Raw genomic sequence first — 45,122 nt, 5'->3', positions numbered from 1 at the left:
CGCCGCGTCGCCGTGGCGCCGGCGGATCCACTCGGCCCAGGCGGCCGCCTCAAAGGCGTCGCCCATGGGCCGGTTGGTCCAGAGCGCGTCGGCGGGCGCGTACGACGGCTCGTTGATCAGGTCCCAGTGGATCCAGCCCACCCCGCGGTAGCGTGACGCCACGAGCGCGAGCAGCGCCTCCTGCCCGGCCAGGGCGCGGGGATCCAGGTACGGGTTGTCGCCGCCGTAGAGCGGCGGACGGAAGGCGAAAAAGGTGAAGCAGACCGCCAGGTCGTGCCGGGCGGCGGTGAGGACGAAGGCGTCCAGGGCGCGCAGGGCGTTCTCGTCCACGGCGCCCGGATCGGACATGAGGCGGCCCCAGCCCGTCCAGAGCCCTGTCCGGATGAAGTTCACGCCAGCGCGCCGCATGGCCGCCATGTCCCGGTCCCACACCGCGGGGTTCGGCTCGAACAGGAACTTGCGGTGGACGTCGCCCGCCATGTAGGTGGTCCCAATCACCGGAAAGACCCGGCCGTCGCGCCGGAGCCAGTCGCGCGTCGCCGTGAGCCGCGGCCCCGCGGCCAGCAGCTTGCCGTCCCGCACCCAAAACGCGGTCCCAGCCGCCGCCGGGCTGCCGGCGGCGCCGGCCAGCTCCACCGCCACCTGGTACAGCCCGGGAGCCAGCGGCCGGTCGGTTCGGACAGCGAGTTCGCCTGTCCGGAAGGTCGGAGTTCCGGCGAGTGGGAGCCGTCCCCGCCAAACCGCCTGCCCCGCCTCGTCGGACACCGTCACCGCAGCGTCCGGGACCGCCACCGTCGCCGCACCCGGACAGCGCAGCGTGACGCGCAGCCGAGGCACCTCGCCTGGCTCCACGCACGCCGGCACGGGGCGTGCCGTCAAGTCCGCGGCGCCGTCGAAGGCCCGCCGGACCATCGCCCGGATCAGCGGGGCCGGCAGCGCCGCATCGCATGGGGCCAGCACCCAGCGGCCGCCGGCGCCGGGGCCGTGGAGGCGGTCGATTTCCAGCAGCGGGCAGGCCGCCGGCAGGCCGTCGGCGCCCGTGACGTGCACCAGCGGCCGCAGCACCGCCTCGCGGATGCCGGCCGCGCCGTCCTCACCCGGCGTGTCGGGCCGCGTGGCGAACCGCACTGTCAGGGTGAATGTCCGCGTCGGGAGCGGGAACGCCGGCCCGTCCCAGCCGGAGCCTGCGACGGAGACTGCGGCGAGCGTGCCGGCGGGTGTGCCCCCGAGATCGATCGCTTCGGCGGGCCCGATGAGCAGCGCGTGCGCAAAGGTCGGCTGGCGGACTCCCGTCACCCAGACGCCGTCCGCCCCGCGGTACACCGGCTGGTGGAACGGCGCGCCCCCCAGCACCACCAGGCCGCCGCCGGCGCCGAGAAACGTGCGGATGGCGTCCCACGCCTCCAGCGGGAAGGCGCTGCCGTACGGCAGAACGAGCACCGCGTGATCCCGCGCGTCGAGTCGCACCGCCAACTCCGTTGGATCGCCGTAGCGATCGACTGCCAAACCGGCCAGCGCCTCGGTCAGCACCGCCGGCGGCACCACCGGAGCTTCCGTGGCGGGAAATCCATCGGCCTGGAACAGGGCGATCCGCCGGTCCGACGGCGCGACCTGGGCCGCCGCCGCGGACGCGAATCCGAACACGAGCGCGGCAGCCAGCACCGTCGCCACCCGGCTATTCACTCTCCCCGCCTCTCTGTTCACGAATCACCCCCCACGGGAAGTCGCACCCGGCGGAACCGGCCGACGGCCGTTTCCGTCCACCGGAGCTGTTGCATCACGGGTGCATGCCCGGTTATTCTATGCCATTCGGCTGCCGCTGGCTAGATCCGATCCCGGCCGGCCGCCGCCCGCGCGCATTTCGCCTGAACCCGCCGGCGGGACTGAACGTATGAGTAATTTCATCCCTTGGACAAGGAGTCTGCAATGTCCCAACGCCTGATGCTGCTCGCGGCCCTCTGCCTGGCCGCACTCTGGACAGCGGCGGCGGCCGACCCGCCGCAGTTGTTCCGCTCACCGACCGTCAACGCCACCCACATCGTCTTCAGCTACGCCGGCGACCTCTGGTCGGTACCCCGCGGCGGCGGTGAGGCCGTCCGCCTCACTACGGGCGACGGCATGGAACTTGATCCCCAGTTTTCGCCGGACGGCAAATCCATCGCCTTCTCCGGCCAGTATGACGGCAACTGGGACATCTACATCATCCCGGCCGAAGGCGGGGTGCCCAAACGGCTCACCTACCACCCGGACGCGGATCTGGCGGTGGGATGGACACCCGACGGCACCGCCATCCTGTTCAGATCCGGCCGGGCCGGTTTCGCCCGATCCGATCAGCTCTTCACCGTGCCGACGACAGGCGGTTTCCCCACCCGGCTCCCCATCTACGAGGCGGATTCGGGAAGCTACTCGTCTGACGGGCGGCGCATCGCCTACACACCGCTCGCACCGGCCTTCAGCGCCTGGAAGCGCTACCGGGGCGGCCGCACCAGCTACATCCGGGTGGTCAGCCTCGACACTCTCGCCGGCGAAAAAATCCCGCGCGACAAGTCCAACGACCACAATCCCATGTGGGTGGGCGACACGGTCTACTTTCTGTCCGACCGGAACGGCCCGTTCACGCTGTTCGCCTATGACACCGTTTCGCGCAAAGTCCGCCAGGTCATCGAGAACAAGGGCTTCGACTTCAAAAGCGCCTCCGCCGGCCCCGGCGCCATCGTCTACGAGCAGTTCGGCGGCCTGCACCTGTACGACCTGAACACGGAGCGCTCCCAGCGGGTGGCCATCACTCTGCGGGGCGACTTCCCGGAGGTGCGGCCCCGCTGGGTGAAGGCCGCGAGCGCGATCCGCAACGCCGGCCTCTCGCCCACGGGCGTGCGGGCCGTGTTCGAGGCCCGCGGCGAGATCGTCACCGTCCCCGCCGACAAGGGGGACATCCGCAACCTGACCCGCACCCCCGGCGTGCACGAGCGCTCGCCGGCCTGGTCCCCCGACGGCGCCCGCGTTGCCTATTTCTCCGACGAGTCGGGCGAGTACGCCCTGCACATCGCCGACCAGCGGGGCACCGCGCCTGTGCGGAAAGTAGCCCTGGGCGAGCCGCCGTCGTTTTTCTACGACCCCGTCTGGTCGCCCGACAACAGGAAGATCCTCTTCACCGACAAGCGGCTGAACGTCTGGTACGTGGACCTGGACCAGGCAGCCCCGACGCCGGTCAAGGTGGACACCGACAAGATTTACAACCGCCGCAACGAACAGACACCCGCCTGGTCCCCCGACAGCCGGTGGATCGCCTACTCCCGCCTCCTGGACAACCGGCTGGCCGCCATCTTCGTCCACCGCCTCGAAGACGGGAAGAACTACCAGATCACCGACGGCATGAGCTACGCCCAGTTCCCGGTGTTCGACAAGAGCGGCAAGTACCTTTTCTTCGTCGCCTCCACCAACATGGGCCCCACCCAGGGCGAGGGTCTCTCTGCGCTGGGCCGTTTCGCCACGAGCAGCGCCTACGCGGTGGTCCTGAAGAAGGATCTGCCGTCGCCGCTCGCGCCCGAGAGCGACGAGGAGAAAGTGGTCGAGGACAAACCGGCCGAAGCAAAGAATGACGGCGCCAAGCCGGACGGCCAGCCCGCCGTGGCGGAAAAATCGGCGGCCGGCGACGCCAAGGCCGGCGGTGCCGACAAGCCGGCGGAGCAGCCGGGCGAACCGGCCAAGCCGGGCGCCGCACCCGGCAAACCGGGCGCGGAACCGCCGAAGGTGGAGATTGACATCGAGGGGATCACCCTGCGGATCGTGGCCCTGCCCGTCCCGGCCCGCAACTACGTGGGTCTGGCGGCCGGCAAGGCCGGTGCCCTGTTTCTGATGGAGGCGCCGGCTTTCGATCCGTACCAGCCGGGCCCCGGCGCCGCCACCGTCCACCGTTTCGACCTGGAGAAGCGCAAGGAGGAGAAGGCCTTCGACGGCGTGTCGTTCTTCACCCTCTCCGCCACCGGCGAGAAGGCGCTGGTGCGGCAGGGGCCCCGCTGGTCCGTCCTGCCGGCGATGATGCCGGGCAAGCCCGGCGAGGGCGGGCTGAACCTGGAACGTCTGGAGGTCTGGGTGGATCCGCCGGTGGAGTGGCGGCAGATGTACCGTGAGACCTGGCGCGGCGAGCGCGACTTTTTCTACAGCCCGCAGCACCACGGCCTCGATCTGGCGCGGGCCGAGAAGCGGTACGCGCCGTTCCTCGACGCCGTGGTCAGCCGCTGGGACCTCAACTACCTCTTCAACGAGATGCTGGGCGAACTCACCGTGAGCCACCTCTTCGTGGGCGGCGGCGACACGCCCGATGTCAAGCGCGTGCCGGGCGGTCTGCTCGGCGCCGACTATTCGATCGAAAACGGACGTTACCGCTTTGCCCGCGTCTACACCGGCGAGAGCTGGAACCCCCAGCTGCGGGCGCCGCTGGCCCAACCGGGTGTGAGCGTCACGGCAGGCGAGTATCTGCTGGCCGTCAACGGGGTGGACCTCCGGCCGCCCCAGGACATGGACGCCCTGCTTGAGGCCACCGCCGGCAAATCGGTCACCCTCAAGGTGGGGCCCAACCCCGACGGCACCGGAGCGCGCGAGGTCACCGTGGTGCCCGTGGCCGACGAGTCGGCCTTGCGCCACTTCGCCTGGATCGAGGATAACCGCCGCAAGGTGGGCGAGATGTCCGGCGGCCGGATCGCCTACGTCTACCTGCCCGACACGTTCATGGGCGGCTTCACCTACTTCAACCGCTACTTCTTCGCCCAGCTCGACAAGCAGGCCGTGCTCATCGACGAGCGCTACAACGGCGGCGGCGCCCTGGCCGACTACGTGGTGGATTACCTGCGCCGGCCGCTCCTGAACTACATCGCGGGACGCGAGGGCGTCAACGACGTCATGCCGTACGGCGCCGTGTTCGGGCCCAAGGCGATGCTCGTCAACGAATATGCCGGCTCCGGCGGCGATGCCATGCCGTACTACTTCAAGAAGCTGGGGATCGGCCCCCTCATCGGCAAGCGCACCTGGGGCGGCCTGGTGCGGGCCGGCGGCATGCCGGTGCTCATGGACGGCGGCCGTGCCACCGCCCCCGACGCCGCGCTCTGGAGCGAGACCGGCGAGTGGATCGGCGAGAACACCGGCATCGCCCCCGACATCGAGGTGGACCAGGATCCGGCCGCCGTCCGCGCCGGCCGCGATCCCCAGCTCGAGCGTGGCGTGGAGTACCTGCTGAGGGAGCTGGAAAAGAACCCGCCCAAAAAGTACGAGCACCCGCCGTACCGGGACTACCAGCAGGACAAGCACTGGCCGAAGTAGGATGAGGCCTGAGATTCGGAGCTTGTCTCCGTTCACCGGATCTCTGGTTCACAGGTTCGAAAGTTTTAAGGTTTGCAAGTTCACAGGTTCGCAGGTTTGCAGAAGGTTCAGGGAGGCGGGATGCGGTCCCGGCTCCCTGTTTTCTTTCTTGGTCAGCTTGGACGGTGAATCGGTGAGCGGGTGAATCGGGAGACGGGAGACACGACCAAGGCCCGAGACCCAAGACCCGACATCCGATGTCCGTCGCGTGGGAACGAGTCTCAAGCCTCGAGCCTCGATGACGAGCACGATTACAACGATTACGACGACGAATTACGACGACGAATTACGAGCATGAACAGAAGCTGTTAACTCCTGTCTCCTCACTGGTCACTGTTCACTGGTAACCATTTCTCAAACCACCGCTGCACCTCGTCGTACCAGAACAGCGAGTTGTTGGGCTTGAGCACCCAGTGATTTTCGTCGGGGAAGTAGATGAGGCGCGACGGCACGCCCCGTGTCTGCAGCGTCTGGAACAGCTCCAGGCCGTTGCCCGGGTAGACGCGGTGGTCCCGTTCGCCATGGACCACCAGCGTCGGTGTCTGGAAGCTGCCGGCGGCCAGGTGGGGCGAGGTGTGGCGCAGCACCGATTCGTCCACCCAGAAATGCGGGTTGGCGTCGGCCCGTTCACCGGCCCCGTAATCGCTGGCGTACTGGGTGTAGAGGTTGTAAACCGCCGCGTGAGCGACGAGCGCCCGGTACGGGTTCGGCCGTCCCAGCACGACGGCCGCAAGATAGCCGCCGTAACTGGCGCCGGCCGCCACCAGCCGGTCGGGATCCGCCAGCCCCTGATCCACCAGCCACTGGGTGGCCCGCATCACGTCCTCGTACGGTTGGTCAGCCCAGTTGCCCAGGATGGACGCGGTGAAGTCGTTGCCGAATCCGCTGGAGCCGTGAAAGTTGGGCCAGGCGCAGACGTAGCCCCAGCCGGCGAACACCTGGGCGTTCCAGCGCCACTGGAACATGTCGGTGATCGCGTTGTGAGGCCCGCCGTGGATGAGCATCATCAGCGGCCGCCGCTGACCCGGTTGATAGTCCGGCGGCAGCACCACCCACATCTGGATCGGCGCGCCGCCGGCGCCGGCATACGTCACGGAGCGCACCTCGCCCCAGCGCACCTCCGCCAGGACCGCATCGTTGAATGTGCTGATCGTGTCGGACGTCTTCGCCGCGACATCCACGCGCACCAGCGTGGGCGGCTCGCTGAAGCCCTGGCGCAGCGCCACCAGGGACGCGCCGCCCGGCCCCACCGCCAGCGCGCCGTGGGAGCCTTCCGCCGTCAGCCGGGTCATGGCGCCGCCGGGCAGCTCCATGGCGTAAACGGGCATGTGGCCGCGCTCGTCGGCGACGAAGAAGAGCCGTTTGCCGTCGGGGGCGAATTGCCAGTCGTTGCACGAATAGTCGAAGCCCGGGGCCAGCTCCCGGTTGGTCCCCGTCGCCCGGTCGTGGAGCATCAGCCGGGTGCGGTCGCCATAGAAGCCCTTGATGAGCTGCCGGCCGAAGACGACGCTCGCGCCGTCGGGGCTGAAGGCCGGATTGAAGTCGCTCTGGGTGTTGTCGGCGGTGAGGTTGCGGGCGCTCCGCTCACCGAGCCGCAGCAGATACACGTCCAGGTTGGAATCCAGGTCCGGACGCGGCGAGCTGTCGGCGGTGAAGGCGATCTCGTCCCCCTTCGGCGAGATGGCGTAGTTCGCGGCGCCGTTTTCCCGGTAGGGCAGCTCCAAACCGGTGCCCGCGGTCAGCGCCACCGGTTCGCCGCCGGTGATCGCCACCTGGAACAAGTGGGCCTGGCGGTCGTCGATCCAGTGGTCCCAGTAGCGCATGCGGGCGGTGTCGTAGGTGAGGGCACTGACCTTGCGTTCCTTCCGCTCCATCAGGCGCCGGCCCTGTTCCGCCCAGGTGGCCGGCTCCGGCCAGACCCGGCTGACGAAGGCCAGCCGGGCGGAGTCGGGGAACCAGCGGATGCCGTACACGCCCGTGGGTACGCGGGTGAGCCGCTTCGCTTTGTCCCTGCCTCGCTCCACTAGGTAGATCTGCGGCGCCTCGTCCCCCTTGCGCTGGGCCACGAAGGCGAGGCGGCGGCCGTCGGGGCTCCAGGCCGGTTCCGACTCGGCGCCCGCTGCGGCGGCCACCTTCCGGCCGGGGCCGCCGGCGGTGGGCACGAGCCACAGGTCGGTGTCGGCCGCATCCCGCTGGAGATCGAAACGCGTCACCGCCACGGCGGCCGTCGTGCCGTCCGGCGAGAGCGCCGGCGCGGCCAGTCGCGCCAGCTGCCACATGCGCCGGGGAGTGAGCGGGGCGGGGTCGGCCGCCGCGAACTGCAGCGCCAGACCGGCGACAGTCAGTCCGAGGATCAGTCGGATCCGTGTTGCACGCATGGCATGACCTCCAACTCAGTGTAATCGTTCACTCATCAACCGCTCCGTCCCGAGGGCGTCCCGGTCAGGGTGCGGGCGGTTCGTCCGCCGGCCGGCCGAAGTATTCCAAACTGAAGATGTCGAGGAGCGTCAGAAAAATGGCCGCCACCATGGGGCCGACGATGAAGCCCATGATCCCGAACACGGCGATGCCGCCGATGGTGGAGAAAAAAATCATCAAATCGTGCAACTTGACGTCCCGGCCCACCAGCCGCGGGCGGAGAAGATTGTCCACCGTGGAGACCACCCCCACGCTGATGGCGATCACGGCGACACCCGACACCACGTCGCCGCTGACGATCCGGATGATCCCCGCCGGAATCAGCACCAGCCCCGTGCCCACCATGGGCAGCGCCGCCAGCACCAGCATCACCACGCTCCAGAGCAGCCAGTTGTCGTAACCGAACGCCAGCAGGGTCAGGCCGCCCAGGGTGGCCTGGACGAGCGCGACCACCAGCGTCCCCTTCACGGTGGCCCGGGAGATGGCGGCGAAGCGTTCCACCAGCAGCCGCTTGTTGGATGCGCTCAGGGGCAGCAGGCGCTGGATCCGGTCAAGGATACCCTCACCGTCCCGCAGGAAATAGAAGATCGTGAAGAGCACGATGAACAGGTCCACCACCACGCCGAACGTCATCCGAGTCGTCCGGTTCAGCACCTTGGGGGCGATGGAGCCGACGAATTTCGCCGCGTCGGCGACGACCTCATCCCAATTCACCTGCGACAGGTCCACCACGCCGAGGATTTTGGCCCGCTTGATCTCGCCCAGCAGGCCGGCGTCGCCCTCGCGCAGCACCTGGCGAACCCGGGGCTCAAAGGTGTGGTAGACGTCGATGCCTTGCCGGACGACCAGGTTCAGGACGAAGAACAGGGGCGCCAGCAGGGCAAGCAGAATCACCAGGGTGCTGGCCGCGGCCGCCGGCCCCCGCCGGCCGCGGAACCAGGCGGTCAGGCGTCTCTGGAGCGGATAGAAGAGAGTGGCGAACACCGCGGCGATGACCACATGGAGCAAAAAGATCTTGATGACCCAGATGAAGGCCGCCAGGGCGAGCACGAACAGCGTCAGCAGAAAGTAGCGGCCGGCGCGCAGCTCGGCGCCGGGCGGCGGAGCGGACGACGGTTCAGGCGGCGCATCGGGAGGGGGACGGAGTGCGTTGGGTTCCATGGCGGTCTCCGAGTCTCGAATGGCGTCGGCTCGTACGATACCACAACCGAGGCCGAAACTCGAAGCCCGGGCTGAGTGAGTCGCTGAAGCGGTGAATCGGTGAAGCGGCGAGTCGATGAAGCGAGAGACGGATCAACCATCAGCCATCAATCTACCAACCATCAACTATCAACTGACCCACAACCCGCGAACCTGGAACTTGCGAACTGGAGAACCTGCAAACCTTCAAACGATTCAATCACAATCACGAGCACGAACCCTCAACGTTCAACTCTCAACAAATCGGAACGAGCCTCGATTTCAGTACTGGTCCAGCGGGCGGATCTGCGACAACGGCAGGTCGCGGAAGGCGGCCAGGCCGGCGGTGATCTCCGCCAGCAGGCGGTCGCGGTCGCGGCTCAGAATCCCGCGCAGCGGCAGGAAATTCGAGGCGTGGTCGCACCGGAACACGGCCCGGCGGCAGTGCACCGCCCCGACGAAGGCGCCGAGTTCCGCCAGCAACCCGGCCGCGTCCAGCGGTTCGAAGCCGTCGCCGAACGCGGCCCGGAAGCGGCGGCCGCCGGGGGGCAGGCCGAGAACCAGTGTGGAGACATACTCAGGGTCCACGGCGCTCACCACCGCCGCCGAGCCGGCGGCGTGGGCGGCGCTCAGGGTGCTGCCGCCCAGCCCGTTGATGACCATGACCGAAACCCGCAGGCCGGCGGCACGGGCCCGCCGCAGCGCTGCGATGGTGGACGCCGCGCTTTCCCCTTTGCGCACCCGCCGCAGCACCTCGTCGTCGCCCGACTCGATGCCGGCGTAGACGAGCCCGAGCCCCGCCGCCGCCAGGGCGGCCAGTTCGGCGTCGCTCTTGTCGCGGAGGTTGCGGGGCGAAGCGTATGCAGAGATGCGGTTCAGAACCGGGAAGCGCGTCCGGATCCGGTCCAGAACGGCCAGGAGGTGGTCCGTGTCGACCGCCAGCGGGTCGCCGTCGGCGAGGAAGACGCGGCGCACCGGCCAGCCGGACCGGGCGGCGGCGGCCAGCCAGGCGTCGATTTCGTCGAGCGGCGTCACCGCGTAGCGCCGGTCGGCGTACATCTCGCAGAAGGCGCACCGGTTCCAGGAGCAGCCGGTGGTCACCGGCAGGATGAGCGATTCCGCCTCGCTGGGCGGCCGGTAGACGGGCGCCTCACCCATCCAGCCGGGCCAGCGCATCGAGGATCGAGGTTTTCTGGAGCTCGTACTTGGCCAGCCGCCGGCGGTTTTCCTCGACCACCTCGGCCGGGGCGCGGGCGACAAAGCTTTCGTTGGACAATTTCTTGCTGAAGATGGTGATCTCCTTCTCCACCCGCGCCAGCTCGCCCTTGAGGCGCTGCCGCTCGGCGGTCTCGTCAATCACGTCGTGGACGAAGATCTGAATCCGTTCCACCACCACCGAGGCCGCGCCGCGCGGCCGCACCGCCGCCGGGTCCAGGCGCAGCTCGGCCACGCCGGCGAGGTGTCGGATGACGTGGGCCTCGGCGCGGAGCGCCTCGAGCCGGTCCTCGGGCGGGCGCAGGGTGATGGTGAGCGCCGTCGTGGCGGCGACGCGCTGGGTGTTACGCACCTCGCGGATGGCCGAGGTGAGCGCCTGCACCGTGGTGAAGGCGGCGAGCAGCTCCGGATTGTCCAGCTCCGGCACGGGTTGCGGCCACGGAGCGGTCGCGATCAGAGGCGCGGCGTCGGCCGGCGCCAACCCGGCCAGTCCCCGCACCGGGAGCACTTCGTTGAGTTCCTGGTAGATGGCCTCGGTGATGTAGGGGATCATCGGATGGAGCAGCCGCAGCACCACGTCGAGGCAATGAGCCACCACCAGCCGGGCGGTGTTGGCGGATGGGTCGTCCGGGTCCTGCAGGCGCGGCTTGACGAGTTCCAGGTACCAGTCGCAGAGCAACCCCCACATGAAGTCGCGCGCCGCGCCGACGGCCGCGCTGGGATTGTAGTCGGCCAGCCCGGCGGTGACGGCGCGCACCGCCTCGTTGAGCGCCGCCAGGATCCAGCGGTCCTCCAGGGCGAGGTCCGGCAGCCGCAGCGGCACGGTGCGGGCGCCGGCCAGGTTGCCCAGGGCGAACCGGGCGGTGTTCCACAGCTTGGTGCAGAAGCGCCGCCCCTCGACAAAGCGCTCGCTCACCAGCTTGGCCGTGGGAATATCGGGCATGGTGCCCAGCACGTCGAACTCCTCGTGGCAGCCGGCGCACAGGTAAGTGAAGATACTGCGGCCGTGCCGCGTCTCGGCCAGGTCGTTGTGGTGGGCGCAGTGGGGGCAGACCGCCGTGACGGGGAGCCGGATGTCCTGGTTGCCCGTCTGCATGTCGCAGAGGATGTACCGCATGGCGTCGGTGCCGTACTCCTCGATGATGTCCACGGGGTCGATGCCGTTCCCCTTCGACTTGCTCATCCGCTCGCCCTTGCCGTCAAGGATGTTCGCGTGGATGAACACATCGCGGAACGGGATGTCGCCCAGGTTGTACAGGCCCATGATCACCATCCGCGCCACCCACAGGGTGATAATGTCGCGGGCGGTGACGAGGCAGGAGCCGGGGTAGTAGTAGTCGAGGCAGTCGGCCCGGCCGTCGGCGGCGCCAAGCGGCGCGCCTCCCTCGGTGTCGGCGGTGGCCGGGTCGGGCCAGCCCAGCGTCGAGAAGGGCCAGATGGAGGAGGAGAACCAGGTGTCGAGCACATCCTCGTCGCGGCGGTAGCCGAGCGACTCGAGGGCGGCGACGAGCGCCGGATCGTCCTCGAGCAGGGCCACGTCCACGAGACAGGGCGCGGACGGCGCACCTTCCAGCCCGGCCGCGTCGGTGGCGGCACGGACGCGCACCGATCGCTCCGCTTCGGGCAAAAACGCCCGCACCGCGGCCAGATCCGGCCGGCTCAGCACCGCAGCGAACCCCGGCTCCGCCAGCGTGGCAGCCAGGGCGCCGAGCGTGGTCCGAAGCGACCAGACGGGGATGCGATGCCCCCACCAGAGCTGCCGGCTGATGGGCCAGTCGCGCTTCTCGCCGAGCCAGTCCAGGTAGGTCTTGACGAAGCGCTCGGGGTGGAAACGGACCCGGCCGTCGCTCACGGCGTCCATGGCCGCCTGCACCAGGCCGGGGGCGGTGAACGCCTTCGGCGTGCCGCGCCCCATGGCCACGCCGCCGGGGACGTCGCCCATGCGGATGAACCACTGGTCCGACAGGTACGGCTCGATGGGCGTCTTGCTCCGGTCGCTATGGCCGACCTCGATCTCGCGGTCCTCGACCTCCCCGAGCAGCCCCTGCGCCTCGAGATCGTGCACCACCTGCTCGCGGGCGATGAAGCGGTCCAGCCCCTGATAGGAGCCGGCGTTGGCGTTGAGGGTGCCGTCGGGGTTAAGAATGTTGACGATGTCGATCGCCGCACGGTGGCGCATCCAAACGTCGTAGTCGTTGGGGTCGTGGGCCGGGGTGATCTTGACGCAGCCGGAGCCGAGGCCCGGCTTGGCCCACTCGTCGCAGATGAGCGGGATAGGCCGGTTCACGAGGGGGAGCATCACCTTTCGGCCGGCCCGGGCCATGTCGCGGAGCGCCAGCAGGCGGGGCAGCACGGTGCGGCGGCGCTCCTCCAGGGCCTCGATCTGCCCGCGCAGGGCGGCCTGATCGCGCGCCGGGGCGGCGGTCAGCGCCTGGTTCAGCGTCTCGATCTCGGCGGCGAGCGCGACGTCGGGTTCCGGGTGGACGGCCACGGCGGTGTCGCCGAGCATCGTCTCGGGGCGGGTGGTGGCCACCTCGACGTGGTCCGGCTCGCCCGGCTGCGGGTCGATCACCGGGTAGCGCAGATGCCAGAAGTGGCCATGGACCGTCTCGTGGTACACCTCGTCGTCGGAGATGCTGGTGCGCAGGAACGCGTCCCAGTTCACCAGCCGCTTGCCGCGGAAAATCAGACCGTCGTCGAACATGCGGAAGAAGGTGTGGCGGACGGCCCGGGAGCAGACCTTGTCCATGGTGAAGCGCTTGCGGTCCCAGTCACAGGAGCAGCCGATGCGCATGAGCTGCTCCAGGATCCGCGCCTGGTACTGGTCCTTCCAGGCCCAGATCCTCTCCACCAGGCCCTCGCGGCCCACGTCGTGCCGAGTGAGTCCTTCGAGTTCCTTCAGCCGCTTCTCCACCACCGCCTGGGTGGCGATGCCGGCGTGGTCGGTCCCGGGCATCCAGAGGGTGTTGTCCCCCTGCATCCGGTGCCAGCGGATGAGCACGTCCTGCATGGAGTTGTCCATGGCGTGCCCCATGTGCAGGGCGCCGGTGACGTTGGGCAGCGGCATCATGATGACGTAGCGGCGGTCGCGCGGCCGATCGTCGGGCACGGCGTGGAAAGCGCCGGAAGCGCGCCACATGCCGTTGACGGACTTTTCGATCTCCGCCGGCTCATATGTTTTGGAGAGGGTGAACTTGCTGCTCATGATCGCTTCCTCAAGAGAATAAAGAGAGTTACTCTACTCCAGCCGCTTAGCAAAAGCAAGGTTCGAGGCTCGGGGCTCGTTCTCATTCGGTGAGAGTTGAGGGTTGCGAATTATGAGTTCGTGCTCGTGATTCGTGATCGGAACTCGTAATCGTGATCGCAATCGTAATCGAGACTCAAGGCTCGTTCCCGAAACGCGGACATCGGACATGGGAATTCGGACATCGGATTTCGGACCTGGAACCTGGGTTCCGGGCCCTGGCCAACGGATCCATGTCTCACGACCCGGGTCCCACATCTCAGCAACGCCCGACTCGTCTCCGAATCGCTGAAAAAAATGATAAGCAATCAACCATAACAAATTATTCCATTTGACGTCCCCAGTTACCGATCACCTGCATAGAGTCAGGCGCCCGGCCCGTAGGGACGGAAGGCAATAGCCAGGGGCGCAGCCCCTGGTCCAGTGGTGATGCGCACGTTGGTTGAACGAATCACCAGAGCCCCGCCGGGGCGACATCGGGCATCCCGGAAACCGACCGGGTGGGCACAATGAATTCCGTCCCTGACGGGCCCGGGCGCGTAACCGGATGCAGTCGATGTGCCGGCATCTCAGGCGTCGGGCATCGGATATCGGAAATCGGACTTCGGACATCGAGCCGCGAGCACGATTACGATTACGATTACGAATTACGATTACGAATTACTAGCACGAACCATCAATGATCAACCATCAAACCTCAACATCCGCCGGATCCGTGATCTGAGTGAGTGACCACCCGGTTCCGTCACCAGTCTTCCCGCCGGCGCAGCTCGGTGATGTGGGCGGTGTGGTGCCGGCCGTGCCAGGCGTAGAGAGCCAGCAGGAAGTCCAGCGTCAGGTTGGCCTGGCGCTCGGGATGATAGACCGTCCGCTGGAAATCCGCCGGCGCCATGGTCCGCATCAGCATGGCCCAGCGGCGGTGCAGCGCGTCCAACAGGTTGAGCGACAGTTCGCCCGGCGCCGCGATGGCGTCGGGCGTCTCGGCCCAGCGGCTCTCGGCATACGGTTTGATGGTGGGATTGTCCTCGGTCAGGGCCAGCTTGAACCGGGCGAAGGCGTTGAGATGGGCATCGGCCAGATGGTGCACCACCTGGCGGATCGTCCAGCCGCCGGGACGGTACGGCGTGCCCCAACGCAGCGCATCGAGGCCGGCGACGGCCTCCCGGATCCGCAGCGGCTGGACAGCGATCTCTTCGATGAGCGCGGCACGCCGCTCCGTGGACAGGGAATCCTCCGGCGTGAACGGGCCGATGGGATATCTCAGGTCAGGGTCGGACATAACACCTCCGAGAATCTGTTGATAGTTGATGGTTGATAGTTGATTGTTGGAAGAAGGGTGATCTTCCATGATCCATGATCCATGATCCACGATCCACGATCAACAATCAACCGTAACAGGTGGCGCTAGCCGTTCAGTCAGTCGACGGCGACCATGACGTTGGATGCCTTGATCACCGCGCAGGCCGGTTTCCCTACCGTCAGACCCGGACGGTCACAGGCGGTCTTGGTGATGATCGCAACCACCTCGACTCCGTCGGCCAGGCGGAGGACCACTTCCATGTTCACCGCGCCGGCGTGGATCTCCTGAACCGTACCCTTGAGGACGTTTCGGGCGCTGAGATTTATGTTTGCCTCCTTGTCGTTTCCTGATCGGATGCCGCGTCCGCGCCGGGAGTGTCGGCGCCGCGGACACGTCGCCGCGCCACCGGCGGTTTCGGCCGGGTGTCGACACGAAGCTGGAACAGGTCGGAGCGGGCGTAGTGGCCGGCTACATCGAAGTCGAGCTTGCCCCGGACCACCTCGCCGAGATCCAGGTCGGCGAACAAGATTCCGGCCTGATCCCACAGCGGCCCGGCGAGCACATCCCCCATGGGCGAGACGATGGCGCTGCCGCCGCGGCACAGTGTCTCCGGCTGCCCGTCGAGCTCCTCCAGCCCCGGGAGCCCCGGCGGATACATGGCTCGCGTGACGTACTGGTTGGCCCCCAGGACGAAGCACCGCCCCTCGCAGGCGATGTGGCGGAGTGTGGCCACCCAGGTGTCGCGGGCGTCGGCGGTGGGCGCCAGGTACACCTGGACCCCCTGGGCGTAGAGCACCATCCGCGCGAGCGGCATGTAGTTCTCCCAGCAGACCAGGCCGCCGATGCGGCCGAGCGGCGTGTCGTGGACGACGAGCGTGCTGCCGTCTCCTTCCCCCCAGACCAGCCGCTCCGCGCCGGTGGGCTTGAGCTTGCGGTGCACGCCGAGCAGCCGGCCGTCCGCACCGAAGTGCAGCAGCGAGCAGTAGAGCGTGCCGCGGCTAAACGCCTCGTCGCGCTCCACCACGCCCACCGCCGCCTGGACGCCCGCCGCGCGGCACGCCGCGCCGAGCGCCTCCGCCGCCGGGCCGGGCACGGTTACGGCGTTGTCCCAGCAGGTTTGCCACAGGAGCCGTCCCGCGGCGCTGCGGCTCCCCACCCGCATCCCGAAGCTCAGCCCCCGCGGATAGCCGGGCACGAACGCCTCGGGGAGCAGCACCAGCCGGGCGCCGCCGGCGGCCGCCTCGCCGATGAGCCGGACCGCCTGCGCCGTCGAGGCGTCCCGGTCGAAGAGCGTTGGCGCGGCCTGGACCACGGCCGCCCGGTAACGGATGAACGCGTCGCGCACGTCGGCCTCGCTTCCCCCGGCGGGCGCACCGTCCCGCCGGGATTAGATTAGAAATCCTCCACCACCCGCCCGTCGGCGCGCAGGACCACCTCGCCGGAATCCACCGTGTAGACCGGGTAGTGCCACGCGTCGAAATCGAGAAGCAGCGCGCGGCGCCACCACGGCGCGGCGTAGTCCCGGACAGCCGGGGTGGCGGTGAACCGATAGTGCCCGCCCAGATCCTCGACGGCCAGGGTGTAGCGGGTGTGGGGACCGGCGAGGATTCGGACCTTGTCCGCCTCCGCCCGGACACCCGCCGGATCCTGATACTGGGCCACGGCCACCAGGTGCCGCAATACGGAGCGGACCTTCATCTCGAACTGGTGGTGCGGGTGCCCGCCGCGCGGCATCAGGAAGACGAACAGGTACCAGAGCAGGAGCGCAGCGCCGACCGCCGTCAGGGTGTTCCGTCGCCAGTGCTGCATCGGCCGCCTCCCGGACACCTTCGCCCGCCCGCCCACGACCGGCTGCCGGCGGTCGTAAGATTCAATCGGATGCCGAGCTCATTCTACCTCAAATGGCTCGACCGCACCAAACGGCGGGATTTCGCCGAAAAAAAAGCGCGCCGGATACATCCGGCGCGCCCGGGCGAGGTTGGCGTTGGTCTGCGTCGATCAGCGTGATTTCAGGCTCACGTCGTCCACCCGGAAGGTGGTGGCGTAGGACGAGCCGTTGGTCGCCTTGAACCGGACCTTGACGGTCTGGCCTTTGTAGGCGATCGCGTTGTAACTTTTGAGCGCGTATGTGCCGGCGCCTGCCGTCTTGTCCAGGTTGCTCAGCGTGGCTAGTGTCGCCACCACGGCGCCGCTGCCGTTCACGAGCTGCACCAGCAGCTTGTCATAGGCGGTGGACCCGGTCTCGCTGGTGACCACCGACAGCCAGAAGCTCAGCGTGGCCGCGGTGGCGCCGGCCGGGATGGTGACCGCCTTGGAGTCCAGCGTTTGCGACGACGAGTTGCTCACGCCCAGGTAGGCGTGATCGCTGCCGGCATGGGGGTAGGCGCCGTTGGCCACCAGCACGTTGAAGCTGCTGCCGGTGTAGGCAGAGCGCACCCACGAACCGTCCGGGGCCGAGTTGGTGCTGGCGGTGATGGACTCGAAGCCGACGTTGGCGAGCAGCTCCGTCTCGGCGGTCCCGCCGGCCACCGTCGCAGTCACCGCAAAACTGGCGGCCGCATAGCCATAGACGCCCAGCCACCAGGTGCCCGCCGACGGGTTGGCGTGGGTGCAGGTCTCGTTGCCCGACGAGGTGTAGGGCCGGCAGTCGTAGCTCGAGCTGGTGGGCTTGGTGCTGTACTTCGAGTAGATGTCGACGTCGCCGGAGGCGCCGGTGGTCTTGAATTCCAGCGCGGAGGCGCCCGCCGGCACCGTGATGAAATAGTATTTCCAAGCCCCTTGGGCCACACTCTGGCCCGACAGCGTGACGCCGCTGGCGAGCGCCGTGTCGCCGCCGCCGCAGGCGGCGGTGAAGTTCTTGCCGGTGGCATTCGGTCCCACGGTGACGCTCAGCGTCGCCGGTGTGAAGGTGCAGCCGCTTTTGGACGGCGTGACGGTGTACGTGCCCGCCGCCAGGCCGGCGAGGGTGTAGTTGCCGCTGGCGTCGGACACCGCCGTGGCGCCGCCGGCGGTGACGGTGGCGCCGGCGGTGCCGGTGCTGCCCGCGATGGAGTAGGTCGTCCCGCCGGCGGTGACAGTGCCAGTGACGGCAAAGGTTCCGGCGGCGTAGCCGTAGACGCCCAGCCACCAGGTGCCGGCGGATGGATTGGCATGGGTGCAGGTCTCGTTGCCCGACGAGGAGTAGGGCCGGCAGTCGTAGCTGGAGCTGGTGGGCTTGGCGTTGTACTTCGAGTAGATGTCCACATCGGCGCTGGCCCCCGTGGTCTTGAGGACAAGCTGGGTGGCCCCCGCCGGAACGGTGATGAAGTAGTATTTCCAGGCGCTCTTGGCCACGCTCTGGCCCGATAACGTGACGCCGCTGGTGAGCGCCGTGTCGCCGCCGCCGCAAGCGGCGGTGAAGTTCTTGCCGGTGGCGCTCGGCCCCACGGTGACGCTCAGCGTCGCCGGCGTGAAGGTGCAGCCGCTCTTGGACGGCGTGACGGTGTACGTACCCGCCGCCAGGCCGGCGAGGGTGTAATTGCCGCTCGCGTCGGCCGTGGCGGACACGCCGCCGGCGGTGACGGCGGCCCCGGCGGCGCCGGCGTTGCCCGCGATGGAATAGGTGGGGGGCGGCGTACCGCCGAAGGTGATCCACATGGGGGCCGAGTAGGCGTCATGTCCGTCCGCCTGGGTGACGTGGACGAAGTAGTACCACGTGCCTGTGCCCGGGGCGTCGGTCAGCGTCACGGCGGACTGGCTGCTGTAGCTCTTGTAGGCGCTGGTCAGCACGCCGCCGCCGATCTGGCCGCGCCAGATCTCGATGGCGTAGGTGCTCTCGCCGTCGGGATCGAGGGCGGCGACCCGCAGGTCCACCGACGTCCCGGCCGTGAAGATGTCGCCCATGATGTGGCTGTTGTCGGCGGTGCCGAAAATCAGCTGCAGGTTGGGATCCTCGGTGGCGAAAAAGTGGCGCGCCTTGTGGGCGTTCATCAGGTTGGCCCGGGTGAGCACCGGCGCCAGCGAGTTGGGGATGAGGTAGACCGTCCGAGTGGGCACGGCCACGCCGTGATTGTTGCAGTGGGAATCCTGCTCGGCCGTGGGGGCCACGTGGAAGCCCTTGTTCAGGGCGGTCATCCAGCGGGCGAAATAGTCGGAGCTGCCGACGTTGGCGTCGTCGCAGTAGACGGAGGTCGAGAACGCCAGGCCGCTCCGGACGGCGATGCCCTGCATCGCGGCGTCGGCGTCGGCGTTGTAGGCGAAACCGTCGAAGTGGCCGCTGTCGGGGTGGCACAGGATACCCAGCGCACCGGCGGCGGACGGGTACTGCACCGAGCGGGCGTAGAGGGTGAGGTAGGCGTACCGCTTCGGCACGTAGACGTCGAAGTAGCAGTTGCTGCCGGCGCTGCACTCGGGGGTGGACCCGGTGCAGGAGGAGCAGGAGTCCCAGCCGAACAGCTTGGGGCTTTCGATGACGATCACGTGCCCCTGGTCGGAGTTCGTCAGCACGCCGAACTCCTGGCCCCACAGGGCGACGAAGGTGCCGTCCACCGTGGCGGAAGCGGCGGCGGCCAGGCCGTAGGCGTAGCGCTGCTTCACCTTGGCCTCGGTCAGGGGCGGGTTGCTGGTGGTGACCGCCTCCTCGAAGAGGTGGTTGTGGTCGGTGATGATCCAGTAGTCCATCCCGGCCGCGTTGCGGGCGTAGTCGTAGACCTGGTCCGGGCCGAAGGCGCCGGAACCGTTCGCGTTGCCGGATGCGCAATTGCCGGGGTCCTGTCCGCCGTCGGAGTAATTGGAGTGGCTGTGGGTGGAGCCGTAGTAAAAGTTGTAGCCGAAACCGCTCGCCAGCGGCGTGTTCTGCTGGAGGGCACAGGCGCCTCCCACACGGCTTTCACGGTTGTAGGCGGCACCCTCCTCATCCAGCCCGTAATTGACCACCACGCGGCCGGTGGAGGCGAACGCCTCCTCGACGTCGGGCTCCGCTTCGATATCGTCATAGCCGGCGGTCATGCGGGCGATCGCCGGCCGCTGGGCCAGCTTGAGCCGGTTCGAGACGAATCGCGCCTGGAACGTATAACGGTACTCGCCGGCCGGGACCAGATTCCCCTCGGTGTCGCGGCCGTCCCAGTAGAACTCGGCGTACGCGGCGCCCTGGTCGTCGAGCCAGACCGCGCCCCGGGCGTAGCGGACCATCTGCTCGGAAGCGCCCGGTCCCGTGATCCGCAGCCGCCAGAACGTCCGGCCGAAGTCGCGGTCACGCGCCGCGTCGGGGTGGCTCAGGACGGTGAACAGCCGTACCTGGCCGAGCCCGCCGGGGTGGAGCGGCGAGAACTGGAAGGCGTTCGTGCCGATGTAGGCGGTGAACTGGTCGTTCCGGTCGACCGGCGCCTCGGCGGCGGCCACGGCCGCCAGGACCACCAGCATGAGGCCCGCAGCCAGGCCGTAACGGGCAGCGGGCAGAAGATGCAGACGGGCAGATGGAACCATGCGCTGACTCCTCGTCAAGGATGATGGTATTAAGGTACGCCGGCAGCCGTTTCGTCTGAAAAAAAGTGATGCCGATCACACTCCGGGCGCTGCGGACATTTCGGCCTTGCCCCACCGGGACTGACCGGCTATAGTTCGGCATGCCGGCACGTCGGACCCGCGGCCGGGGCGTCCGGACGAATGACCGGGTGAGCGCCGGGCGATCGACCCAGCGTCTGCGGAGGCTGCCATCCACATCGAACTCGTCACCATTCCCACCGGAACGTTTCTCATGGGCTCCGAGTCGGCGGAGGCGTCGGAGTACGAACAGCCCGTCCACGAAGTCCGGGTCGAGTGTTTCCGGCTGGGCGTCACGCCGGTGACCCAGGGTCAGTGGCAAACGGTGATGGGCGACAATCCCGCCCACTTCCGCCGGGGATCCGACCATCCGGTGGAGTGCATGGACCTGATCGACATCAACATTTTCCTCGACAAGCTCCGCGCGCGCACGCAGCGGGCCTACCGTCTCCCCACCGAACGCGAGTGGGAGTATGCCTGCCGGGCCGGCACCACCGGCGACCGCTACGGTGACCTGGACGCCATCGCCTGGCATGACGGCAACTCCGGTGGCACCACGCAGCCGGTGGGACGGAAGCAGCCCAACGCGTTCGGCCTATACGACATGCTGGGTAACGTCTATGAGTGGTGCGCCGACTGGTTCTGGCAGTATCCAGCCATCGAACCGTTCAACCCGTGGGGACGGTACGACAACGATCCGGAGTACGCGAAGGTCATCCGCGGCGGCTGCTTCCGCGCCGGCGCCTGGGCCGCGCGAGCCCCGTGGCGCTACTGGCAGGACCCGGCGGAGCGCTCCATGGACGTCGGCTTCCGCCTGGCACTGGACCGGTGAGGGGGAAAAATCAGGTGGTGGGACCCAGCAGCCCGGAAAGGGCGAGGGTTCTGTCCGACCAGATCTTCGCCTGTACCGAGAGGAGCACCCGCTGGCGGCGGTCCCGGCAGGCGGCCTCCCAAGCATTCTGCCACAGCGTGAGCTGACGCTGGACGAGCACCAGTTCGGCGGCCGCTTCAGGCTCGGCGTCGGCCGCCGTCCATTCGATCATGTGCCTCGCTTCCTCTATGAGGCAGCGTGTCGTCGCCGGCTCGCTCCCCTCTCGCGCACTGGACGAGATCCGGCCCAGGGTCGCGGCGAGCCCGCCCAGCCGGACGGGCAGCGGATCGCGCAGGAATAGCTGCCGATGCTTCTCCTTCTCCATCACCGGACTCCGCTCAGCAGCTCGCGCGCCAACCGTTCGACCTCCCGGCGAATGCTATCATCTTGAATGACAATGCTCCGGTTGCCCAGAGCCGGCCGGATGTTGATGAGCGATTCGAACGTGATTCGCTGTTCGCCCGGGTACCAGTTGGCGCCCTACAGATCGTCCTGCTCGCTGCCATTCTCGAGGAGCAACATCTCGCCGTCCGCGTGCATTTCGCCGCCGCCTGCCAGGATTCTCCGCCGGATATCGACCACGATTTTGACCATGCCCTCATGCTCCTGGAGCATCTCCTCGATCTGTTTGGGGGTGGCAGGGCGACTGAGCAGATGAATCACGGTCACAGCCTCCTCTGATATTTCCGGCTGGATGACCATACTGTAGAAAAAAGTCGGGACAAGCGCAAGCGGATCGTCGGGATTGTACACCATCGGTGTTTGATCTAGGAGAGAACTGAACAGCCCGGACAATTTCCCAAACAGGTGAATGGGTATGAGTATCGGATTCTGTGATCCTGGGCCCAGAACCCAGGTCCGACTATTGTTGATAGTTGATAGTTGATAGTTGATGGTTGATCCTTGGTGGCAAGTGCCGAGCCCCGGACCCCGAACCGCGAAACCCGGTGGCTGGGAACGAGCCTCCAGCCTCGAGTCTCGAGTCTCGAGCCTCGATTACGAGCACGATGACGATTACGAATTACGATTACGAGCACGAACACCGTGACAGGTACGAATCCGGTCCATTCACTTTTTCACCCATTTACCCATTCACCGGCAGAAAAAACGCCGGCTCCCCCGAGGGGGAGCCGGCGGGTGCGTTGATCAGATGGTGTTGCTGAACCGAATCAATTCACCGGCAGGCCGGACATGGCGGCCATGCGGGTCAGGTCGGACGAGACGGTGACCAGCGTGGCGTTGATCCGGCCGGTGGCCGTCATTCTGAGCGAAACCACCGCCGCGCCGTGGCCGGGGAACATGGTTTCGAGCGTCGTCTCGAGCTGACCGTGCGCGGCCAGCGGTGTGGTCCAGTACCCCACCAGGGCGCCGCTGGCGGCGAAGGCCTCGACGGTGAGCTCCTGGTCCGTACCGGCCAGATCGGTGATCCGCAGCGACGTGGTCCAATCCGCGCCGCCACGCACCATGGGGAAGGCCGCCTGCAGGCTGCCGCGGTCGGTGCCCGCGACGCAGTCCACGCGGAAGGTGTCGGCCTTGTCCAGCAGATTGTGGAACAGCTCGAAGCCGAGGATGGGCGAGTCGGCGCCCGCCTTCAGGTACGCGGTGCCCGGGGGCACGCCGCCGCCCACCATGGCCGGCAGCTCCCGGGTGATCTGCTCGAGGCTCTGCACGTCCCACGCCTCCTGCCACAGCGCCGCGCCGGCGGCGTCGTGGAGGGTGATCTGCACCGTCGCCGGAGCGTCGCCGAGGTTGGAGACAGTCATGCCGGTCATGTAGGCGGCAGGGTCGGGCACTTCGTTGTAGAAGATGCGGTAGGCGTAATCGGTCTGGCCCTCGGCCAGCGTGCAGACGACGAGCCACTTGGTGTCAAGCGACTCCACGCCCTCGGCGTTCACCGCCCGTACCTGGTAGAGGTAGCATGTTTCGGGCTGCAGGCCGGTGACGGTGAAGCGGGTCTCCTCGGTGCTGCCGAGCAGGGTGGTGTAGATGTCGTTCTTGTCGTAAACGTTGTAATACAGCACGCCTTCGCCGGGGGGATTCGGGTCCCAATCCAGCTGGATGGAGTCGCCGGACAGGCCCCAGCCCCAGAATCCCGGCGGGACGGACATCGCGCCGAGCCCCTCGGCCGGACCGTCAGCGGCGGCCGGTCTGACCTTGCCGGACACATCGACAGCCTCCTCGGCAAACGCCGGCAGCCCGGCGACACCCTGACCCAGCGAGGTGCCGAACAGCTCGAAGCCGATCAGCGGCGACGTGGCGGTCACCCGGATGAACCGGATCGCGTTCGGATCGTCGACGGTGAAAATCTGGTCCACCATCCGGACGTACTTGCCGCGGGACGGAATGGCGACGTCGGCCTGGTCGAGGATCTCGCCGCTCTCGGACACGGCCTCGAGGACGACATCCGCGCCGGCCGGGCCCACGTTGATCAATGTGACGCCGGTAAACCAGATGTCGGAGATGTACACGTACGGGAACACCAGCTCGTACGCGGCCCAGTCGAACATGGGCATGGCGGAGTACGTCTGGAAGTCGGCGGTGCCGAAGGCCAGCATGCCCAGCGCCGGGGCCTGGGTCCCGATCCGGACCCAGGCGTCGCCGGCCATGGCCGCTTCGCCGAAGATGTCGCCGGCATTCACGGTGAGGGTCGCCTGCGGCGACAGGTCGCCCAGAGCCACCGCTTCCAGCAGATGGCCGTCGGCGCCGAACGCGTGCGCGAAGACGGGCGTCGGCGTGTCGCCGGCATTGGTGACCCACAGGGTGGTGAACCACTCGTCGTTGGCCACCACATGGGCGGCGAAGGTCTGGAAGAGCAGCGGAAGGATCGTGACCGTCACCGTGGCCGGCGCGGACGTGAACTCGCCGTCCGAGACGGTGAAGGTGAAGGTATCCACACCGGTGACGAACGGATTGGGCACGTACGTGAACGCGCCGGTGTTGGGATCGAAGCCGCTGAGCACGCCCAGCCCAGGCTCGGACACGATGTGATAGACGAGGGCGTCGCCGTCCGGGTCGGCGCCAGGCAGCACGCCACCCACAGGCATGTCCACGACGGTGGTCAGCGAGAGGTTGGCGGCGACGGGCGGGTCGTTCACGGGCTTCACAGTGATGGTCACGGTCGCCGGCGCCGAAACGAGTTCGCCGTCGGAGGCCTGGTAGGTGAAGCTGTCCGTGCCGTTGTAGCCGGGATTGGGCGTGTAGACGAACGCGCCATCGGGTTGGAGCGCCAGCGTGCCGTTGGCCGGCAGAGTCACCGTCGCGGCGATCAGGGCATCGCCGTCCGGGTCGCTGTCGTTGGCCAGCAGGCCGCTGACTGCGGAGACGCTCAGCGGGTTGTCCTCGAAGGCGGTGTATCCGTCGTCCACAGCCACCGGCGGCCGGTTGAAGACGGCCTCGATGGTGTGGTCGGCGGTGACGTCGTAGAAGGTGTAGGTGGCGCTGGAGCCTTGCGAGACGTCATCCACCAGCACATCCCGGATGGTGTTGCCGGCGTCGGCGGTGACGGTGAAGGTCTGGTCGGCGTGGATCCAGACGACCACGTCGCCGATCGGGTCGATGGTGCCGCCGGGACCGGCGGTGGCGGTGATGGTGAAAACCTCTATGAGGCCGGCGTCAAGGGTCTTGTTCTCCTCGCCGGCGGCCAGAGTGAAGATGGCGGTGGAACCGGTGGTTGGGTCGGCGTCGCTGTCAACGGTGTCGTCGGCGCCCTGGTCGGCCAGGGTGAGCACATAGCCGTCCGGCGCGTCGAAGATCAGGTAGTAGTCGCCGGGGAGCAGGCCGTCGAAGCGGTAGAGGCCGCCGGCGTCGGTTTGGACGGAGCCCACATAATCATCGGCAGCAGTGTAGAGGCTGACCCAGACGCCCGCGACGCCCCACTCGCCGGCGTCCTGCAGGCCGTTCTGGTCCAGGTCTTCCCAGACCAGGTCGCTGACGGAGGCGCCGCTCAGGTACAGCACCAGGCCGTCGTGGTCGGAGCAGAACAGCGGCGTGTTGGGATCATTCAGGTAATCCCGCGGGACATCCGTGTTGCCGCGGCCGGCCTGCATCTCCACCACGAGCGGGGCGGCCGCAGCGGAAGTCAGAATGTGGTCCAGCGCCTGGGCGTCGCCGTCGAAGTGGTACGTGTAGCGCTCCTCCGCCGGCAGGTTGAAGATCTGATTCGTCAGGTCGGGATCCACCTCGTCGGTGGCCGGATACATGGCGCCCAGCGGATCCGGGCTGCCGGTGATCTGCCCCAGGGGATCCACGTAACCGCTGGTGAACTCGAAGGCGTTGAAATCGCCCAACACCACCAGCGGGATGTCGGGATAGGTGTCCTGGTAGCTCTGGACGAACAGGGAGATGCGGTACGCCTGGGTCCAGCGCTTCACGCGCACGCGGTCGCTGGCGTCATCGATGGACCGGTTGTGCACCACCAGCACGCTCACGGGTATGTCCATCAGGCCGGCCGAGTAGTAAGCCTCGAGCAGCAGCGGCGGCCGGTCGTGCAGGATGTAGGTCGTGCCGCCGTAATCGAACGTGTCGTCGGGCTGCACCTGGTACCAGTTGACGATGGTCATGGTGTCGCGCACCAGGAAGCCCACGTCGATGCTGCCGACGTCCCAGCCCTCCTCCAGCACGGCGGTGTAGTTCAGGGTCGGGTCGTCGGCGGCGATCTTGGCGGCCAGGTCTTCGAGGACGGTGATGTTCTCCACCTCCTGGACGCCCAGGATGTCGGGTGCGCCCAGCACGGTGCGCACCTGGAGCGACGCCTTGTTCAGGCGGTCGGCGTATTCCTGCGCGGTGAACACGTCGTCGTCCTTATCCGGATCATCCACCGGGTCATAGATCCGGTAGAAGTTCTGGGTGGCGACGGTGAACTCGCCCGGGTTGCGATCCCGCACCGCCCGGGGCAGCGTCGGGTTGATCAGGGTGAGGGTGACGGGCAGGATCTGGTAGTCGCCGAACGAGTAGCCCAGCGGTCCCACGGCGTCGAAGGTGGCGCCGCCGAAGACCTCCAGCTCGGGCAGGAGCAGTCCGTTGGGATCCAGGTCGAATACTTCCGGATTGCCGTCATACACCGGCAGCCCGACGAGGCCGGGATACTCGATGCCGGGTTCCCGGAACTTCAGGTTCGGGCCGGACGTCATGGTCACGTCGCCGTATTGGTCGGACGGGCTGGTGGCGCGGGCGCCGGTCACCTCGACCAGCATGCTCTCGTAGCGCTCCAGCTCGATGGCCGGCCACGGCTGGGTGCCCACGGGGGTGGCGCCGTCCAGAACCACCGTTGCCGGCAGGCTGTTGCCGCTGGAATTGACCGTGACCAGGGGGGCGAGCGACGGAGTGCCGATCTCGGTGAAATCGTAGTATTCCGTCACGACGCCCTGAACGTCGACGTTGTCGCCCACCGCCACGCCCGTCGGCGCCGTGAGGGTGAAGACAAAGATGCCCTCGGAGGTGTCGGCGTCGCCGTCGTCGGAGCCGTCAGGCGTTTGCATGAAGAAGCCGTTGCTGTCCAGCGCGGTGACGATGTTGCCGCGGGTCATGACCAGGTCGTACAGATACGGCGACGTCAATCCGTTGCCCTGGATCTGGGCGATGGTGTACTCGGGGATGACAATCACGCAGCCGGCGAAGGTGCCGCCGGCGATGGGCGTACCGGGCGAGAAGCGGGTCCCGCCGGAGCCGGTGGCCACGGTGTGCTTCACCCACGTAGTGCCCGTGATGTCGGGATCCCGGGTCAGGCTCTGGTTGTCGCCGCCTTCGGCGCCGTACGTGGCGACGGCCTGTTCCACCGCCGTGGTGTCGGTCAGGGTGACCGTGTCGCCGTCGTTGTTCAAACCGAGCGCGCCGGTGGACGCGATCTGCACCTCGGCGCCGCCGAACAGGCCCATGGGCGTCCCCCCGCCAAACACCACAACGGCGCAGCCGGCCGCCACGGTGGTCCCGGCGGGGAAGACGTGTCGGACACCGGTGGCGTCAGAGAGGGTCCAGCCGGAGAGGTCTTTGTCGGACAGGGACGTATTGACGATCTCCACGAACTCGTCCTGGGTGGTGTTCACCGTACCGTCCCCGTTGGCGTCGCCGGCGGCGGCGTCCGGGTCGGCGTGGATCTCGTTGATCACCATGTACTGCACCCGACGGTTGGTGGCGCCGGGGGTGTTGTAGGCTTCGCCCTCGACCGGCGTGCCGGTGTAACCGGTGATGCCGGCCAGGTCAAAGTCATTGCGCACCCAGTCGGCGGTGGTATCCGTGTCAGTGCCGTCGGGAATGCGCGAGGCGCCGCCGGGGGCGTAGGGCAGACCATCATACGACACACCCAAAGCCGGCACGCCGTAGGTCACGTCCGTGGCGCCGCCGTCGTGGACGGCGACTGCGTCGACGACCTGAGTCCAGGGCGTGGTGTCGAAGGCACCGTCATCGTTCGTGTCCAGGTCGTTTCCGGCGCTGCCGGTGAAATTTTCCACCAGCAGCAGCGTGAGCGTGCCGTTCTCCAGCGAATTGGCAATAAGGTTGGCGAGATAAAAGCCGTTGGCGTCGGTGATGCCCACGGCGATCACTTCGTCCACCACGCCCACGTTTCCGGAGTCACCTTCGATCTCCAGGACGGTCAGCGCGGAGTAGTCGGTGTTGGGTGCGCCGAAGATCTCGACGAACTCCACATCCGTGCCGACAGTGCTGGCCGAAAATTCGTTGATCACCGGGGGGCGCGGCACGGCGGCGTTGGCGGCGCCGGGCGTGTTGAACGCCTCGCCGAACACCGGCGTGCCGGTATAGCCGGAGATGCCGGCCAAGTCGAAGTCGTTGCGCACCCAGTCGGCGGCGGTGTCGGTGTCGGCGCCGTCGGGAATGCGCGACGCGCCGCCCGGGGCGAAGGGCAGCCCGTCATATGACACGCCCAGAACCGGCGCGCCGTACATCAGGTCCGAAGCGCCGCCGTCATGGACGGCCACCGCGTCCACGATCTGGGTCCAGGGCGTGCTGTCGAATACGCCGTCGTCGTTCGTGTCCAGATCGTTTCCGGCGCTGCCGGTAAAATTTTCCACCAGCAGCAGCGTGAGCGTGCCGTTCTCCAGCGAATTGGCAATAAGGTTGGCGAGATAGAAACCGTTGGCGTCGGTGGTGCCCACGGCAATCACTTCGTCCACCATACCGGTTGCGGTGCTGAAATAATCGCCTTCGATCTCGAGGATGGTCAGGTTTGAGTAGTCGGTATTGGGGATGGCGAAGATCTCGACGAACTCCACATCCACGCCGGCAGTGCTGGCTGAAAACTCATTGATTTTCGGCGCGCGGCAGTCGGCGGTGTGGCTGCCCAGGCCGTCGAAAGTGTCGGTGGCATAGCCGTCCCACTCCGCACCGGGGTCGAAGGCGTTGGAGCCGTCCGTGTCGCCGGCGCACACCGAGGCCATGCGGCGCAAGGTGTTGTCGGCGGTGGAGGTGAGTCCGGAACCCCATTCGGAGCCCGGGTCGTATCCGACCTGGCCGATCACGTCGACGATGGTGCCGCCGGTGCCGCCTTTGCGCAGGACCACGGCGTCGTCGCCGTTGTACCAGCCGGAGCCGTTCGTCTGGTCGGCTTGGGCCAAAATGGTCGCATTGGCCGAAGAGTGGGCCACGACCCACACGTCGCCGGCGGCCACGGTGCCGCTCAGGGTGATGGTCAGGCCGGCGGTGGCACTCCCGTTGAAGTACATCTGGACGACGTACTGGCCGGCCGCCAGGTCCACCGCGGCGCCGGTGCCGTTGTAGATCTCCAGCGCCTTGTTGTTGCTGCTCCCCTCGATATACTCGGAGAAGAACAGGTCGGCGGTCTGGGCGCTGGCCGGAGTGGTCAGCAGCAGCGCGGCCGCGCACAGCGCGACGGCCAGCGCCGCGAGATGCGTCGGCGTGGCGCTGCTCATAAACGGATGAGTCCCACAAAAAAACCGGGTGGAACGGGCGATCGCTGACATGATGCCTCCTGAATCAGAACCAATTGTGATCATTAATGAAGATGTATCGTACCATTAAATCTTAAGGAATACATGAATAAAATAAAACGGTATCCAGCGACCGCCGTCAACCGCTCCGATAGAGAGTACGCCGCCGGCCGTTTTGTATGGAGGCGGGTGCGGACATCCGGGTCAGGGCGCGCCAGGCAGCGCAAAGATTCCCTCACCGCTTCACGCCCACCGCCAGCGGCGTCTTCGTGGGCGGGATGCCTGAACCGTTGAAAAAAAGCTGCCGGCGCGAGCCGGCAGCCACGAGACGAGGGCGTTCCCATCCTCGTCGGAGTTGTCGATTTGGTCTCCGGCCGTCACCGGTGAAGCATCCGGGCAACTCCCCTCGCCGGTTCGCTGGCTCGCCGGATCGGTTTTCGCTCAGGCGGGACGCCTGAGCCACGCGGGACGCCTGAACTACACGTCCCCGTGGGCGGTGCGGGTGATGATTTCCTCCTGCAGCGCCGGGTTGAGGTCCACGAAGTAGTCGCTGTAGCCGGCCACCCGGACGATGAGATCGCGATAGCGCTCCGGGTGGGCCTGGGCGTCGCGCAGCGTGGCGGCGTCCACCACATTGAACTGGATGTGGTGGCCGTCCATGCGGAAGTAGCCCCGCACGAGCTGGGCCACCTTGCGGCGGCCGGTCTCCTCGGCCATGAGCGACGGCAGGAACTTCTGGTTCAGCAGCGTGCCGCCCGTGCGCTGGTGGTCCATCTTGGCCGCCGAACGCACCACGGCGGTGGGCCCGCGGCGGTCGGCGCCCTGCACCGGCGAGATCCCCTCCGACAGCGGCTGCCGCGCCTTCCGCCCGTCGGGGGTGGCGCCGGTGACCCGGCCGAAGTAGACGTGGCAGGTGGTGGGGAGCATGTCGACGCGGTACGTGCCGCCGCGGGTGTTGGGCCGGCCGTCCACCGCCCGGACGTACAGGTCGAACACCCGCCGCATGACGGTGTCGGCCGCGTCGTCGTCGTTGCCGTAGCGGGGCGTCTTCTCGGCCAGCAGCAGGCGCAGGTCCTCGCAACCGGCGAAGTCGGTCCGGAGCAGCTCCATCAGCCCGTTCATGTCCAGCGTCTGCCGGTCGTAGACGTGAGTCTTGATGGCGGACAGAGAATCGGTGATGGTGCCGATTCCGACGCCCTGGATGTACGAGGTGTCGTAGCGGGCGCCGCCGTCGTGGTAGTCGCGCCCCCGGGCCACGCAGTCGTCGATGAGGATCGACAGGAACGGCACGGGCAGGTGCTCGGCGAACAGCCGCTCAATGACGTTGCTGCCCCGGATCTTCACGTCCACGAAGTGGCGCACCTGCCGCTCGAAAGCGGTCATGAGCGCGTCGAAGTCGGCCAGCGTCACCGCCGCCCCAGTGGCCGGCCCCAGGCGGATGCCGGTGTTCGGGTCCACCCCGTCGTGCAGGGTGAGCTCCAGGATCTTGGGCAGGTTGAAGTAGCCGGTGAGGATGTACGCCTCCTTGCCGAAGGCGCCCGCCTCGACGCAGCCGCTGGCGCCGCCGCCGCGCGCGTCCACCAGGCTTTTCCCCTGGCGCGTCAGCTCCTGGACGATGGTGTCGGCGTTGAAGATGGACGGCTGGCCGAAGCCCGTCTGGAGGATCTTCAGCGCGCGCAGGAGGAACGCGTCGGGGCTCTTCCTGGAAAGCTGGATGTTGGAGCTGGGCTGCAGCAGCCGCATCTCCTCGATCACGTCGAGCAGGATGAACGTCAGGTCGTTCACGCCGTCGCCGCCGTCGGGGGTGAGCCCGCCCAGGTTGATGTTGGCGAAATCGGTGTAGGTGCCGCTCTCCTCGGCGGTGACGCCCACCTTGGGCGGCGCCGGCTGGTTGTTGAACTTGACCCAGAACGCCTGGAGCAGCTCGCGGGCCTGCGTCTCAGTGAGCGAACCGTCGGCCAGTCCCTGCCGGTAAAACGGCCAAAGGTGCTGGTCCAGCCGGCCGGGGTTGAAGGCGTCCCACGGGTTGAGCTCGGTGATCACGCCCAGGTGGACGAACCAGTACGCCTGCAGCGCCTCGTGGAAGTCGCGCGGGGCATGGGCGGGCACGCGGTCGCACACGGCGGCGATCCGCTCCAGCTCCGCCCGGCGCGCCGGGTCGCCCGCGGCGGCCGCCAGCTCCCGTGCTTTGGCGGCATGCCGCTCGGCGAAGATCACGATCGCGTCCGCCGCGATGCGCATGGCCCGCAGTTCCTCCTGCTTGGCCCATGCGCCGGGGTCGCCGTGGAAGTCGAGCGCGGCAAGCCGCGCGTCGATTTCCGCCTGGATGTCGCGCATCCCCTTCCGGTAGATCTTGTCGTCGAGCACGGTGTGCCCCGGCGCCCGCTGCTCCATGAACTCGGTGAACACGCCGGCGTCGAAAGCGGCGCGCCACTCGGGGGTCATCTGTTCAAAGAGGCGGTCCCGCTGCGTGGCGCCCTGCCAGAACGGCAGGATCTCGTCGCGGTAGATCCGGAGCGTCTCCGCGTCCACCCGGTAGGGGATCTTGGGCCGGCTGTCGAGGATCTGCAGATCCTCGAGGCTGTGGGCGGTGATCTCGGGATAGGTGGGCGTGGCCTTGGGCGCCGGGCCGCGCTCGCCCACGATGAGTTCGCCGTCGCCGATCCAGATCGTCTTGTGCGCCAGCACGTGACGGAACGCCAGCGCGCGGCGGACGGGGGCGGACACGCGGCGCGCCTCGGCGCTGCGGTAGAATTCGGTGATCAGCCGCGCCCGCTCCGGCGAGATCCGGGGGACGGCGTTCAGGCTTTCCTCGCGCAGCGCGCGGATCCGTTCGTTCATCTCAGCCTCCGATCTGAACCGTCAGGCCGTGGCGCTCCAGCGTCGCCCGCGCCGCCGCCACCCGCTCCGGCGCGGGGGCCACGGCGCCGGCGAACGTGTCGCGCCGGCCCAGCTTGATGTATTTCTGGCCGCCGCCCCGGTGGAAGGGGAGCAGGGCCACTCCGGTGATGCCGCCCAACTCCTCCAGGTACCGGCCCATGGCCTCGAGCGAGGCGGGGTCATCGTTGACCCCCGGCAGGAGCGGCACCCGGACCATGACGCGGGCGCCCCGGTGCACCAGGCGCTCGAGGTTGTTCAGGATCTGGCGGTTCGACCCGCCGGTGAACCGCCGGTGGGCGGCCGCATCGATGACTTTCAAGTCGAACAGGAATTCGCCGGCCAGCTCCGCCACGCGGTCCAGCACCTCGACTGGAGCGCAGCCGGCGGTGTCCACCACGGTGTCGATGCCCCGCTCGCGGCAAAGAGCCAGCAGCGCACAGAGGAAATCGGGCTGAGCCAGCGGTTCGCCCCCCGTAAATGTGGCGCCGCCGCCCGACTCGACGTAGAAGATCCGGTCCGGCTCGATCTCCGCCATGACCTGCGCTGCGGTCACCGCCCGGCCGATCCGCTGGATGGCACCGGTGGGACACGCCGCGGCGCACGCGCCGCAACGGACGCAGCGCGCGGCGTCGATGGCCGGACCGCCATCTGCGACCGATGCCGCCCCGTGCGGACAGGCGTCCACGCAGAAACGGCAGCCGGCGATGCACTTGTGGGGTTGCAGGACCATCTCCGGTTCAGGAGACAACCCTTCGGGATTGTGGCACCAGGCGCACCGGAGCGGACAGCCCTTCAGGAACACGCTGGTGCGGATCCCCGGTCCATCATGAATGGCAAACCGCTTGATATCGAAGATGATTCCGGATATCTCGCCGTCCATCGCCATCGCCGCCTCCAACCCCAAGCAGATGAGATCATCTGATGACCAGTGATCTCTGATATCTGATATATCTGATTTTAGATCCAAAGTCAATATTTGACATTGGAAATGACTTGGCGTACGATCTCATTCGACACTCATTGTTCAAACTGATTGATGGTGTTGGACTCAATCTCCATACCGCAATGACGACCGCAGGAGGTTGACCCATGGGCGACGGCTACCAGCTGAACTTGAAGACACTCAAGGAGCAGGTGTACGATTACCTGAGCAACCAGCTCAGCCGGCAGGAATTGCGCCCCGGCGACGCCATCAACCTGGATGCCGTGTGCCAGCGCCTGGGCGTGAGCAAAACGCCGCTACGTGATGCGCTCATTGTGCTGGAGACGGAAGGATTCGTCCGCTTCCTGCCCCGCCGCGGGGTCTATGTGACCGCCCTGACCCTGCAGGACATCCGGGACATCTACCAGATCATCGGCGCGCTGGAGAGCAGCGCGGTGCTGGCCGGGCGCGGGAGGTTCCGCCCCGAGCACGCCGAGGCGATGGCCGGGCTAAACGCCGGCATGAAGGCCGCGCTGGACTCCGACGACTTCGCCGGCTTCTACCGTCTGAACCTGACTTTCCACGACACCTACATCGAGCTGGCGGGCAACGCCGCCCTGCACCGGATCGTCCACAACCTGAAAAAGCGGCTCTATGATTTCCCCAAGCGGGATCAGCTCCTCAAGGAGTGGGAATACGCCTCGGTGGACGAACACCGGCGCATCACCGACTTGCTGGCGGCAGGCGATCACGACAGCGCCGCCGTCTTCGTGCGCGACGTGCACTGGTCGTTCCCGGTGCAGGAGCGGTTCATCCGAATCTACTACGCGGGCATCGAATGAGGGGGCTGTCCGGTCCGGCCGGCCCCGATGTGATAACCGCAAGACCATGACACCCGAACCCCAGCCGAGCGACCCCCGCCACCAGAACACAGGCGCCGCGGGCGCCTGGCTCGACCCGGCCAGCCGCCGGCACCGCTTCGCCGTGCTCTTCATCGTGGCGCTGGTGCCGCTGGGCATCACCTTCGCTTACGACATCTTCGGCGCCATCGCCCCGACGCTGGTGGAGACGCTGGGCGCCGCCCGCAGCACCGTGGCCACCTTCTACACCCTCTATTCGGGCGCCGCCATCCTGTCGCTGCTGGTGGTGGGGCTGGCCATCGACCGCCTGGGCCCCCGCCGCGCCGGGCTGCTGTTCCTGGGTCTGGTGGTCGCGGGCGCGGGCCTGGCCGCGGCGGCGCCGTCGCTGCCCCTGATGCTCGCGGGCCGGTTCCTGTTCGGATGCGGCGCCGAGTCGGTGCACGTGGTGCTCCTCACCATCGGCGCCCGCTGGTTCCGCGGCCGGGAGCTGGCGCTGGCCATGGGCATCGTGATCGCCTGCGGCCGGCTGGGCAGCATCCTGAGCTTCAACTCGGGTGAACTGCTGGCCGCTTCATTGGGCGGATACCAGCCGGCGCTCGCCGTGACCGCCGGGCTGTGCGGGCTGTCGCTGCTGCTGTTCCTGGCGTATTGTCTCCTGGATCGTCGCGCCGAACGGCTCGGGGCGCTCGAGGCGACTCGCGGCGGCGCGCGCTTCGCCTGGGGGAACCTGCGCGCCCTGCCCCGCGTGTACTGGCTGCTGACGCTGCTGTGCGTGGCCTTCTACTCGGCGATCTTCCCCTTCACCGCGCTGGCCACCGACCTGTTCGCCGACCGGTGGCACATCCCCCGCGTGGCCGCGGCCGAAGGCGGCTTCGCCCTTCGCCTCGGTGCCAACTTCCTCCACCTGTTCGGCACCGCCGGCGGGCTGGCGTCGCTGCTGACCCTCAGCTCGATGGTGTTCGCCCCCCTGGCCGGCGCCTGGGTGGACCGCCGCGGCGGCCGCGGCGGCCTACTCGTAGCCGGTCCGCTTCTTCAGGTGCCCGCGTTTCTGCTCATGGCGCTCACCGACCTCCATCCCGCCGGCCCGATGCTGCTCCTGGCGGCGGCGTTTGTGCTCCTGCCGGCGGCGTTCTGGCCGTCGCTGGCCCTGGTAGTGGACCCGCGCCGCACGGGAGTCGTCTTCGGCCTGACCATGATGGTCCAGAACATCGGGCTGGCGCTCTTCCCTCTGCTCAACGGCTGGCTGCGGGACGTCACCCGCTCCTACCAGGCGAGCCTGCTCATGTTCGCTGCGCTCGGCGCAGTCGCCCTGGCCCTCGCTCTGTGGGTGTGGCGGGAGGATGCCCGCTCAGGCGGCACATTACGGAGGCGGTAAATCGGTGGATGGGTGAATGGGTGAATGGGTGAATCGGTGGATCGGTACAACGATCTGAATTCTATGATCCAGGTCCCAAGCCCGATATCCGATGTCCGAAGTCCGATGTCCGCAATACGGGAACGAGCCTCGATCACGAGTACGAATTACGAGTACGTCTCACGATCACGACACAGCCTGCCCCCTATCTCTTAGCTCCTATCTCCATTCACTGTTCATGGGCCCGGACTCACATCACGCTGCGCATCTGCCCGCCGTCCACGAGCAGCGTGGCGCCGGTGATGTAGGCGGCCGCATCGGATAGCAGGAATACCGCGGCCCGGGCGTACTCGCCGGGCTCACCGTAGCGCCCCAGCGGAATGGCGGCACGGTATCGTGCCTGCACGTCGGCGACGGCAAGACCCTGCCGCTCGGCATTGACCCGGTCCAGGTGGCGCACCCGGTCGGTGTCGATGCGGCCCGGCATCAGGTTGTTCACGCGGATCCGGTCCCGGGCCAGCTCCGCGGCCAGGGTCTTGGCCAGCGCGGGGACCGCCGCCCGGACGACGTTGGAGAGCGTCAGGTTGGGAATGGGCTCGCGCACCGATGACGACGTGGAGAAGACGATGCTGCCGCCGCCGCGCGTCCGCATGAGCGGCACGGCCGCCCGGACCAGGCGCACGCCGCCGAGCACCAGCAGCTCGAAGGCATCCTGCCATGCCTGGTCGTCGAAATCGAAGAACCCACCCGCCGGCGGGCCACCGGTGTTGACGAACAGCCCGTCCACGTCACCGAACGTACCGACGGTCGCCTGCACCCAGCCGTCGATGGCCGCGGCCGAGCGCAGGTCCGCCGGCACGCTCAGCACGTCGGCGCCGGTCTCGGTGCGGATGCGGTCGCCGGCGGCGTCGATGGCCGCGAAATCGCGCGACGCCATGGACACCCGCGCGCCCTCGGCCGCCAACGCCCGCGCCACGGCGTACCCCAGCCCGCGGCTCGCCCCGCCCACCATGCACACCTTGCCGGCCAGTCCTAGATCCATGCGGCCCCCTGTTTCGTGCAGATCCATTGCAACACGCTGTCCAACGCCTTGCGGGTGACGGCGTCCAGCGCCGCCCCGGGCGGCCGCACCGCCGGGTGGGCGATGGCGCCCCGCCGGTGCAGGATCTCCTTGCGGATGGCCAGTCCGATTCCCTCCTGGAACTCAAACCGCATCAGGGCCACGAATGCGTAGAACGCGTCGGCCGCCTCCGTCCGCCGGCCGGCGTGGAAGCGGCGGACCACCTCCACCAGCACCTCGGGATAGGCGAAACCGGTCATGGCCCCGTCGGCGCCGGCGAGGAGCTCCTCGAGGAGATACATCCCGCCGAGACCGCCGAGAATCGCCGTCCGGTGCCCCTGGAGCTGCTCGCGGATACGGGCCGTCTTGAACGGCGTGGGCGCATCCTCCAGCTTGATGGCCTGCACCGCCGGCACCTCGCGGGCGATGCGGGCCAGCAGCGCCGGCTCCATGGTATAACCCGAAACCGGCGGGTAGTCCTGGAGCACGATGGGGATCTCCACCGCCGCCGCCAGTTCCCGGTAGTGGCGCAGGACGGTCTCCGAGTTCAGCTTGGGCATGCGCGGCGGGCTGACCATGACCGCCGCGGCGCCCGCGGCCTTCGCCGCCCGGGCGTAGTCCGCGGCGGCGGCCGTGCCGGCGGCCGTGGCGCCTGCCACCACCGGTACGCGGCCGGCGGTGTGAGCCAGCACCGTGTCCTGGACCAGGCGCCGCTCGGCGTCGGTGAGCTTGACCGCTTCGCTGGTCACGCCGAGGATGGTGAGGCCGTTCACGCCCGCGGCCAGGTACAGTTCCACCACCCGTTTGAGGCTGTCCGTATCCACCCGATCGTCGGGGGTGAACGGCGTGGGCAGCACCGAAAACACACCCTGAACTGTCATCATGCCACTATCCTTTGCAACGGCCGCCGGACGCGTCAGAAGTACTTGGCGGCCACGCGGCCGTCCGGCGTCACCACCACCATGAGCAGGTTCGGCGCCCGCGGGTTTTTGGTCAGCGTGACGGAGGCGGCGTTCCACGACGGCCCGGCGGGGAACGCGGTGCACGATTCGCCGCCCCGCTCGTGGAGATGCCCGTGCACGTTGATCACCGGCGGCCCGTCCGCCGGCAGGGCCTTCAGCAGTTCCGCCAGGGCGGTGTCGCCCGCCTGGCCGACGCCGACGACGAGATCCAGGGACGTGTCGGTGCGCGGCGGTCCGTGGGTCACCAGGACGACGGGTTCGCCCTGGGGCAGCAGCTGCCGGATGGAGGCGGCCGCAGCCTCGTACTGCGCCTTCTCGAGCAGGAACCCTTCGGGTGGGAGCACCCACATCGGCTTGCCCGAGGCCGCCTTGAATTCCCGCAGGTGGTAGCCGCCGAGACCCACCAGGTTCACGCCCTGGAAATCGGCGACCTTGCCATTCAGGTCAAGGACGTTGGAGCATCCTTTCTTCTGCAACCGCTTGAACGCTTCGGCGTAGACCGGCCGGATCTCCATGTGGCCGGGGATCACCAGCACCGGCACACCCAGGGCCGCCAGGGGCCGGAGGGCCTTTTCCATCTCGGCCGCATCGGCATCGAAGGAGGGATAGACCGGCCGGACCGCGGTCAGGTCGTTCGCATAGGTATCGCCGGCCACGACGATCAGGTCCGGCTTGGCCGGTTTCATCTTCTCGGCCACCGCCTGGACGTTCTTGTGGTGCGCCTCGATGCAGGTCACCACGGCTATCCGCAGCACGCCGTCGCCGAAGAACGACGATGAGGTCTGCCGGATGACCGTTCCGTCGATGGAATAATTGTCGCCGTTGATGGTCACCGCCACGGCCGCCTCCTGGCCGGCCGCCGCGCCCGCCAGCAGCATTCCCGCCGTCAGCCACAGAGCCCACGCGCGTTTCATCGTTACCTCCACTCCGGAGCAGGATCGGATCCGTTCGCGATCTGACCGGATTATATCCAATCCTGCGGCCGCGGCGCTTGAAAAAAAAGGCGGCGCCCCGGGAGGGGCGCCGCCGGATGGTGCGGGCGATGGGAATCCGCCGTCAGCGGACCGGGTTCTTCGGCGGCCGGATGGGCAGCTTCGGCTGTTTGTACGTTTTCAGCTCCTCGATGAGCACCTCGATGGCCTTCTCGAGGCACGGATCGTGGCCGGCCACCACCAGGTCGGGCCGGTCGTCCACCTCGATGTCCGGCGAGACGCCCTTCCCCTCGACGTCCCACTCGCCGTCGGTATTGTAGAAGGAGAAGTCGGCGATCTGCACGCCGCCGTTGTCCATGAGCGGCGGCGTGCCGCTCAGGCCGATGAGGCCGCCCCAGGTGCGGGTGCCGATGAGCTTGCCCAGTCCCGACTTGCGGAAGAAGTACGGGAAGGCGTCGCCGCCCGAGCCGGAGTAGCCGTTGGCCAGACAGACCTTGGGACCGTAGTGGGTCGCTGCCGGGATGACGGTGGGGTCGGTGTAACGCGTGGCCCACAATCCCAGCGGCTTGCGGTCCAACCGGCTCATGTACATGTCGGGAATGTGCCCACCGGAGTTGTAGCGCAGGTCGATGATCAGCGCGTCTTTGCGCACCTGCGGGTAGAAGTCGCGGCTGAAGCCCTCGACGCCGGGTTCGGCGGTGGCGGCCATGTGGAGGTAGCCCACGCGGCCGCCGGTGGCTTCTTCCACCTTGCGGCGGTTGGCGTCCACCCAGTAACGGTAGCGCAGCATGAGCTCGTTGGCCACGGGGGTGACGACGATCTCCGTCGCGCCCTCATCCGTCGGTTGCGCGTTGACGGTCAGGGGGATCGCCTTTCCCGCCGTGTTGGCCAGCAGGGCGTACGGGTTGGTGGGGTGCTTGAGGGGCTGTCCGTTGACGGCGAGGAGGTAGTCGCCCTCCTTCACCTTGAGTCCCGGCTGGGCGAGCGGTCCGCGACGGGTCGGATCCCAGTTCTGCCCGGGATAGATTCGGGCGATGCGGTAGCGGCCGCTGGCGGCGTCCAGCTCGAAGTCGCAGCCCAGCAGGCCGACGCCCAGCCGCGGCACCTCCGGGTAGTCGCCGCCGCCGCGGTAGGTGTGGGAGCTGTTGAGCTCGGCGATCATCTCGCCGATGAGGTAGTTCAAATCGTCCCGGTGGGCCACGTCGGGCAGCATGGCGCCGTAGCGCTCCTTGATCATCGCCCAGTCGACGCCGTGCATGTTGGGGTCGTAAAAGAAGTCGCGGGTGATGCGCCAGGCGTCGGTGTAGATCTCCGGCCACTCCGCGCGCGGATCCACGGTCATCTTCATTTCGGCCAGGTTCAGCCGGTCCGTGGGCTTCTGGTCCGGCTTGGCGTCGATGATGGCGTAACCGCCGCCCTGCTGCACCAGGATCTTCTTCACGTCGAAGGAGAACGACACGCCGTTGACGCCGCCGATGACCGTCTTGAGCTCGCGCTTCTTCAGATCGTACACCTGCAGGGTGGCGCCCTGCGCCCCGGAACCGGGCACGCCGACGGAGGCGAAGAACACCTGCTCCTTGTCGGGGACGATGCCCACGTAGTTGCCGTCGGGAACCGGCAGGTCGATGATCCGGTTTTCCAACCCCTCGAAGTCGATCTTGATCTCGACGGTCTTGGGCTTGTCCTTGTCCGCCTTGGCGGCGCCGTCCTTGGCCTCGGCCGGCTTGGCGTCGGCCGTTTTCTCGCCGTCGGCAGGCTTGCCGCCCTCGGCCGGTTTGTCGCCGTCCTTCGGTTTTTCCTCGACCACCTTCTCCTCATCGCTTTCGGGGATGAACGGGGACGGGGTGTCCGCCTGCAGCGTCACGGCGACGATTTTGCCGGGGTTGTAGTGGTAATGCATGAACTCGATGGCGCTGAACGAGTAGTTGAACTCGCGGTTGGCCACGAAGTAGAGATAGCGGCCCTCCGGGTCCCATGCCGGCGCGCTGTCGTCGGTCATGTCGCCGGTGATCTTGTGGCTCTTGTTGTCGGCCAGGGAGTAGAGGTAGATGGAGTCGAGGCCGTTGGCCGACGCTTTGTCGTAGGCGATCCACTTGGAGTCGGGACTCCAGACGCCGGTGATGAAATTGGAGAAGCCTTCATACTGACCGTGGTCCACCTTGACCAGTTCCTTCTTCTCGATATCGATGTAATACAGATTCACCGCCGCGTCGGACAGCAGCAGCTTCTGGCTGTCCGGGCTCCAGGCGAGGTTCTGATACCAGATCCGCGAGCCCTTGGTCAGTTGGGTCGCCTCGCCCTTGCCGTCCGCCGGCCGGAGGTAGATCTCGTATTCGCCGCTGGCGTCCGAGAAGTAGGCGACCCATTTGCCGTTGGGGCTCCAGGCCGGATCCCGCTCGCGGATGCCGGGGGTGCGGGTCAGGTTGCGGATCTCCCCCTTCTTGGCCGGGACGGTGAAGATGTCGCCGCGGGCTTCGAACAGGGCCCGTACGCCGGTCGGGGACAGCCCGAAGCCATGGATGCAGTCGCTCACGTTCTTGATCACGGGCCGGGCGGCCAGGTTTTCACCGCGCACTTCGACAGAGAGCTTGCGGGATTTTTCGGTCTTCAGGTCCATGATGTACAGGTAGCCGCCGTTTTCATAGACGATGGCCCCGGGTCCGATCCCGGGCCACTGAACGTCGTACTCCTTGTAGTCAGTGAGTGCGCGGACCTTCTTCGTCTTCAGGTCGTAGGCATACAGGTTCTGCACCTTGACGGCGCCCCGGTCGGAGACAAAGTAGATGGTGTCGCCCTGCCACATGGGAAACAGGTCGTTGGCGTCGCTCGGGGCGATCACCTCGGCGGTGTTGGCAACCAGGTCGTAGATCCAGATGTCGGGGGCCATGCCGCCGCGGTACCGCTTCCAGGTCCGGAATTCGGTGCCCATGCGGTTGTATGCCAGCTTGGTGCCGTCGGCGTTGAGCGAGCTCAATTCGCCGGTGGGCAGCGGCAGGATCTCGGGAAGGCCGCCGTCAATGGAGACCTTGAACAGGCGGTTGAACCGGTTCCAGAACGAGGCCCGGCCGGAGCGGAACAGCACGGCCTGGCCGTCGGGATACCAGTCGAGCATGCCGTCGTCGCCGGGGTGGTAGGTCAGGCGCCGCGGCTCGCCGCCGGCGGCGGGGATCACGAAGACATCGTTATTGCCGTCGTAGTCGCCGGTGAAGGCCACGCTGCGGCCGTCGGGCGAAAATTTGGGAAAGCGCTCCTGGCCCGGGTAGGTGGTGAGCTTGCGGGCCGTGCCGCCCTGGCTGGAGACGATCCACAGGTCGCCGGCATAGGTGAAGACCACCTGGTCGCCGTGGATATCCGGATGATGCAACAGCCTCGTGTCGGCCGTCGCTGCGAACGCTGCGGCGCATAGAACCGCCGCGAGCGTAAACCACACGATGCGCCTCATGGATGGAAACCTCCTCGGAATTTGGTTGTTATCCGTCATGGAATATCGGGTGACAGATTGTTCCGGCTCAAGTCACTTGTACGCATCCCGCGACCGCCGGGTTCTCAGGCGGAGAGAAATATTCGCCGTTTCCGTCAGACACCCGGGCATCCGGCGGTGACGTGCCGCGCCGGGACGAAGGCCGCGAAGCCGACCGGCGGGTATTCGTCCGCAGGCAAACCATGAGCGGCTCGGTTCCGTATACCGTTCCAGCAAAGCCGGGACAGGCATGTCGCCGCCCCGATCCGGCGGGACACCGAGCGGGGCATCTACCCGGAGCCGACGCCCCGGGTCAACCGGGCGACGCGACCCGCCTGAGGAGGAATGACTCATGACCACCGCCTATCGTTTGGTCTTCTGGTTCTGCCTGCTGGCGGGGATCGGCCTGGCCGCCGATCCGCCGGAGGCGCCGTTCGAATCCGTGGAATTCGCCTCGGACCGGTGGGAGAAATCCGGCGCCACGCTGACCGAGCACATGGGCCGGCCGAGCCTGTGCGGCACGGCCACGCTCAAGGACGTCGTGTTCGAAAACGGCGTCATCGAGGTGGACATCGCCTGCGTCCCGGGGCGCCGGGGCTACCCCGGCGTGGTCTTCCGGATCCAGTCCGAAGGGGAGAACGAGCGGTTCTACATCCGACCCCACCGGGCGCCTTACTACAACGACGCCTTCCAGTACGCGGCCACCTTCAACGGCGAGACGTGCTGGCAACTCTACAACGGTCCGGGCGCCACCGCCGCCGGCGCCATTCCCGCGGGCCAGTGGAACCGGCTGCGCCTGGAGGTCAAGGGAGAGCAGGCCCGCGTGTTCTTCAACGACATGACCCAGCCGGTGCTGGTCATCCCCCGTCTCGGGCACGGCGTCTCGCGGGGTGCCGTCGGCGTCACCACGTTCAACGACGGCGCGTCCTACTTTTCCAATTTCCGCTACCGCGCCGACGACACGCTGGTGTTCCCCCCGGCGCCGACGGTGACGGAGCGGCCCGGCGCCATCACCCGATGGGACGTGTCCCAGGTGTACCCGGCCAGCCGGTTCGACTCGGACCTGCTCCTGGCCACGCCCGACCTGCCGCCGCCCGAATGGCGCCCCGTCGCGGCCGAGCCGGACGGGACGGTGAACCTGTCCCGCGCCTGTCGGCGGGACGGCGCCGCGCCGGCCGCCGTGCTGGCCCGGACGATCCTCCGCGCCGCCGCGCCGCGCACGATGAAACTGGGGCTGGGCTACAGCGACGCGGTGTACGTCTTCCTCAACGGCCGGCTGCTCTTCTCCGGCAACAGCGCCTACACCAGCCGGGACCCGTCATTCCTGGGCATCCTCGGCCCCTTCGACACCGTCTACCTGCCCCTCACGGCGGGCGACAACGAGCTGACGCTCCTGGTGGTGGAGGCGATGGGCGGCTGGGGCTTCCTGTGCCTCGACCAGGACGCGGTCTACTCCGCCCCCGGAGCGGCGGCGGCCTGGGCGACGCCGCGCCGCTTCGTCACTCCGGAGTCGGCGGTGTGGGACGCGGCCCGCGGGGTGTTCTACGTGAGCAACTACAGCGGCTACACCCGGGCGGTGATGCAGCCGGGGCTGGAGTTCATCTCCGTCGTGTCGGTCGACGGCCGGATCATCGAGCGGGTGTGGGTCGACGGCATCAAGAATCCCACCGGCCTGGCGGTGGTGGGCGACCGTCTGTTCGCCGTGGGCCGGCAGGCCCTGGTGGAGATCGACATCCCGGGCCGGGCCATCGTGGCCCGCCACCCCTTCCCGCAGCCGGTGTTCCCCAACGATGTCGCCGCCGACGCCGCCGGCCGGCTGTACATCTCCGACTCGGCGAAAAACGCGATCTACCGTTTCGTCGACGGCCGCATGGAGGAATGGTTCGCCGATCCGCGGCTGGGCCGGCCCAACGGCCTGTGCGTAGCCGGCGGTCGCCTCATCGTGGGCGGCGTCGCCAGCGGCGGCCTGCTGGCGGTGGATCTGGAGACAAAGGAGCTTCGGCCGTGGATCACCCTCGGCGAGGGCGTCGTCGACGGCCTGTGCGCCCTGCCTGACGGCGGCCTGCTCGTGTCGCACAACGAGGGACGGCTCTACCGGGTGCGGCCCGACGGCGCCGTGGAACGGCTCCTCGACGCCACCACCGCCGGCTGGAACATCGCCGACTTCGCCTGGGTGCCCGAGAAGCGCCTGGTGGTGATCCCGACTTTCGCCGACGACCGGGTGGTGGCGTATACGCTACCGTGAGGTGAGATAGGAGATAAGAGTTGGGAACTCGTACTCGTACTCGTAATCGTAATTCGTAATCGTGATCGTAATCGTGAAGGTAATCGTGATCGAAACTCTAGGCTCGTTCCCGTAAGGCCGATAGACTACTTCACGAGCGCCTCGAAGGCCGCGTCGCCCGACAGAGCGGACAGATCCTTGTCGCCGCGGGCCTGGGCCCTGAGCTTCGGGTTGAGCGTCACGGCGCGGCGGAGCGCCTCCAGAGACTCGGCCCGGCGCCCGGCGGCCAGCCGGATCACCGCCAGGTCGTAGCATACCTCCGGGTTGTCCGGCGCCAAGCCGGCCGCCTTTTCCATGGGCGGCAGCGCCTCGGCGGCGCGCCCCTTCGTGAAGAGCGTCCAGGCGTCGTTCCAGCAGTAGTTCATCTGCCCGAAGCGGAGCAGGCGGCCCAGTTCGCCGAACGGGTCGGGATGATCGTCCACCCGGATGTCGATGGCCCGGTCGGTGTAACCGCCGTAGCCGGCGCCGGCGCGCACCACCAGAATGGCCGCCGACTGGCGGCCCCGGGCGTCGCCGCCCTGGGCGTCACCGGCGACAAGGGCCGCATAGATCCGATCCGCCAGCGTGCCCCTGGTTTCCAGAAAGGCCTTCTCCATGGACACGACCACCGCCTCGCCCGTGAGGATGTTCCCCTGCACGGCGTAGTCGGCCCCATGGCGGCCGCCCGCCCACGGGATGCAGTCGGCGCCGGTGTAGGTGGCCGAAGACCCGTCGGCGGCCACGATCCCCACCTGGCGGCGGGTGGGATTGTCATCGACCCGGAGCAGGACCTTGAGCACCTCCTCCGGCGACAGCCCCGCCGCGAGCAAGTCCAGTCCCCGTGGGCCGAAGGTCGTGTTCATGAACGACTGGGTGGCCACGGCGCCGACACCCGCCCTGGCCCACGGCACCACCGCGCCCACGGCGAAGAAGCGCGACGCCACGCCGACGCCCCACTCGCCGGTGCCCGAATCCCGCGCCACGATGGAAAACGTGGCTACCGGCTTGTCCGGCCGCTCCACCGCGGCGTCCGCCGAAGCCACGGCCAGCACCGCCACCAGCACCGCAGTCATCAGAGAATGTCGAGTCGCCATCGGTGTCTCCTCGCCGATCGGATTGATGGTCTCATTTCACCACAACCACCCATCACCTTGAAAGTCCGAAACAATGCGTGCACCACCGCGGTGCGGAAACGCAGAGGATCCGTCTCTATGGAACGATCTGCCTGTTAGGCGTCCCATCTCGTTGCGGTTCAAACTCCGGCCGCCCTTTGTGTTCTGCGTGACTGGTATGTTGAAAGTGTCGAAACGAGTATACACTGATCGCGCCGCGGAAGAGAACGGTGTGTGCCATGAGGCGTGACCTCTACACAAAGATTGTTCCTCCCGGCGGGATCGGTCAATCCGGGGAAGTATCCGGCGCTGCG

At 67.7% G+C, this 45,122-nt stretch carries 24 protein-coding genes and 1 pseudogene; 5 read left to right on the top strand and 20 right to left on the bottom strand.

Translation table 11 applies throughout. The annotated features are described in order from the left end of the window. Positions 1–1,683, bottom strand: a 1,683-nt coding sequence (locus GX414_06900; protein NLI46818.1) for a hypothetical protein, incomplete at its 3' end; no start/stop codon positions are given. Between the two features lie 243 nt (positions 1,684–1,926). Between GX414_06900 and GX414_06895 the strand changes: the two genes are divergently transcribed. Beyond that, complete coding sequence (locus tag GX414_06895) at positions 1,927–5,316, top strand: protease (GenBank protein NLI46817.1); 3,390 nt, start codon at positions 1,927–1,929, stop codon at positions 5,314–5,316. A gap of 362 nt (positions 5,317–5,678) precedes the next feature. Here GX414_06895 and GX414_06890 read toward each other — a convergent pair whose 3' ends face one another. The 9 genes from GX414_06890 to GX414_06850 form a co-directional block, all read right to left on the bottom strand. Further along, positions 5,679–7,733 carry a S9 family peptidase gene (locus GX414_06890; protein NLI46816.1) on the bottom strand — a complete coding sequence of 685 codons (2,055 nt, stop codon included), beginning with the start codon at positions 7,731–7,733 and terminating at the stop codon, positions 5,679–5,681. A 64-nt stretch (positions 7,734–7,797) separates the two neighbouring features. After that, positions 7,798–8,934, bottom strand: coding sequence for an AI-2E family transporter (locus tag GX414_06885; GenBank protein NLI46815.1), 1,137 nt, complete (start codon positions 8,932–8,934; stop codon positions 7,798–7,800). A gap of 300 nt (positions 8,935–9,234) precedes the next feature. After that, the gene (locus tag GX414_06880; protein ID NLI46814.1) at positions 9,235–10,128 is read right to left on the bottom strand and encodes a radical SAM protein; all 894 of its coding nucleotides are present in this window, start codon (positions 10,126–10,128) and stop codon (positions 9,235–9,237) included. Beyond that, positions 10,103–13,372 carry a valine--tRNA ligase gene (locus GX414_06875; protein NLI46813.1) on the bottom strand — a complete coding sequence of 1,090 codons (3,270 nt, stop codon included), beginning with the start codon at positions 13,370–13,372 and terminating at the stop codon, positions 10,103–10,105. The genes GX414_06880 and GX414_06875 overlap by 26 nt, the downstream gene beginning before the upstream one ends. 784 nt (positions 13,373–14,156) lie before the next feature. Next, positions 14,157–14,690 carry a putative metal-dependent hydrolase gene (locus tag GX414_06870; protein ID NLI46812.1) on the bottom strand — a complete coding sequence of 178 codons (534 nt, stop codon included), beginning with the start codon at positions 14,688–14,690 and terminating at the stop codon, positions 14,157–14,159. A gap of 137 nt (positions 14,691–14,827) precedes the next feature. Then, on the bottom strand, positions 14,828–15,037 hold the full coding sequence (locus GX414_06865) for a TOBE domain-containing protein (protein ID NLI46811.1): 210 nt from the start codon (positions 15,035–15,037) through the stop codon (positions 14,828–14,830). After that, entirely contained in the window at positions 15,034–16,056 is a 1,023-nt protein-coding gene (locus GX414_06860) for a carbon-nitrogen hydrolase family protein (GenBank protein ID NLI46810.1), read from the bottom strand. Before GX414_06860 ends, GX414_06865 begins: the two co-directional genes overlap by 4 nt. Before the next feature lie 47 nt (positions 16,057–16,103). After that, a complete protein-coding gene (locus GX414_06855) occupies positions 16,104–16,520 on the bottom strand; it encodes a hypothetical protein (GenBank protein ID NLI46809.1) in 417 nt (138 codons plus the stop codon). 189 nt (positions 16,521–16,709) lie between these two features. Continuing rightward, complete coding sequence (locus tag GX414_06850; protein NLI46808.1) at positions 16,710–20,174, bottom strand: hypothetical protein; 3,465 nt, start codon at positions 20,172–20,174, stop codon at positions 16,710–16,712. A 271-nt stretch (positions 20,175–20,445) separates the two neighbouring features. Between GX414_06850 and GX414_06845 the strand changes: the two genes are divergently transcribed. Further along, positions 20,446–21,063 (top strand): formylglycine-generating enzyme family protein, encoded by a 618-nt coding sequence (locus GX414_06845; protein NLI46807.1) that lies wholly within the window; start codon positions 20,446–20,448, stop codon positions 21,061–21,063. Positions 21,064–21,073: 10 nt separating this feature from the next. Here the strand turns inward: GX414_06845 and GX414_06840 are convergent, their stop codons facing one another. From GX414_06840 to GX414_06820, 5 genes and pseudogenes are all read right to left on the bottom strand, one after another. After that, positions 21,074–21,427, bottom strand: coding sequence for a hypothetical protein (locus GX414_06840; GenBank protein ID NLI46806.1), 354 nt, complete (start codon positions 21,425–21,427; stop codon positions 21,074–21,076). Continuing rightward, a pseudogene (locus tag GX414_06835) lies at positions 21,427–21,717 on the bottom strand (hypothetical protein). Before GX414_06835 ends, GX414_06840 begins: the two are co-directional and overlap by 1 nt. A gap of 554 nt (positions 21,718–22,271) precedes the next feature. Next, entirely contained in the window at positions 22,272–28,985 is a 6,714-nt protein-coding gene (locus tag GX414_06830; protein ID NLI46805.1) for a tandem-95 repeat protein, read from the bottom strand. Between the two features lie 495 nt (positions 28,986–29,480). Beyond that, the gene (locus tag GX414_06825; protein ID NLI46804.1) at positions 29,481–31,844 is read right to left on the bottom strand and encodes a glycyl radical protein; all 2,364 of its coding nucleotides are present in this window, start codon (positions 31,842–31,844) and stop codon (positions 29,481–29,483) included. 1 nt (position 31,845) lies between these two features. Then, entirely contained in the window at positions 31,846–32,769 is a 924-nt protein-coding gene (locus GX414_06820; protein NLI46803.1) for a glycyl-radical enzyme activating protein, read from the bottom strand. Between the two features lie 203 nt (positions 32,770–32,972). Between GX414_06820 and GX414_06815 the strand changes: the two genes are divergently transcribed. Beyond that, entirely contained in the window at positions 32,973–33,647 is a 675-nt protein-coding gene (locus GX414_06815; GenBank protein NLI46802.1) for a GntR family transcriptional regulator, read from the top strand. A gap of 46 nt (positions 33,648–33,693) precedes the next feature. Continuing rightward, positions 33,694–35,040, top strand: coding sequence for a major facilitator superfamily domain-containing protein 1 (locus GX414_06810; protein NLI46801.1), 1,347 nt, complete (start codon positions 33,694–33,696; stop codon positions 35,038–35,040). A gap of 229 nt (positions 35,041–35,269) precedes the next feature. On the opposite strand, the gene GX414_06805 is transcribed toward GX414_06810, so the two are convergent. The 4 genes from GX414_06805 to GX414_06790 all read right to left on the bottom strand — a co-directional run bounded on the left by GX414_06805 (position 35,270) and on the right by GX414_06790 (position 41,415). Beyond that, positions 35,270–36,061, bottom strand: a complete 792-nt coding sequence (locus GX414_06805) for an SDR family oxidoreductase (GenBank protein NLI46800.1) — start codon at positions 36,059–36,061, stop codon at positions 35,270–35,272. Then, positions 36,052–36,963, bottom strand: a complete 912-nt coding sequence (locus GX414_06800; GenBank protein NLI46799.1) for a dihydrodipicolinate synthase family protein — start codon at positions 36,961–36,963, stop codon at positions 36,052–36,054. The genes GX414_06805 and GX414_06800 overlap by 10 nt, the downstream gene beginning before the upstream one ends. 32 nt (positions 36,964–36,995) lie before the next feature. Continuing rightward, positions 36,996–37,955, bottom strand: coding sequence for a hypothetical protein (locus GX414_06795; GenBank protein NLI46798.1), 960 nt, complete (start codon positions 37,953–37,955; stop codon positions 36,996–36,998). Between the two features lie 142 nt (positions 37,956–38,097). Then, complete coding sequence (locus GX414_06790; protein ID NLI46797.1) at positions 38,098–41,415, bottom strand: hypothetical protein; 3,318 nt, start codon at positions 41,413–41,415, stop codon at positions 38,098–38,100. Between the two features lie 370 nt (positions 41,416–41,785). On the opposite strand from GX414_06790, the gene GX414_06785 reads away from it, so the two are divergent. Then, positions 41,786–43,678, top strand: coding sequence for a hypothetical protein (locus GX414_06785; protein NLI46796.1), 1,893 nt, complete (start codon positions 41,786–41,788; stop codon positions 43,676–43,678). A 125-nt stretch (positions 43,679–43,803) separates the two neighbouring features. Here the strand turns inward: GX414_06785 and GX414_06780 are convergent, their stop codons facing one another. Beyond that, positions 43,804–44,769, bottom strand: a complete 966-nt coding sequence (locus GX414_06780; protein ID NLI46795.1) for a DUF1028 domain-containing protein — start codon at positions 44,767–44,769, stop codon at positions 43,804–43,806. Positions 44,770–45,122: the final 353 nt, after the last annotated feature.

This window comes from Acidobacteriota bacterium (genome assembly GCA_012517875.1).
In the GTDB taxonomy this organism is placed as follows: Bacteria; Acidobacteriota; JAAYUB01; order JAAYUB01; family JAAYUB01; genus JAAYUB01.
The sequence above is the reverse complement of the archived record's forward strand: the minus strand, read 5'-3'. Positions and strand labels throughout refer to the sequence as shown.

Coding starts and splice junctions, on each gene's coding strand:
- GX414_06895 (NLI46817.1), top strand. CDS start 1,927: ATGTCCCAACGCCTGATGCTGCTCGCGGCCCTCTGCCTGGCCGCACTC.
- GX414_06880 (NLI46814.1), bottom strand. CDS start 10,128: ATGCGCTGGCCCGGCTGGATGGGTGAGGCGCCCGTCTACCGGCCGCCC.
- GX414_06825 (NLI46804.1), bottom strand. CDS start 31,844: ATGAACGAACGGATCCGCGCGCTGCGCGAGGAAAGCCTGAACGCCGTC.
- GX414_06800 (NLI46799.1), bottom strand. CDS start 36,963: ATGATGACAGTTCAGGGTGTGTTTTCGGTGCTGCCCACGCCGTTCACC.
- GX414_06785 (NLI46796.1), top strand. CDS start 41,786: ATGACCACCGCCTATCGTTTGGTCTTCTGGTTCTGCCTGCTGGCGGGG.
- GX414_06810 (NLI46801.1), top strand. CDS start 33,694: ATGACACCCGAACCCCAGCCGAGCGACCCCCGCCACCAGAACACAGGC.
- GX414_06790 (NLI46797.1), bottom strand. CDS start 41,415: ATGAGGCGCATCGTGTGGTTTACGCTCGCGGCGGTTCTATGCGCCGCA.
- GX414_06875 (NLI46813.1), bottom strand. CDS start 13,372: ATGAGCAGCAAGTTCACCCTCTCCAAAACATATGAGCCGGCGGAGATC.
- GX414_06815 (NLI46802.1), top strand. CDS start 32,973: ATGGGCGACGGCTACCAGCTGAACTTGAAGACACTCAAGGAGCAGGTG.
- GX414_06795 (NLI46798.1), bottom strand. CDS start 37,955: ATGAAACGCGCGTGGGCTCTGTGGCTGACGGCGGGAATGCTGCTGGCG.
- GX414_06890 (NLI46816.1), bottom strand. CDS start 7,733: ATGCGTGCAACACGGATCCGACTGATCCTCGGACTGACTGTCGCCGGT.
- GX414_06855 (NLI46809.1), bottom strand. CDS start 16,520: ATGCAGCACTGGCGACGGAACACCCTGACGGCGGTCGGCGCTGCGCTC.
- GX414_06840 (NLI46806.1), bottom strand. CDS start 21,427: ATGGAGAAGGAGAAGCATCGGCAGCTATTCCTGCGCGATCCGCTGCCC.
- GX414_06845 (NLI46807.1), top strand. CDS start 20,446: ATGGGCTCCGAGTCGGCGGAGGCGTCGGAGTACGAACAGCCCGTCCAC.
- GX414_06885 (NLI46815.1), bottom strand. CDS start 8,934: ATGGAACCCAACGCACTCCGTCCCCCTCCCGATGCGCCGCCTGAACCG.
- GX414_06820 (NLI46803.1), bottom strand. CDS start 32,769: ATGGCGATGGACGGCGAGATATCCGGAATCATCTTCGATATCAAGCGG.
- GX414_06805 (NLI46800.1), bottom strand. CDS start 36,061: ATGGATCTAGGACTGGCCGGCAAGGTGTGCATGGTGGGCGGGGCGAGC.
- GX414_06870 (NLI46812.1), bottom strand. CDS start 14,690: ATGTCCGACCCTGACCTGAGATATCCCATCGGCCCGTTCACGCCGGAG.
- GX414_06850 (NLI46808.1), bottom strand. CDS start 20,174: ATGGTTCCATCTGCCCGTCTGCATCTTCTGCCCGCTGCCCGTTACGGC.
- GX414_06780 (NLI46795.1), bottom strand. CDS start 44,769: ATGACTGCGGTGCTGGTGGCGGTGCTGGCCGTGGCTTCGGCGGACGCC.
- GX414_06830 (NLI46805.1), bottom strand. CDS start 28,985: ATGAGCAGCGCCACGCCGACGCATCTCGCGGCGCTGGCCGTCGCGCTG.